This window comes from Bradyrhizobium sp. AUGA SZCCT0182, from assembly GCF_018130185.1.
Classification (GTDB): Bacteria; Pseudomonadota; Alphaproteobacteria; order Rhizobiales; family Xanthobacteraceae; genus Bradyrhizobium.
Window position 1 is genome coordinate 1 of record NZ_JAFCLY010000032.1, and the last position, 54,586, is coordinate 54,586.

59 protein-coding genes (1 of these 59 cut by a window edge) are annotated in these 54,586 nt (G+C 62.4%); 31 read left to right on the forward strand and 28 right to left on the reverse strand.

Features of this window, described 5'->3' with window-relative positions:
* Window positions 1–264: 264 nt before the first annotated feature.
* A complete protein-coding gene (locus JQ611_RS28355; RefSeq protein WP_212467292.1) occupies window positions 265–1,740 on the reverse strand; it encodes a YdiU family protein in 1,476 nt (491 codons plus the stop codon).
* Between the two features lie 216 nt (window positions 1,741–1,956).
* On the opposite strand from JQ611_RS28355, the gene aspS reads away from it, so the two are divergent.
* Complete coding sequence (aspS, locus tag JQ611_RS28360) at window positions 1,957–3,732, forward strand: aspartate--tRNA ligase (protein ID WP_212467293.1); 1,776 nt, start codon at window positions 1,957–1,959, stop codon at window positions 3,730–3,732.
* Between the two features lie 7 nt (window positions 3,733–3,739).
* Here the strand turns inward: aspS and JQ611_RS28365 are convergent, their stop codons facing one another.
* On the reverse strand, window positions 3,740–5,719 hold the full coding sequence (locus tag JQ611_RS28365; RefSeq protein ID WP_212467294.1) for a hypothetical protein: 1,980 nt from the start codon (window positions 5,717–5,719) through the stop codon (window positions 3,740–3,742).
* A gap of 262 nt (window positions 5,720–5,981) precedes the next feature.
* Here JQ611_RS28365 and JQ611_RS28370 point away from each other — a divergent pair, with 262 nt between their 5' ends.
* Window positions 5,982–8,291, forward strand: a complete 2,310-nt coding sequence (locus JQ611_RS28370; RefSeq protein WP_212467295.1) for an NADP-dependent malic enzyme — start codon at window positions 5,982–5,984, stop codon at window positions 8,289–8,291.
* Window positions 8,292–8,416: 125 nt separating this feature from the next.
* Window positions 8,417–8,866: a DoxX family protein gene (locus tag JQ611_RS28375; RefSeq protein ID WP_212262303.1), complete on the forward strand. Its 450-nt coding sequence runs from the start codon at window positions 8,417–8,419 to the stop codon at window positions 8,864–8,866.
* A gap of 21 nt (window positions 8,867–8,887) precedes the next feature.
* On the opposite strand, the gene JQ611_RS28380 is transcribed toward JQ611_RS28375, so the two are convergent.
* The 4 genes from JQ611_RS28380 to JQ611_RS28395 all read right to left on the reverse strand — a co-directional run bounded on the left by JQ611_RS28380 (window position 8,888) and on the right by JQ611_RS28395 (window position 13,107).
* The gene (locus tag JQ611_RS28380) at window positions 8,888–9,442 is read right to left on the reverse strand and encodes a dihydrofolate reductase (RefSeq protein WP_212392040.1); all 555 of its coding nucleotides are present in this window, start codon (window positions 9,440–9,442) and stop codon (window positions 8,888–8,890) included.
* A gap of 25 nt (window positions 9,443–9,467) precedes the next feature.
* Window positions 9,468–10,439, reverse strand: coding sequence for a polysaccharide deacetylase family protein (locus JQ611_RS28385; RefSeq protein ID WP_212467296.1), 972 nt, complete (start codon window positions 10,437–10,439; stop codon window positions 9,468–9,470).
* Window positions 10,440–10,637: 198 nt separating this feature from the next.
* A complete protein-coding gene (locus JQ611_RS28390; RefSeq protein ID WP_212262296.1) occupies window positions 10,638–11,231 on the reverse strand; it encodes a glutathione peroxidase in 594 nt (197 codons plus the stop codon).
* An 82-nt stretch (window positions 11,232–11,313) separates the two neighbouring features.
* Window positions 11,314–13,107 carry a L,D-transpeptidase family protein gene (locus JQ611_RS28395; protein WP_249133520.1) on the reverse strand — a complete coding sequence of 598 codons (1,794 nt, stop codon included), beginning with the start codon at window positions 13,105–13,107 and terminating at the stop codon, window positions 11,314–11,316.
* Window positions 13,108–13,365: 258 nt separating this feature from the next.
* Between JQ611_RS28395 and JQ611_RS28400 the strand changes: the two genes are divergently transcribed.
* The gene (locus JQ611_RS28400; protein WP_212392037.1) at window positions 13,366–13,926 is read left to right on the forward strand and encodes a CreA family protein; all 561 of its coding nucleotides are present in this window, start codon (window positions 13,366–13,368) and stop codon (window positions 13,924–13,926) included.
* Window positions 13,927–13,955: 29 nt separating this feature from the next.
* Here the strand turns inward: JQ611_RS28400 and JQ611_RS28405 are convergent, their stop codons facing one another.
* Entirely contained in the window at window positions 13,956–14,183 is a 228-nt protein-coding gene (locus JQ611_RS28405) for a hypothetical protein (RefSeq protein WP_312012202.1), read from the reverse strand.
* A 236-nt stretch (window positions 14,184–14,419) separates the two neighbouring features.
* On the opposite strand from JQ611_RS28405, the gene JQ611_RS28410 reads away from it, so the two are divergent.
* The 6 genes from JQ611_RS28410 to JQ611_RS28435 all read left to right on the forward strand — a co-directional run bounded on the left by JQ611_RS28410 (window position 14,420) and on the right by JQ611_RS28435 (window position 18,598).
* Entirely contained in the window at window positions 14,420–14,581 is a 162-nt protein-coding gene (locus tag JQ611_RS28410) for a hypothetical protein (protein WP_212467298.1), read from the forward strand.
* Between the two features lie 304 nt (window positions 14,582–14,885).
* Complete coding sequence (locus JQ611_RS28415) at window positions 14,886–15,050, forward strand: hypothetical protein (RefSeq protein ID WP_192733364.1); 165 nt, start codon at window positions 14,886–14,888, stop codon at window positions 15,048–15,050.
* A gap of 45 nt (window positions 15,051–15,095) precedes the next feature.
* Window positions 15,096–15,503 (forward strand): hypothetical protein, encoded by a 408-nt coding sequence (locus tag JQ611_RS28420; RefSeq protein WP_212262285.1) that lies wholly within the window; start codon window positions 15,096–15,098, stop codon window positions 15,501–15,503.
* 122 nt (window positions 15,504–15,625) lie between these two features.
* Window positions 15,626–16,879, forward strand: a complete 1,254-nt coding sequence (locus tag JQ611_RS28425) for a serine hydrolase (RefSeq protein WP_212467299.1) — start codon at window positions 15,626–15,628, stop codon at window positions 16,877–16,879.
* 116 nt (window positions 16,880–16,995) lie between these two features.
* A complete protein-coding gene (locus tag JQ611_RS28430) occupies window positions 16,996–17,178 on the forward strand; it encodes a hypothetical protein (protein ID WP_212262279.1) in 183 nt (60 codons plus the stop codon).
* Between the two features lie 454 nt (window positions 17,179–17,632).
* Window positions 17,633–18,598 (forward strand): tetratricopeptide repeat protein, encoded by a 966-nt coding sequence (locus JQ611_RS28435; RefSeq protein WP_212467300.1) that lies wholly within the window; start codon window positions 17,633–17,635, stop codon window positions 18,596–18,598.
* Between the two features lie 34 nt (window positions 18,599–18,632).
* Here JQ611_RS28435 and JQ611_RS28440 read toward each other — a convergent pair whose 3' ends face one another.
* From JQ611_RS28440 to JQ611_RS28450, 3 genes are all read right to left on the reverse strand, one after another.
* On the reverse strand, window positions 18,633–18,902 hold the full coding sequence (locus tag JQ611_RS28440) for a DUF6719 family protein (RefSeq protein WP_212262271.1): 270 nt from the start codon (window positions 18,900–18,902) through the stop codon (window positions 18,633–18,635).
* A gap of 11 nt (window positions 18,903–18,913) precedes the next feature.
* A complete protein-coding gene (locus JQ611_RS28445) occupies window positions 18,914–19,066 on the reverse strand; it encodes a hypothetical protein (protein ID WP_212262268.1) in 153 nt (50 codons plus the stop codon).
* 71 nt (window positions 19,067–19,137) lie between these two features.
* On the reverse strand, window positions 19,138–20,658 hold the full coding sequence (locus JQ611_RS28450; RefSeq protein ID WP_212392032.1) for a PLP-dependent aminotransferase family protein: 1,521 nt from the start codon (window positions 20,656–20,658) through the stop codon (window positions 19,138–19,140).
* Window positions 20,659–20,732: 74 nt separating this feature from the next.
* Between JQ611_RS28450 and JQ611_RS28455 the strand changes: the two genes are divergently transcribed.
* The gene (locus JQ611_RS28455; protein ID WP_212467301.1) at window positions 20,733–21,458 is read left to right on the forward strand and encodes a pyridoxamine 5'-phosphate oxidase family protein; all 726 of its coding nucleotides are present in this window, start codon (window positions 20,733–20,735) and stop codon (window positions 21,456–21,458) included.
* A gap of 56 nt (window positions 21,459–21,514) precedes the next feature.
* Complete coding sequence (locus JQ611_RS28460) at window positions 21,515–22,792, forward strand: ArgE/DapE family deacylase (RefSeq protein WP_212467302.1); 1,278 nt, start codon at window positions 21,515–21,517, stop codon at window positions 22,790–22,792.
* 114 nt (window positions 22,793–22,906) lie between these two features.
* Here JQ611_RS28460 and JQ611_RS28465 read toward each other — a convergent pair whose 3' ends face one another.
* Together JQ611_RS28465 and JQ611_RS28470 are read right to left on the reverse strand one after the other, a co-directional pair.
* The gene (locus JQ611_RS28465; protein WP_212467303.1) at window positions 22,907–23,845 is read right to left on the reverse strand and encodes a hypothetical protein; all 939 of its coding nucleotides are present in this window, start codon (window positions 23,843–23,845) and stop codon (window positions 22,907–22,909) included.
* A 110-nt stretch (window positions 23,846–23,955) separates the two neighbouring features.
* Window positions 23,956–24,744 carry a cobalamin-binding protein gene (locus tag JQ611_RS28470; protein WP_212262475.1) on the reverse strand — a complete coding sequence of 263 codons (789 nt, stop codon included), beginning with the start codon at window positions 24,742–24,744 and terminating at the stop codon, window positions 23,956–23,958.
* A gap of 123 nt (window positions 24,745–24,867) precedes the next feature.
* On the opposite strand from JQ611_RS28470, the gene JQ611_RS28475 reads away from it, so the two are divergent.
* Window positions 24,868–25,266 (forward strand): PaaI family thioesterase, encoded by a 399-nt coding sequence (locus JQ611_RS28475; protein ID WP_211994734.1) that lies wholly within the window; start codon window positions 24,868–24,870, stop codon window positions 25,264–25,266.
* Window positions 25,267–25,284: 18 nt separating this feature from the next.
* Here the strand turns inward: JQ611_RS28475 and JQ611_RS28480 are convergent, their stop codons facing one another.
* The 3 genes from JQ611_RS28480 to JQ611_RS28490 all read right to left on the reverse strand — a co-directional run bounded on the left by JQ611_RS28480 (window position 25,285) and on the right by JQ611_RS28490 (window position 28,536).
* Window positions 25,285–26,331, reverse strand: coding sequence for a phenylacetaldoxime dehydratase family protein (locus tag JQ611_RS28480; protein ID WP_212467304.1), 1,047 nt, complete (start codon window positions 26,329–26,331; stop codon window positions 25,285–25,287).
* Between the two features lie 40 nt (window positions 26,332–26,371).
* Window positions 26,372–27,385 carry a carbon-nitrogen hydrolase family protein gene (locus JQ611_RS28485; RefSeq protein WP_212467305.1) on the reverse strand — a complete coding sequence of 338 codons (1,014 nt, stop codon included), beginning with the start codon at window positions 27,383–27,385 and terminating at the stop codon, window positions 26,372–26,374.
* Between the two features lie 197 nt (window positions 27,386–27,582).
* The gene (locus JQ611_RS28490; protein ID WP_312011155.1) at window positions 27,583–28,536 is read right to left on the reverse strand and encodes a helix-turn-helix domain-containing protein; all 954 of its coding nucleotides are present in this window, start codon (window positions 28,534–28,536) and stop codon (window positions 27,583–27,585) included.
* Between the two features lie 232 nt (window positions 28,537–28,768).
* Between JQ611_RS28490 and JQ611_RS28495 the strand changes: the two genes are divergently transcribed.
* Complete coding sequence (locus JQ611_RS28495; protein ID WP_212467306.1) at window positions 28,769–29,401, forward strand: GNAT family N-acetyltransferase; 633 nt, start codon at window positions 28,769–28,771, stop codon at window positions 29,399–29,401.
* Window positions 29,402–29,594: 193 nt separating this feature from the next.
* On the opposite strand, the gene JQ611_RS28500 is transcribed toward JQ611_RS28495, so the two are convergent.
* The 3 genes from JQ611_RS28500 to JQ611_RS28510 all read right to left on the reverse strand — a co-directional run bounded on the left by JQ611_RS28500 (window position 29,595) and on the right by JQ611_RS28510 (window position 30,991).
* Window positions 29,595–29,897 (reverse strand): hypothetical protein, encoded by a 303-nt coding sequence (locus JQ611_RS28500; protein WP_212392024.1) that lies wholly within the window; start codon window positions 29,895–29,897, stop codon window positions 29,595–29,597.
* An 86-nt stretch (window positions 29,898–29,983) separates the two neighbouring features.
* Window positions 29,984–30,283 carry a putative quinol monooxygenase gene (locus JQ611_RS28505; RefSeq protein ID WP_212467307.1) on the reverse strand — a complete coding sequence of 100 codons (300 nt, stop codon included), beginning with the start codon at window positions 30,281–30,283 and terminating at the stop codon, window positions 29,984–29,986.
* Window positions 30,284–30,316: 33 nt separating this feature from the next.
* Window positions 30,317–30,991, reverse strand: coding sequence for a DUF2161 domain-containing phosphodiesterase (locus tag JQ611_RS28510; protein ID WP_212262240.1), 675 nt, complete (start codon window positions 30,989–30,991; stop codon window positions 30,317–30,319).
* A gap of 123 nt (window positions 30,992–31,114) precedes the next feature.
* Here JQ611_RS28510 and JQ611_RS28515 point away from each other — a divergent pair, with 123 nt between their 5' ends.
* Together JQ611_RS28515 and JQ611_RS28520 are read left to right on the forward strand one after the other, a co-directional pair.
* Window positions 31,115–31,459, forward strand: coding sequence for a GrlR family regulatory protein (locus JQ611_RS28515; RefSeq protein WP_212262237.1), 345 nt, complete (start codon window positions 31,115–31,117; stop codon window positions 31,457–31,459).
* 70 nt (window positions 31,460–31,529) lie between these two features.
* The gene (locus JQ611_RS28520) at window positions 31,530–32,231 is read left to right on the forward strand and encodes a hypothetical protein (protein WP_212467308.1); all 702 of its coding nucleotides are present in this window, start codon (window positions 31,530–31,532) and stop codon (window positions 32,229–32,231) included.
* 4 nt (window positions 32,232–32,235) lie between these two features.
* Here JQ611_RS28520 and fabG read toward each other — a convergent pair whose 3' ends face one another.
* On the reverse strand, window positions 32,236–32,916 hold the full coding sequence (gene fabG, locus JQ611_RS28525; RefSeq protein WP_212467309.1) for a 3-oxoacyl-ACP reductase FabG: 681 nt from the start codon (window positions 32,914–32,916) through the stop codon (window positions 32,236–32,238).
* 62 nt (window positions 32,917–32,978) lie between these two features.
* Here fabG and JQ611_RS28530 point away from each other — a divergent pair, with 62 nt between their 5' ends.
* Window positions 32,979–33,725, forward strand: a complete 747-nt coding sequence (locus tag JQ611_RS28530; protein WP_212467310.1) for an SGNH/GDSL hydrolase family protein — start codon at window positions 32,979–32,981, stop codon at window positions 33,723–33,725.
* 103 nt (window positions 33,726–33,828) lie between these two features.
* The gene (locus JQ611_RS28535; RefSeq protein ID WP_192733344.1) at window positions 33,829–34,032 is read left to right on the forward strand and encodes a hypothetical protein; all 204 of its coding nucleotides are present in this window, start codon (window positions 33,829–33,831) and stop codon (window positions 34,030–34,032) included.
* Window positions 34,033–34,168: 136 nt separating this feature from the next.
* Here the strand turns inward: JQ611_RS28535 and JQ611_RS28540 are convergent, their stop codons facing one another.
* Window positions 34,169–34,915, reverse strand: a complete 747-nt coding sequence (locus JQ611_RS28540) for a tyrosine-protein phosphatase (protein WP_212262226.1) — start codon at window positions 34,913–34,915, stop codon at window positions 34,169–34,171.
* Window positions 34,916–35,035: 120 nt separating this feature from the next.
* On the opposite strand from JQ611_RS28540, the gene JQ611_RS28545 reads away from it, so the two are divergent.
* Window positions 35,036–35,362, forward strand: coding sequence for an MliC family protein (locus JQ611_RS28545; RefSeq protein WP_212467311.1), 327 nt, complete (start codon window positions 35,036–35,038; stop codon window positions 35,360–35,362).
* Between the two features lie 110 nt (window positions 35,363–35,472).
* Here the strand turns inward: JQ611_RS28545 and JQ611_RS28550 are convergent, their stop codons facing one another.
* Window positions 35,473–35,670 (reverse strand): DUF2735 domain-containing protein, encoded by a 198-nt coding sequence (locus JQ611_RS28550; RefSeq protein ID WP_212262220.1) that lies wholly within the window; start codon window positions 35,668–35,670, stop codon window positions 35,473–35,475.
* 557 nt (window positions 35,671–36,227) lie between these two features.
* Between JQ611_RS28550 and JQ611_RS28555 the strand changes: the two genes are divergently transcribed.
* From JQ611_RS28555 to JQ611_RS28570, 4 genes are all read left to right on the forward strand, one after another.
* Complete coding sequence (locus JQ611_RS28555; RefSeq protein ID WP_212262217.1) at window positions 36,228–37,265, forward strand: glutamine synthetase beta-grasp domain-containing protein; 1,038 nt, start codon at window positions 36,228–36,230, stop codon at window positions 37,263–37,265.
* 194 nt (window positions 37,266–37,459) lie between these two features.
* Complete coding sequence (locus JQ611_RS28560) at window positions 37,460–38,167, forward strand: GrlR family regulatory protein (RefSeq protein WP_212262214.1); 708 nt, start codon at window positions 37,460–37,462, stop codon at window positions 38,165–38,167.
* Between the two features lie 4 nt (window positions 38,168–38,171).
* On the forward strand, window positions 38,172–38,858 hold the full coding sequence (locus JQ611_RS28565) for a substrate-binding domain-containing protein (protein WP_212392019.1): 687 nt from the start codon (window positions 38,172–38,174) through the stop codon (window positions 38,856–38,858).
* Between the two features lie 48 nt (window positions 38,859–38,906).
* The gene (locus JQ611_RS28570; protein WP_409411306.1) at window positions 38,907–39,065 is read left to right on the forward strand and encodes a hypothetical protein; all 159 of its coding nucleotides are present in this window, start codon (window positions 38,907–38,909) and stop codon (window positions 39,063–39,065) included.
* 28 nt (window positions 39,066–39,093) lie between these two features.
* Here JQ611_RS28570 and JQ611_RS28575 read toward each other — a convergent pair whose 3' ends face one another.
* Window positions 39,094–39,546 (reverse strand): hypothetical protein, encoded by a 453-nt coding sequence (locus tag JQ611_RS28575; RefSeq protein ID WP_212392018.1) that lies wholly within the window; start codon window positions 39,544–39,546, stop codon window positions 39,094–39,096.
* A gap of 186 nt (window positions 39,547–39,732) precedes the next feature.
* Between JQ611_RS28575 and JQ611_RS28580 the strand changes: the two genes are divergently transcribed.
* From JQ611_RS28580 to JQ611_RS28595, 4 genes are all read left to right on the forward strand, one after another.
* Window positions 39,733–40,437 carry a hypothetical protein gene (locus JQ611_RS28580; protein WP_212262206.1) on the forward strand — a complete coding sequence of 235 codons (705 nt, stop codon included), beginning with the start codon at window positions 39,733–39,735 and terminating at the stop codon, window positions 40,435–40,437.
* A gap of 139 nt (window positions 40,438–40,576) precedes the next feature.
* Window positions 40,577–42,199 (forward strand): ABC-F family ATP-binding cassette domain-containing protein, encoded by a 1,623-nt coding sequence (locus tag JQ611_RS28585; protein ID WP_212392016.1) that lies wholly within the window; start codon window positions 40,577–40,579, stop codon window positions 42,197–42,199.
* An 89-nt stretch (window positions 42,200–42,288) separates the two neighbouring features.
* Entirely contained in the window at window positions 42,289–43,164 is an 876-nt protein-coding gene (locus JQ611_RS28590) for an MBL fold metallo-hydrolase (protein ID WP_212467312.1), read from the forward strand.
* An 84-nt stretch (window positions 43,165–43,248) separates the two neighbouring features.
* Window positions 43,249–43,632 (forward strand): cupin, encoded by a 384-nt coding sequence (locus JQ611_RS28595; protein WP_212262200.1) that lies wholly within the window; start codon window positions 43,249–43,251, stop codon window positions 43,630–43,632.
* Here the strand turns inward: JQ611_RS28595 and JQ611_RS28600 are convergent.
* The 3 genes from JQ611_RS28600 to JQ611_RS28610 all read right to left on the reverse strand — a co-directional run bounded on the left by JQ611_RS28600 (window position 43,629) and on the right by JQ611_RS28610 (window position 49,003).
* Window positions 43,629–44,276 carry a DapH/DapD/GlmU-related protein gene (locus JQ611_RS28600; protein WP_212467313.1) on the reverse strand — a complete coding sequence of 216 codons (648 nt, stop codon included), beginning with the start codon at window positions 44,274–44,276 and terminating at the stop codon, window positions 43,629–43,631. The genes JQ611_RS28595 and JQ611_RS28600 overlap by 4 nt on opposite strands.
* A gap of 126 nt (window positions 44,277–44,402) precedes the next feature.
* Window positions 44,403–46,484 carry a methyl-accepting chemotaxis protein gene (locus JQ611_RS28605; RefSeq protein ID WP_212467314.1) on the reverse strand — a complete coding sequence of 694 codons (2,082 nt, stop codon included), beginning with the start codon at window positions 46,482–46,484 and terminating at the stop codon, window positions 44,403–44,405.
* 1,619 nt (window positions 46,485–48,103) lie between these two features.
* Entirely contained in the window at window positions 48,104–49,003 is a 900-nt protein-coding gene (locus tag JQ611_RS28610; protein WP_212262191.1) for a LysR family transcriptional regulator, read from the reverse strand.
* A gap of 103 nt (window positions 49,004–49,106) precedes the next feature.
* Here JQ611_RS28610 and JQ611_RS28615 point away from each other — a divergent pair, with 103 nt between their 5' ends.
* A complete protein-coding gene (locus JQ611_RS28615) occupies window positions 49,107–49,520 on the forward strand; it encodes a GFA family protein (RefSeq protein ID WP_212467315.1) in 414 nt (137 codons plus the stop codon).
* 204 nt (window positions 49,521–49,724) lie between these two features.
* Entirely contained in the window at window positions 49,725–50,726 is a 1,002-nt protein-coding gene (locus tag JQ611_RS28620) for a nitronate monooxygenase family protein (protein ID WP_212038242.1), read from the forward strand.
* A gap of 140 nt (window positions 50,727–50,866) precedes the next feature.
* Here JQ611_RS28620 and JQ611_RS28625 read toward each other — a convergent pair whose 3' ends face one another.
* From JQ611_RS28625 to JQ611_RS28635, 3 genes are all read right to left on the reverse strand, one after another.
* Window positions 50,867–51,487: a glutathione S-transferase family protein gene (locus JQ611_RS28625; RefSeq protein ID WP_212467316.1), complete on the reverse strand. Its 621-nt coding sequence runs from the start codon at window positions 51,485–51,487 to the stop codon at window positions 50,867–50,869.
* Window positions 51,487–51,630, reverse strand: coding sequence for a hypothetical protein (locus JQ611_RS28630; RefSeq protein WP_212262183.1), 144 nt, complete (start codon window positions 51,628–51,630; stop codon window positions 51,487–51,489). Before JQ611_RS28630 ends, JQ611_RS28625 begins: the two co-directional genes overlap by 1 nt.
* A 459-nt stretch (window positions 51,631–52,089) precedes the next feature.
* Window positions 52,090–52,323, reverse strand: a complete 234-nt coding sequence (locus JQ611_RS28635) for a DUF1127 domain-containing protein (RefSeq protein WP_212262180.1) — start codon at window positions 52,321–52,323, stop codon at window positions 52,090–52,092.
* A gap of 138 nt (window positions 52,324–52,461) precedes the next feature.
* On the opposite strand from JQ611_RS28635, the gene JQ611_RS28640 reads away from it, so the two are divergent.
* Both JQ611_RS28640 and JQ611_RS43125 read left to right on the forward strand, forming a co-directional pair.
* The gene (locus tag JQ611_RS28640) at window positions 52,462–54,024 is read left to right on the forward strand and encodes a winged helix-turn-helix domain-containing protein (RefSeq protein ID WP_212467317.1); all 1,563 of its coding nucleotides are present in this window, start codon (window positions 52,462–52,464) and stop codon (window positions 54,022–54,024) included.
* Between the two features lie 221 nt (window positions 54,025–54,245).
* On the forward strand, window positions 54,246–54,586 hold the 5' portion of the coding sequence (locus JQ611_RS43125; RefSeq protein WP_212467318.1) for a GFA family protein. Its footprint extends 136 nt past the window's final position; only the first 341 of its 477 coding nucleotides appear in the window; the start codon lies at window positions 54,246–54,248; its stop codon lies off the right edge, out of view.

The window sequence follows — 54,586 nt, forward strand, 5'->3', positions numbered from 1 at the left end:
CTTCCCTGCGCCCTCTGTCTTCGAGGGCAAGGAATTTCTGGCAAAGCTCGGGCGCAATGCGTCGCGAGATCGCGAAGCTATGTCCACGTCGTCCCGGCGAAGGCCGGGACCCATAACCCCGGCGAGAAGTTTTGCGAATGGTCTCTGCTACCGAGGCTTCATCGAGAGATCACGCGGTATGGGTCCCGGCCTTCGCCGGGACGACGAGAGACATAATTGCTGCCTCGCTCGAATGACGTCGAAGCGGTTATGGAATCAACACCCTTACGTCCCGCAGAACGTCTGCAGCACGCGCTGCTCCGGCTGTGGCGGATCGGCATAGCCGGCAAACTCCGGCTGGTCCTCGAACGGCCTTGCCAGCACGCCCAGCAACTCCTCGAACGGCGCATAATCGTCGTTGTTGACAGCGGCCTGAATGACGGCTTCGACGCGATGGTTGCGCGGGATGAAGGCCGGGTTGACCTTGCGCATCGCGGCATGTCGTTCCGCCGCCGATTGCGGTTCGTCAGCAATACGCTGCCGCCAGCGCGCCGCCCACTCATCGAACGCCGCGGGATCGAGGAACTGGGCCCTGACGCTGTCGTCGTTGGCATCAAGCGCGGCGTCGGCGAGGCGACGGAAGGTGAGGGTGAAGTCGGCCTGGTTCTTGGCCATCGCATCGAGCAGGTCCTGCACCAGCGCCTCGTCGCCGTCACGCTGATCGAACAGGCCGATCTTGGCGCGCAGTCCGGCCTGATAGGCGCTGGTGAATTGTTCGGCGAATTCGCCGAGGATGAATTGCGCCTGTTCGATCGCCTTGTCCTTGTCGTCGGACAACAGCGGCAGCAGGCATTCGGCGAGCCGTGTCAAATTCCACAGCGCGATCTGCGGCTGGTTGGCGTAGGCGTAGCGGCCCATCTCGTCGATCGAGGAGAACACCTGCGCGGGGTCGTAATGGTCCATGAACGCGCACGGGCCGTAGTCGATGGTCTCGCCCGAGATCGAGGAATTGTCGGTGTTCATGACGCCATGGATGAAGCCGACCAGAAGCCAGCGCGCCACCAGTTCGGCCTGCCGCGCCACCACGCCTTCCAGCAGCGCGTGATAGGGGCGCTCAGCCTTGGCGGCCTCCGGATAGTGGCGCGCAATCGCGTGGTCGGCGAGCTGGCGCACGCCGTCGGTGTCGCCGCGTGCGGCGAAGAACTGGAAGGTGCCGACCCGGATATGGCTCGCGGCGACGCGGGTCAGCACCGCGCCGGGCAACATGGTCTCGCGCTGCACGCGCTCGCCGGTGATGACGGCCGCGAGCGAGCGCGTCGTCGGAATGCCGAGCGCGAACATCGCTTCGCTGACGATGTATTCGCGCAGCACCGGGCCGAGCGCGGCGCGGCCGTCGCCGCGGCGGGAAAACGGCGTCGGGCCGCTCCCCTTGAGCTGGATGTCGCGGCGGACGCCGTCGGCGTCGATGACTTCGCCGAGCAGGATGGCCCTTCCGTCGCCGAGCTGCGGCACGAAATGCCCGAACTGGTGGCCGGCATAGGCCATCGCGATCGGATCGGCGCCGTCGGGGACGCGTTTGCCAGCCAGGATCTCGGCGCCCTCAGGGCCGGAAAGCACCTCCGGATCGAGGCCGAGATGGACGGCCAGCGCCCGGTTCAGCTTGATCAGCCGGGGGGCCGCCACAGGGGTGGGGGCCACGCGGGCGAAAAAGTTCGCCGGCAGCGCCGCATAGGTGTTCTGGAACGGGAAATGGACGGTCATGACCACAAAGATAGGCGCGCCCGGAGGATAGGCAAAGGGCTCACGCCCGATAGGTTCGAAATGCCGCTTTTTGGGCCAAAACAGGGGCCGCCACTGGTTGCCGCGCCTGACCTCGTCGGGTAAACCCTGCCGCAGCTCGGGCAGGCCTTGTTCCCGATTCTTGTCTTGATTCTTGGCCCTCGATTCGACCTCCAATATCAGTTTTTTGGGATTTCCATGCATCGCTACCGGTCACATACATGCGGCGCGCTCCGCGACAGCCACATCGGCGAAACCGTTCGCCTCTCGGGCTGGTGCCACGTCATCCGCGACCATGGCGGCGTGCTGTTCATCGACCTGCGCGACCATTACGGCATCACCCAGTGCGTGGCCGACAAGGACTCGCCGGCGTTTGCGGAAGTCGAAAAGTTCCGCTCGGAGTGGGTGGTGCGGATCGACGGCAAGGTGCGCCATCGTCCCGAAGGCACGGTGAATGCCGAATTGCCGACTGGCAAGATCGAGATCTATGTCAGCGCGGTCGAAGTGCTGGGGCCTGCCGGCGAGCTGCCGCTGCCGGTCGCTGGCGAGCAGGAATATCCTGAGGACATAAGGCTTAAGTACCGTTTCCTCGACCTGCGTCGCGAGAAACTGCACCAGAACATCATGACCCGCGGCGCGATCGTCGATTCCATGCGCAAGCGGATGAAGGAGCAGGGCTTCTTCGAATTCCAGACCCCGATCCTGACCGCGTCCTCGCCCGAAGGCGCGCGCGACTTCCTGGTGCCGTCGCGGATTCATCCGGGCAAATTCTACGCGCTGCCGCAGGCGCCGCAGCAGTACAAGCAGCTCCTGATGATGTCGGGCTTCGACCGCTACTTCCAGATCGCGCCGTGTTTTCGCGATGAGGACCCGCGCGCCGACCGACTGCCGGGCGAGTTCTATCAGCTCGACGTCGAGATGAGCTTTGTCGAGCAGGAAGACGTGTTCGCGTCGATGGAGCCGGTGATTACCGGCGTGTTCGAGGAGTTTGCAAAAGGCAAGCCGGTGACAAAAGGCTGGCGGCGGATTCCGTTCGCCGAAGCCCTGAAGAAATACGGCAGCGACAAGCCGGATCTGCGCAATTCGATCGAGATGCAGGATGTCTCCGAGCACTTCCGCGGCTCCGGCTTCAAGGTGTTCGCGCGGATGCTGGAAGACCCGAAGAACCAGGTCTGGGCGATCCCCGGACCCGGCGGTGGGTCACGCGCGTTCTGCGACCGGATGAACTCCTGGGCGCAAGGCGAGGGCCAGCCCGGCCTCGGCTACATCATGTGGCGCGAGGGCGGCGAGGGCGCAGGTCCGCTCGCCAACAACATCGGACCGGAACGCACCGCCGCAATCCGCGGCCAGCTTGGGCTGAAGGAAGGCGATGCCGCGTTCTTCGTCGCCGGCGACCCCGACAAGTTCTGGAAGTTTTCAGGCCTGGCGCGCACGAAAGTGGGCGAGGAGTTGAACCTGATAGACAAGGACCGGTTCGAGCTCGCCTGGATCGTCGACTTCCCGATGTATGAGTATGACGAGACTGAGAAAAAGGTCGACTTCTCGCACAACCCGTTCTCGATGCCGCAAGGCGGCCTCGATGCGCTCAACGGGCAGGACCCGCTGACCATCAAGGCGTTCCAGTACGACATCGTCTGCAACGGCTACGAGATCGCCTCCGGCGGCATCCGCAACCACAAGCCCGAGGCGATGGTGAAGGCGTTCGAGATCGCGGGCTATGGCGAGAAGGACGTCGTCGAGCGGTTCGGCGGCATGTACCGCGCGTTCCAGTACGGCGCCCCGCCGCACGGCGGCATGGCGGCCGGCGTCGATCGCATCGTGATGCTGCTCTGCGGCACCACGAACCTGCGCGAAATCTCGCTGTTCCCGATGAACCAGCAGGCCGTCGACCTGCTGATGGGCGCGCCGTCCGATGTCGCGATCAAGCAGCTGCGCGAACTGCACATCCGGCTCAATCTGCCGGACAAGGGCTAGCGCAGGGTTAGAGTCCCGTCGAAGCCTCGATCCGGAATTGCGCCAGCGCCAGCAACGGGTCGGCGTTCATGTGCTGGTTGAGCTGCTGGAGCGGCAGCTTGCCGCGCGGCGTGAGTTTGACATTCAACGTTTGCCGCGGCGTCTCGACAAAGCGAGCGACGGCGTCCAGCGCCGCGAGCACGTCGGGATAGCCCGCGGCCGGTTCGCGGGCCGACCGGATCATGTCGACGATAGCGCTCCGCGCCGCCTCGCGGCTCACGTCCTGAAGGCGGGCATATTGGGCAACCGCGATGTCGACCGCGCCGGTGTCGCGCAGCACGAACTCGAGCGGGCCGGCCTCGATCTGCTCGGCCATTGCCGCCGCCTGCACCGGGTTGAGCGTGAACACCCCGCGAGGCACGTTGGTGAGCGACAGCCGCGCATTTGCCTTGAGGAGCCCGCCCAGTTCGAGCGACACCGGCTCAAGTGCGAACGTCTTCGTCGCCTCCGTCCAAACAGCGCCGACGTCATTATCGATGACTGCCTTGTCGAGGCCAGCCGCGATCAGCGCCTTCAGCATTGGATCGGAGGCGTCGAGAGGCGTCGTCATCCTGGTGGTCATGCGGACCTTGGTCGGGATCGGGCCGACAAACTGCCCCCAGTCCAGGCTGAACTGTTCGATGCTGACCTGCTTGCCGGTGTTCTTGAAGGGGGCCACCAGTCCCCTGAGTTCAGCGCCCCCGATCAGCGGAATCATGTCGAGCGCCTTGTCGGGCGGCGGCGGCGAACCGGCGAACTGCGCCGACAACCGCAGCAGATTGGCGACGTCGAGGGATTTGAGGGCAAAGCGACCAAGCTTGACCGGCCCTTCGGGAGCGCGGCCATCGACGCCTTCGATCGCGAATTCGTTGACCTTGCCATTGTCCAGATCGAGCCGCATCGTTGACAGCTTGATGGGGCCCTGCGGGGTCTCCACCGAGAACCCGCGCATCTCGGCATTGCCGATCCGCATGCCCTCGTACAGCTTGGCCACCTTCTCGATCAGCGCGCGCGCCTGCGCCGGCGTTGGCGGCGCGGCGCCGGGCGCAGGTATCATCGCCAGCAGATCCGGCACTTGCATGCGCGAGGGCCGCAAGCCCAGATCATCGATCGTGATGCCATCGATCCGCATGTTGAGGCCTTGCGCGGAGGTGACGACATAGGGCCCCGTCGTGATCTGGCGGTAGGCGCGGTAATATTGGTCGTCGCTGGCCTTCTGCGGATCGAACATCGCGGCCACCGCGCGGCTGTCGATGTCGTAGCCCGCGATATTGGCGAGGTTGCCGGTGAGCTTGTCGGGCTTGCCCCCCGCGCCTTGGGCGTTGACGGTGAACACCGCACCGTCGATCTTGGCGCTGGCGACCTTGCCGTCCTTGATGTCCTGCATCGCAAGGCCCGTATACGCGACCTCGCCACCGCCCGGCGTGGCAAGGCCGGAGTTGATGGTTCCGGTCAGGCTGGGGGCCGTGATCGACGCCGTCGTGACGCCTGCGAACTGCTCGAGTACGGACCGGTAGACGTCGGCAAAAGACGACGAAGCCGGCAGCCGCTGGAGGCTGGCGGGGCCGGAATAGTCCTTCACAATGATCCGCGGCACCTTGTAGGCGAGGCTCAGAGCCGCCTGCGGGGCCATGGCCGCGCCGACCTCGACATCGGTGATGTCGATGTTCTCGGCGGAGAAGCGCGCCGCGTCCGGCTGGCTGACGCCAGAGGCCGTGAGGCTGCCGATCTTGACGCTGGTCGGGTGTTGCGCCGCCGATTGAGCCGCGATCTCGGCGATCGTGACCGTACGGCTCAGCAGGTCGAACGAGACCTTGCCGCGGCTCGCCTTGCCTCCCGCCGCGCGAATCTGTTCAAGCGCGGCGTCGACCTCGCTGGCTATCCGATGCTGGGTATAGAACTGAAAGCCGAAGAAACCTCCCACCGCGATCACGATTGCGGCAACCAGGCCGCTCAGAACCTTTACCATTCGGGCAGCTCCGGTTGCCGGTTGGGCGGAGGGCAATTTGCCGTTGTCGGTCGAATGACCGGGGATGGGGAGGGGTCATGGTACCGGGTTCGATCGTTTGCGTCGATCCGCCAGCCCCTGCGCCCTGTTGATGGGGGCGCCATCAGCTGTTGCATCCAAGCGGTTGCGCGTGCTTCACATCCGGCTCAATCTGCCGGCAAACTGACCTCGTCCGGACGTGGCGAAGAAACAAAAGATCGGGACCGGAAACGCGGGAGTATGCATGTCGTCTTATTCTGAAGATCTCCATTCCGCGGCACTGGCGTACCATCGGCTGCCGCGGCCCGGTAAACTGGAAATTCAGGCCACCAAGCCGCTCGCCAACCAGCGCGACCTGGCACTGGCCTATTCGCCGGGCGTCGCGGCCGCCTGTACCGAAATCGCCAACAATCCGGCTGAAGCGGCGAGCCTGACCGCCCGCGCCAATCTGGTGGCCGTGGTCTCCAACGGGACGGCCGTGCTCGGCCTCGGCAATATCGGCCCGCTGGCGTCCAAGCCTGTCATGGAAGGCAAGGCGGTCCTGTTCAAGAAATTCGCCGGGATCGATGTGTTCGACATCGAGATCGCCGCCGACACCATCGAACGCGTGGTCGAGACGGTGGCGGCGCTGGAGCCGACCTTCGGCGGCATCAACCTGGAAGACATCAAGGGTCCGGAGTGCTTTGAGATCGAGGCGCAGCTCAAGGCGCGCATGAAGATCCCGGTGTTTCACGACGACCAGCATGGCACCGCCATCATCGTCGCTGCGGCGATCACCAACGCGCTGCTGCTGAACGGCAAGAAGCTCGCCGACGTCAAGATCGTTTGCTCAGGCGCCGGTGCAGCCGCGATCGCCTGCCTCAATCTTCTGGTGTCGCTCGGCGCGCAACACAAGAACATCTGGGTCTGCGATATCGACGGCGTCGTGCACGAGGGCCGCAACACGCTGATGGACCGCTGGAAGGCGGTTTATGCGCAGAAGACCAGCGCGCGCGTGCTCGCCGACGTGATCGGCGGCGCCGATATTTTCCTCGGCCTATCCGCGCCCAACGTGCTGAAGCCGGAAATGGTCAAGGCGATGGCGGATCAGCCGCTGGTCATGGCGCTGGCCAATCCGAATCCGGAAATCATGCCGGACGAAGCACGCAAAGCCCGCCCCGACGCGATGATCTGCACCGGGCGAAGCGACTTTCCGAACCAGGTCAACAACGTCCTGTGCTTCCCGTTCATCTTCCGCGGCGCGCTCGACGTCGGCGCCACCGGCATCAACGAGGAAATGAAGCACGCCGCGGTGGACGCGATCGCACAGCTCGCCCGCGATCCGCCGTCGGACGCAGTGGCGCAGGGCTTTGACAGCAGCGAAACCCAGGGCTTTGGACCGGGCTCGCTGATCCCGAGCCCGTTCGATCCGCGCCTGATCCTGCGCATCGCGCCGGCGGTCGCCAAGGCCGCAATGGATTCCGGCGTGGCGACACGGCCAATCAAGAATTTCGACGAGTACACCATGCTGTTGGAGCGCTTTGCGTTCCGCTCCGGCCTCGTCATGAAGCCGGTATTCGCCAAGGCGAAGTCCCAGCCGGTGCGGGTGATCTACGCCGAGGGCGAGGATGAGCGCGTGCTTCGCGCCACCCAGGTCGTGCTCGAAGAGAAACTGGCGCGGCCGATCCTGGTCGGGCGGCCTTCGGTGGTCGAAGCCCGGATCAAGCGGTTCGGGCTTTCGATCAAGGCCGGGCAGGACTTCGACCTCGTCAATCCTGAGGACGATCCGCGCTACCGCTCCTACGTCCAGACCTATATCGATGTCGCCGGAAGGCGCGGCGTCACGCCTGAGGCCGCGCGCACCGTGGTTCGCACCAACGCCACCGTCATCGCAGCACTGGCGGTGGTTCGCGGCGAGGCCGACGCCATGATCTGCGGCGTCGAGGGCCGCTATATGAGCCATCTGCGCCATGTCCGGGAAATCGTCGGCTTCCTGCCGGGCGTCAGCGATTTTGCGGCATTGTCGATGATGATCACCAGCAAGGGCTCCTATTTCATAGCCGACACGCAGGTGAGGCCCAATCCGAGCGCCGAGGAATTGGCCGAGGTGGCGTCGCTGGCGGCGATCCACGTGCAGCGCTTCAACATGAAGCCCCGCGTTGCCTTCGTGTCACATTCGGACTTTGGCAGCTATGATACCGAGTCGTCGCGCAAGATGCGTCTCGCCACCGCATTGCTGCAGGCAAAGCACCCTGAGATCGAGGCAGATGGTGAAATGCAGGGCGATACCGCGCTATCGGCGGCTGCGCGCAAGCTCGTGCTGCCGCATTCGAAGCTGGAAGGCGATGCCAACATCCTGATCATGCCGAATCTCGATACCGCCAACGTCGCCTACCAGATGATCAAGACGCTGGCGGATGCGCTGCCGGTAGGGCCGATCCTTATCGGCCCGGCGCGCCCGGCGCATATCCTTACCCCGGGGGTGACCGCGCGCGGCATTCTCAACATGACGGCGGTTGCCGCCGTCGAGGCCCAGGAGCGTGCCGGCCGTGCGCAACCGACTCTGTTCGGCTAGTTGATGTCGACGGGTTCTAACGCGGATGGTTTCGATTTGATCGTTTGAAAAGCAGGGGCGAAACGCTCATAATCGCCTTGCGCGACCGCTTGTGACATTGCATTGCCATCCAGTGAGGCCGACCCATGCCAGCGTTCTTTACCTTCGGGCGAGTTTTGTTCGCCGTGCTCTTCATCTACACGGGAGCGACCAAGCTCTTCGGCATCCAGCAGACGGCGGATTTTATCGCGTCCAAGGTGACCATTCCCACGCTGCTCGCGCCCTATACCTCGCAGCTCGAAACCATCACGGGCATGCCGACGCCGCAATTGCTGGCGCTTTCGATTGGCGGGTTCGAGATCATCGCCGGGCTGATGATCGCGGTTAATTTCGGCGCGCGGTTCTTTGCGATCCTTTTGATCTTCTTCGTGCTGACCGCCACCTTCTATTTCCACGATTTCTGGAATCAAGCCTCGCCCGAGAACGCCAAGACGCTGATCGATGCGTTGAAGAATCTGTCGATCGTCGGTGCCCTGTTCATGATCGCGGGCTACGGCCGCGGGCCGCGGTCGTCGGAACCTGCCTACGACGTCTAGACTAGAGCGGCGGACGTGTGTTCAGGTCCGCCGCCACGGCGTGACGGTGACGTCAGCCGCCGGGTCGAGTATTTGCGGTTGTCCGGCGCGTAATCCGTGCGACGCCAACACCTGCTGCGGCGAGCGCGCGGGCACCCCGGGGAAGCAGGGCTCGCCGTCCGGCAGCCGTACGTGCGGGGCCTGTGACAGCCAGAACACGTCGTAGAGGTCCATGAACATGCCGAACACGTAGGGGCCGCCGATCACGGCGACCGTGCCGGCGCGTATTCCGGTCTGCTCGCAGACGGCCTCAAAGGAGGCGCCAGCCGGATTCCACAGCGTGGCGTTGGCATTGGATGGATCGGGCGCAATCGTGCGAACCTTTCGCGTCAGGATCAGCCGCTTGCGCCGCGGCGAGTTCGGCTGGTCTTCGAAGGAATTGCGGCCGTGCAGGATCAGGTCGGCGCGGTCGAGGGCGGCCGAGAAGAACTGCTTGTCGCCCTCGAATTTCAAATCGTCAGGCATGACATTGCTGGCGTTCGCCAGCATGCCGTCCGCCGAGACGATAACGTAGCCTTCGATGCGCAGCGCCGGCATGGACTTGTCGCCGAGTCGAAGCCGATTATTCCGAGATCGTCTGCACGACGCTGGAAACCGGGCGGGAGCTTACGGTCGGCAGTTTGGCCTCTTTCAGTAGACTCTCGTCAAATTGCGGGAGGGTCTGTATTGGCGCCTTGGCGCGCATCGCCACCACCTTGTAGCCGCCAGCCTTCAGCTTCTTCAGGAGCTCGGGCAGGGCTTCCGCGGTGTGTTTCTGGAAGTCGTGCATCAGGATGATGCCCTTGCCGAGCTTGTCGACCTTGCGCATCACCGTCTCGATGATTTTCTCCGGCTTGCTTGCCTTGAAATCGAAGGAGTCGAGATCGCAGGAGAAAATCGCGATGTTGCGCGTGCCGAGATAGGTGACGATTTCCGGCGGGTGCTGCAGCGCCGGAAAGCGGAAGAACGGCGCCGGCGAGGTGCCGCCCAATGCCCACTTGACGGCGCTAAAACCTTTCTCAATCTCTTCCTTGCGCTGATCCTCGCTTAGCTTCTTGTTGACCAGGGCGGCGTGCGACCAGGTGTGCGAACCGACCGCGTGGCCGGCCGCGTAGACCTGCTTGAGAATTTCCGGATAATAGGTGGCGTGCTTGCCGATCGGGAAGAAGATGCCGGTGGTGCATTCCTCGGCGAGCGTCTTCAGCACCGAGGGCGTATTCACCGGCCACGGGCCGTCGTCGAACGTCAAGACGACTTCCTTGTCGCGCAGGAAATCCAGATCCTTGAAATGCTCGAAGCCGAAGCCGGGGCCGCCTGTCGTGTCGATCTCGACGGTGCGGCCGACGCCGAGTGCGTTCGGGTTGGTGCAAGGAGGCCGGGCCGGAGCGGCCGCGGCCTTTGGGGCAGGAGCTGCCTGAGGCGCTGCGGCAGCGGGTGCTGGAGCGGCCGCCGGGGGCGCAGCGGCGCCCTTGGCTGGCGGCGTCTGCGACCAGGCCGCGCTCGAGGTCAACAACGAAACCGCGCCTGCAAAGATCAACCCTGCCGCAATACGCATCTTGTTTTCCTTAAATGATCCCGCGTCCGATGCCGGCTTTGCCGTCGTCCGGCCGCTTCCCGCCCCAACGCACAATAGCCTAGTTGCAGCGGCCTCGCCAAGGCAACGGCGGTCACACAGGGCCGCCGATTTGTCGCCGAACCGGTTAATTCAGGGGATTATTCCCGCTGTTTCCACGCATTGCCCGCAAGCGACCCGTTAGCCGCTTCGTTCGGAAACACCTTGTGCGAGCGACCGCGCAATCGCGGTCTTCACCCGCGTATCCGAGGGGTCGACGGATTCCGGGAAGACTTCGGCGATATAGCCGTCGCGGCCGATTAGATATTTGTGAAAGTTCCAGCGCGGAACATCCTTTGGCCGTGCTTCTGCTGCCCATTTGTAGAACGGATGCGCATTCGGCCCTTTGACGATGGCCTTGGCCGATATCGGGAAGGTCACGCCGTAATGGTGCTGTGCGGTCGCTGCGATTTCGGTCGCGCCGCCGGGTTCCTGGCCGCCGAAATCGTTGGAGGGAACGCCGACGATCATCAGGCCGCGGTCGCTGAACTGCGTCCACAATTCCTGCAGCCCCTTATATTGCGGCGTGAAGCCACAAAGCGAGGCGGTGTTGACGATCAGGAGCGGACGGCCGGCATATTCCGAAAGCCTGATATCGCCGCCGGCCAATCCGCCAAACGAAAACGCGTAGGCAGTGATCCGGCTCATGCCGGCCTGCGCGTTGGCGATCCGGGCCGAGCCGATGCCCGCAATGGCGGCCAGCGTTGCCGTCATCATGGTTCTGCGGTCGATCATGGACGGCCTCGCGCGAAATTCATCGGCGCAAAGCATAGCAGAGCCGGTGAACCGGCGCCGCTCAACAAGCTGTTATGGCGAGTTAGCGCAAGGGAACGATGAAGTCGGTGCCTTCGCCGGTTTCGCCTGTATTGATGCCGTGATCGGACACCACGATCGAGCCGCCCGTCGTCAGGGCCTCGGTGATGCGCGCCATCGCTTCCGGTGGCACGCTGATGCGGTCCAGTGCTTCGGCCGGGCTGTTCGACGCCGGTGCCGGCTTGGCCTCGGCCGGGGCTCCGCCGGCGACCTTGCGCCGCCGCGAGGCGCGCTCGTCTTCTTCCTTGAGGGCCGCGTTGCGGGCGGTCACCGGCAGTGACACCACCGACCAGCGCAGGAGATTGGGATCGTTCTTGTCGACTTCCGCCGTGAACACATGCGTGCCCAGCATCCGCTCGCTTGGCGCGATCGTCACGGGCACGTCGAACAGCGGCGTGAAATTCTGCCGCACGTAAAGCTTGCCATCCTTGCGGCTAACAAACACTGCGATCTGCCCGGTGCGCTTCGGTTCCGGCTTCGCCGCGGCCTTCTCGACGCCTGGCAGGCGCGACGGATCCTTCTTCACATCGCGCGCGACGGCAGGTGCATCGGCGATCGCCTTGACGGGCTCTGCCGGTTTCCCCGCTGCCTTTGGTGCTTCAGTTTTCGTTGTATCGACCTTGGGCGCGTCCGCCTTGAGCGTCCCGGTTTTCACCTCGTCCGACTTCGCCTCATCCGGTTTCACGTCAGCCGATTTGGCCTCGACCGGGGTGTCGCTGGCGGAGATTTCGCTCTTGGTCGTGTCGCCGGTCTCAACCGATTTGACCTCGGCCGTTGCAGCATCCGACGGTTTGGACTCGGACGATGTCACTTCGGCCGGCTTCCTGTCGGTGGACGCGGTGTCGGCGCTCTTGGCGGGCTCTGCCTCAGCGTCCGATTTCACCGGCTCGGACTTCGCAGCATCGCCGGACACCGGCAGTCTGCTCGCCGAGGACGAAGCATCGGACATCGTAGCGGCATTGGCCGCCGGCATGGCTCCGCTGGCATCTGCAGTGTGGGTTCGTTCGCGCAACGGCGTCCGATCGGGGCTGCCGTGACCGACGGTCGAACGCAATTCCAGGCTCGCTTCGGACTGCGCGGGCTTGATTGCCGATCCAGCGTCCGCGCCCTTGTCCGATTTCACCGCCGGCGCGTCCGACATCGGCTCGTCGGCGGCCACAGGTTGCGCCACGACCTTCTGCGCCACCAATAGCGGGTGCGAGAAACTCGAAGGCGTCATTTCGCCGGGCGTGACGATGACCCGCGCGCCCATCTTGGTCCAGTTCCACATCTTCGCGGCAAAGGCCATCGGCAAACGGATGCAGCCGTGCGACGCCGGATAGCCGGGCAGGGCGCCGGCATGCATCGCGACACCCGACCAGGTGATGCGCTGCATAAAGGGCATCGGCGCGCCGCTGTAGATGTTGGAGTGGTGCATCTTGTGCTTCTGGATGATGCTGAACACGCCCATCGGGGTCGGATGGCTTTTCGTGCCAGTCGACACCGGACTTTCCGCGAAGATTCCGTTGGCGTCGTAGACCCTGACCTTTTGCTGGTTGATCGAGATCGCGATGATCAGGGGGCCCTGCGGCTTGGCGCTGATTTCCTTTTCGGCGGCCATCATAGCCTTCGAGGGCTTGCGGGCGCGCTGCTTGCGCGGCTGGGCTGACGGTGCCGGCCGGTAGAAGCTGGGGTCGGAATCCTGCCAATAATACAGGGCGGCGTCGGCATGGGAGGAGGCGCCGATGGTGCCTGCGGCAACCAGAATAGCTATTTGCCAAAATCGCTGGTTCGCACTGCTTACGCTCGTACTATTCAACCCAAAAAGCCGATGCCCGCTCACGCCCAAATTCCCTGAGTCCAGATCGTTCGAATCCGATGTTCCGATGATCATTTGTTGTTGCAGACGCGAAAAGCGTTCACCAGCTTAAGCCCTCTAAACCCGCGCTTTTCGCCGCAAGCGTAGCAAAAAAGCCTCACATTCCGTTAAACGCGAGCTCCCCCGCTCCGTTCCTCAGCCTTCCTGTGCGGCATTTGCACATTACATAACCGGTGGGTCCTTCAGGCGGAGATAGAAATGACATTCAAGGCCATCGGTAAGTGTGACAAGTCATGGAGAAATCTGGCCTTGGGCGTGTCGTTGGCGGTGTTGGCCGCGGTGGTGTGGCATGCCGGCCCGGCCTTTGCCGCCGACGAGCCGGACCTGATTTTTCGCCGCTCTACCGTGTTCAAATGGCTGAGCCCAAATGACAAGCTTGCGACCTACGGCGTCGACGATCCCGAGGTCGACGGAGTGGCCTGCCATTTTACGGTACCGGAGAAGGGCGGTTACAAGGGCTGGCTCGGGCTTGCCGAGGAAGTTTCAGATATTTCACTGGCTTGCCGCCAGATCGGGCCGATCCGGTTCAAGGGTAAGATGTCCCAGGGCGACGACATGTTTCGCCAGCGCCGTTCGCTGTTCTTCAAGAAAATGCAGATTGTCCGCGGCTGCGACCCCAAGCGGAACGTGCTGGTCTACATGGTATATTCGGACCGGCTGATCGAGGGGTCACCGAAGAACTCGACGTCCTCGGTGCCGATCATGCCCTGGGGAGCCGCCGACGCCGCGGTGCAGAAATGTGGCGAGTTCGTCCATTAGTGGTCCGGGCTAGGCAGCTATCCCGGAGCTTACCGTTTCACCGGATTGGGATGTGGGCGGACCTCTGAGCAGTCCTTGTTTTCAGGGCCCCTGGCCTTGGGCTCGTGGCAGCCGACCAGCCGCACGAATTTTTGTGGCGAGCACTGATTGTCGCCCATGACCGGTGCGCCTTGCTGCGACATCGCACCAGCCATCTGTTGCTGGCCGGATTTGCGGGGCGAGGATTGATTGCCAACACTGATGTTGCCATTGCCCACGACGGCTATCCTTTGTTGGATGATGAACGAGAACAACGCCGAACCAACAAGAAAAGTTGCACGGGTGTTTGCTTGAGTCGGTCGGACCCACGCTTCGGTTCACAGCTGAGTTTGCTGCGCTGCGGCCTATTCACCAGACAATGATTAAGAAATTTGGATGAAGAACTTGCGACGGCGTGTCGAACCGGCCGACAGCAATGGGCGTCTCATCTCCAGATGGTGAATGGAGACGTCAGATGCGCGCCCTCAGCTGCATAATTGCCCTGGTTGTCGTCCTGACCGGCCCGTCGCTGGCCGGCAGCGCTGATCGCGACGTGCCTGGGGTAGGGACGTTCACCTATTGCGGTTCGCCGGTGGTGACACCCGCACCCGATTTGAGCGCCGTCGACAGCGAGTGAGGCAGTTTCGCCTCTCTTCGGCGGTGCGCGGCAGGGCCCAGACTCAAAATCGCGAAAACAACCCCATGCAAAGTAGAATGGTCCCGGCTCTCAGGTGACCTGTACCTCTGTCCAGCCATTGATCACTATATTGAAATCATTGGATTTTTCTCGCCAATGTTTCGTCCCGGCGGGCCGACGAAACAATTCACCCCCGCGATGAAACCATTTTCCGCTTCTGGCGCAGATATCCGGAAACAGCCGTTGGTTATCACTCTGCCAACGAAACGGCGGGGACGCCGGCACCCAAACCGGAGACAGTCAAATGCGGACCATCAGCTTCATCCTCGCCTTCGCCTTCATCCTTGCCGGTCCCTCGATCGCTGGTTCCTCGGATCAGGGCTTGCCCGGCATCGGCACCTTCTCCTACAACGGCGCGCCGGTGACGACCTCGGCTCCGCAGTCGATCGTTGTCGCAGCTGTCAACTAAGCGCAGCTAACAGCTCGCAAGAGAATTTGCCGGTAAAGGCTCAGTATGTTTGTACGTTTTGGTGCCGCTGCGATTTTGGTTTCCTGCCTGCTGGGCGCTTCAGCCCAGGCCCAAACCCAGTTAACGGCGCAGATGCGGTTCCAGCAGGGGCCGATCGGCTCGATGTTCAAGCTCCCCGATCCCCGCGGTGAGTTCGTACGGCAGTGCGCACCCCACATGGTGGGACGCTGGGCGCATCCGGAAACCGTTTGCACTTGCTTGCACGATCATGCAGCCGCGACCGTCGAGGACAACGACCTGCGCGAAGCGTTGCTGCGTGGCATCAGCGAGACCGGCGTGCCCACGATCGAGACCGCCTGGGTGCCGGCGTCGAAGCAGTCCGAAATCGGCCCGACCTTCACCAAGATCGCCAAGCCGACGCTGCAATGCATGTTCGAGCCGTCGTCGAACTAATATCCGAGCGCGAGCTTCTGACACCCATCCCCGGTACCTGACCCAGCAATCGAGGCCGTTGCCAGATCGGTGGCAGCGATTGTAAGGCAATGGTTGTTCGATAATTCCCGGGATGCACGCGATTGCGTTCACCCGCGCGCGTGAGCCAGTCGATGCAGCCGGGACGAATTCTGCTGTCATGCCTTCTCGTGGTGCTGGCAAGTCCTGCCTTTGCCGCACCTGATGAGGAACTGCTGGGCAAGGCCAGGAATTACCCGCTCGGCACCCGCGCCAGCTGGTTCTTCGATGAAGGCGTGCGGGTCGGATCGTTCAGCCATCTCGACGAGATACTGCCGCACAATAGGCTGAGCAAAGCGGTGTCTCCGCTGCCGCTTGCCGCTGCCGGCGGCGATGCAAAGCTCGGCTACCGGTTCGAAAACCAGAGCTGGACGCTAGACGATTTTCTCAGCCACCAGCGCGTCACCGGATTGCTTGTCATCAAGGACCGCACCATCCTGTTCGAGCGCTACCAATACGATCGAAAACCGGCGGATCGCTTCGTTTCGCATTCGATGGCGAAATCCATCGTCAGCCTTGCCGTCGGGATGGCGCTTGCCGAAGGCAGGATCGGTTCGTTGGACGATCTGGTTTCGAAATACGTGCCAAAGCTTGCGGGCAGTCCCTATGGCGAGACCACCATACGCCATGTTCTGCGAATGTCGTCCGGCGTGCAGTTCAAGGAAGCCTACGACGGCAATGATGATCTGACGCGGTTCACGATTGCCCGTAACCGCGAGGGCTCGATATCAGCGCTACGCCAATTCCAGACGCGCGAAGCGGTGCAGGGCGCGCGCTTTCACTATGCCTCCAGCGAGACCGTCATCCTGGCCGTGCTGCTTCGCGCGGTGACCGGCACCACGCTCAGCGAATATCTGACCGCGCGGCTGTGGCAGCCGATGGGCGCAGAGGCCGATGCGACGTGGGTGCGGACCACCGACGGCACCGAAGCCGGCTCGGGCAGTTTCAATGCGACCCTGCGCGACTACGGACGCCTCGGAATGCTGCTGGCCAATGATGGCGCGGTCGGCGGCAAGCAGATCGTGCCGAAAGACTATCTGCTGGATGCGACCGACTGGCACCGGCAACCCAAGGCGTTCACGCCGGGAAAGGCCACGCCGTATTTCGGATACGGCTATCAGTTCTGGCTTTACCCCGGCGAGAAGCGAAGGTTTGGCTTGCTGGGCGTTTACGGCCAGTCGATCTTTGTCGACCCCGAGCTTAAACTCGTGATGGTGATCACCGCCGTGGCCAAGAACGCCACTGTCGGAAAGGAATCATTTGCTCGCGAGCGTGACGCCGTTTGGCGTGGCATCGTCGGCAAATACGGCAGCTGGTAGGCCTCAACGGGCTGGCGAGACGGCGCGAATCGATGTCGCCGCGTTTGGGAACTTGCAACAAGAATGCTTGAGACGGCGGCAGTTGAACCCCGGCAGGGTCGGCGCGACTAAGTGACATGTTGCTGTCCGAATTCATAAAAGACCTCCTGTGGGCGGGGGCACATTCCGTGTTCATGAAGGTGGGCACCTGGCTCGATAAGAAAATCGACGGGCCTACGGTGAAGGTCGCCATAGGCATGGTACTCGGGCTTGCATCAATTTTCTTCGTTGCAATTGTTTCCGGATTGCTGGGCGTCTGAATGAAGAAGAAGCTTATCATCGCAATGGTGATCGGCGCGGTTATCTCGTCGGTACTTCTGGCTATACCAAGCGCAAGCGGCTGGTCAGGCTTAGGACTTGCAGGCCTGACCGCAGCGATCGTTTTCTGGGGAATAGTAGGGAGTCTGCCTGGGGCGTCGCTGTTGCGTGGGTTGTGAATGCAGTCGTCTACGGCGCGGGCGCCTTCTTCGTTCTCAAGTCTTTCAACCGAGCCGCTGCCACGTAAACAAGTCGCTTACAATTTCCTGATTCAAGCTTCGCTGGACGGCGAGGCGTGCAAACGCAATAGCCTGAAAGCAGGCCCGTGCTCCTGTTGCCGTCGTCGGTTTCAGTATGGCGACAACTGCGCGGTGACCCGTCAGTATGAACCTCTCTGGCCTCTGAAGACACAAAAGGCGCGTATGTCGCGGAAGAACCGCGACGGAGGCATATGTGATGAAGGCCATGAAAGCATCTATCCGCATTGCGGTCACCGCGCTGGCCCTGAGCCTGTCAGTCATCGTGCCATCCTACGCCGAGCAGGATGAGGCAAGCCGTCTCAACCAGGAATCCAAGGAACTTTATCGGGTCGGAAAGTACGCGGCAGCGCTTCCGCTGGCCCAGCAGTTGCTGGCCATTCGCGAGAAGGAGTTTGGTACCGATGATGCAATGGTCGCGATGCCGCTGAATGACCTGGGCACGATCCACTACAATCTGGGTCAATACGCCGTTGCCGAGCCACTGTACAAGCGCTCATTGGCTATCAAGGAGAAGACACTCGGTCCGGACCATGCCGAAGTCGCAAGCGTGCTGAATAATCTCGGCGAACTCTACCGCACGACAGAGCGTTTTGCCGAGGCGGAGCCGCTCCTCAAGCGGTCGATCGCCATTCGTGAGAAAACGGTCGGTCCTGACGATCCGGACATCGTGCTGGCGCTGAGCAACCTGGCCGCTCTCTATAGCAATCAGGGTCGATACGACCAGGCCGAGCGGCTGTTCAAGCGCGGGCTGGCCGTTCTCCAGAGGGCGCACGGTCCGAGCGATCCGAACGCCACGGTTTTGATGAATAACCTGGCCGATGTTTACACCAACCGGCATCGTTATGCCGATGCCGAGCGGCTGCTCAAGCGGTCGATAGCCGTGACCGAGAAAGCGTTCGGTCGCGACCATCTTGATGTTGCGCAGGCGCTGAACAATCTTGCCGCTGTTTATGGGCGACAGGGCCGTAACGCCGACGCCGAGCGGCTTTACAAGCGGTCGGTGGCCACCTTCGAAAAGACGGTCGGCCCGAACCATCCGGACCTCGCGGATGTCCTGGAAAACCTGGCCCGTCTCTACAAGTATCAGAGCCGCTACGCCGATGCCAACGCGCTTTTCAAGCGGTCGATGGCCATTCGCGCGAAGGCAGGCTCGCCTACCTGAGATAGCGACTATCGCGGTTTAATGAGTGCACGCCCTACCGCCTCTGCTTCGTCCCCAGGCGCGCAATGCATTTGCGGACGCGCAGCACGCCCGACGTCGTCATCTGCGAGCCCGAGACTTCCTTGATCTGTCCAGCCGGGCATGTTCCGTCGTCGACAAGGATGCGCTGACCCAGCCGCAGATCCAAGATGTTGCGCTCATTGGGGACGACCTGCTGCGCGGCGGCCGGTGAGGCGAGCAGGCACAGGGCAAGGCCGGCGGGAAGTGCAAGAGCCGCGGCCGTCACGGCCTTCGTGATTGCCAAATTGACCTCCCTCACTTGCTCTGGATCTTCAACCCGTCGGGGCCGAGATTGATCTGCACGCCCTCGGGCTGTTTCTTGGCCTGATAGAGATTATAGCCGAGCACGCCGACGGCAACGACCAGCACACTGATGATGAGATACAGGACGTTGCGATTGCCTGGCATCCGGTGTCTCCATCGTGACGACGATTCAATGCATTTAGCGGATGCGGCGGCGATTCTCCTAGGGTGCTAAGTTAGCGCGCCGATCGGGATCGCGCCGACGCCGGCCTTCGCGATTTGCCGGTTCCGCCGATGTCCGGCTTCCGGTTGTCCCGCATCGCCGCCAGCGATGCCTTGGCCAGTTTCTCGGCCGACGCTTTCAGTTGCGGAAGCGGGTGGCCGGCAAATCCCAGCACAAATCCCGGCAGCGGCCGCGCGCGAGCATAGGTGTCCGCCAGCAGCCAGCCTTCGACGCCGGCCGCGGATTTGGCGTGGGCTGCAACCTGCGCGTCGACCGACGGGTCAAACCGCGCCACCAGATGCAGGCCTTGCGACGGCACCGGCACGGAGAGGCGGCCTTCCGAAGCCGACGACAGTGTCGAGGCCAGCACGTCGCGGGCCTCGCGGTAGAGCCCGCGCACCCTGCGCAGATTGGCAGCGAACGCGCCGGAGTTCAGCATATCAGCGACAGCGCCTTCCAGCAGCGTGCCGGGAAAGCGGTCGAGCGCGGCGCGCGCCGTCGTCACCGGCCCGATCAGCTTCTCGGGCAGCGCGCAATAGCCGATGCGCAAGCCGGGAAACAGCGTCTTTGAAAACGTGCCCATGTAGATCACGCGCTGCAAATGATCGATGCCGGCAAGCGACAGCAATGGCGCGCCGTCATACCTGAACTCGCTGTCGTAATCGTCTTCCAGCACGAAGGCATCGGCATCCCTAGCCCAATCGAGCAGTTCTAGGCGGCGGCTCATCGACATCTGCACGCCGAGTGGAAACTGGTGCGAGGGCGTCACATAGGCCGCGCGCGCCGATGGCGCTGACGTGCGGCCTTTGGCGACGATCAAACCTGATGCGTCGACTGGAACCGGGGCCGGGCGGTAGCCGCAATGCTCGATGGCGCGCCGCGCGGCGGGATAGCCGGGGTCCTCGCACCAGACCTGATCGGCCGGCTTGAGAATGGCGCTGAGCACGATCCGCAGGGCGTGCTGGGTTCCCGAGGCCAGCATGATCTGGTCCGGATCGCAGCGCAGCCCGCGTGCCGACAACAGATGATCGCCGATGGCGGTGCGAAGTTCGCGGCTGCCGCGGGGATCGCCGTAGTGCAGGTGGTCGGTGCCGAAGGCGCGCATCCGCCGCCCGACAAAGGACCGGAAGCGTTGCAGGGCCCGGTCGTCGATATGCGTGCAGCCAAGCGACAGGGTGCCTTGTGGCGGCGTCTCGATGACGATCCTGGCCTTGCCGGCGCCGCTCACCTGCGCGGGGATGCGCGCGGCGACGAAGGTGCCCGAGCCGACAATCGCGACCGCAAACCCGTCTGCGATCAGCCGCTCATAGGCCGTCGTAACCGCGTTGCGGCGAAAACCGGTCTGGCTTGCCAGGGTGCGCGAAGGCGGCAACGGTTCGCCGGGCTTCACGATGCCGCTGACGATGGCGTGGCAAAGCGCCTGATAGAGCCGGTGCGGCGAAGAGGCCCGCGGCGTCACATGCGGTCCGGAAAGGTCGAGCGGCAGCTCGGTCTTTCGCGGCGGCACAGGAGAATTGGTCGGAATTTTTCGCATGGAATTGGCACTATCGCAGACCAAATTCGCCGCTACAACTCTCGTCATCATTGATTGATTTGACAGGAACTGCCGTGACCGAAATCGAAACCGCCAATTCCTATCCCGTGTCGCCGCGCAATCGGGTGAAGCGCCTCCATGAGCGCGGCCGCTACGATCACGCGACCGTCCACAGCCTGCTCGACGCTTCGATGCTGTGTCACGTTTCCTACGTGATCGACGGCCAGCCCTATTGCACGCCGACGTTCTTCTGGCGGGAAGGAAGCAGGCTGTACTGGCACGGCAGCAGCGCCAGCCGCATGCTGGAGAACCAGTCGGACGGGCAGAAGGTGTGTCTGACGGTCGCGCACCTCGACAGCCTGGTGCTGGCAAGGTGCGGCTTCAACCATTCGGCCGACTACCGCGCCGTCATGGCCTTCGGCACTGCCTACATCGTCACCGACCCGGACGAGAAAGCGCGCGCGCTGGTCGCGATGGTCGACCGCTTCTTTCCCGACCGCACCGCTTCCTTGCGGCAAAGCACCAAGCAGGAAATCAAGGCAAGCGCTGTGATCGCGATGGAGATCGAGCAGGCGTCGGCCAAGGTCCGCAGCAAGGGCGTCGCCGACGATGACGAGGACTATGCATTGCCTGTCTATGCCGAACGCATTCCGGTACGCACCGTGATCGGCGCGCCGGAACCTTGCCCGCGGCTTCTCGACGGTGTCGAGCGCCCGGAATCGCTGGGCGTCTATTCGGAAGGTCGTCTGCTCGATGATGCCTTGCGGGAGGCCCATCTTCTGCATTACCCCGGCGGCTGAGATCGGGCTAGGGTGGCTCGTTCTCGTGACCTGCAATCTTCGATTGGAGCCGCCGCATGACCACCGATACGCAACAAAGGATTCTCGACGCCGTCGATGCCGGCTTTGATGCGCAGCTTGCGACGACCCGCGACTTTGTCGCGATCCCCTCGACCCGCGGCGCCGAGGGGCCGTGCCAGGACATGATCGGCGATCTCCTGCGCGCGCGGGGCTACGAGGTCGACGACTGGCATATCGAGGTCGAGGATTTGAAGGACCTGCGCGGCTTCGGGCCGATCGAGCATGATTTCTCCAAGGCGCGCACCGTGGTCGGCACCTACCGTCCGCCGACCAATGGCGGCAAATCGCTGATCCTGCAGGGGCACTGCGACGTGGTGCCGGCCGGCCCGCTCGACATGTGGGAGACGCCGCCGTTCTCGCCGGTGATCAAGGACGGCAGGATGTATGGCCGCGGCGCCTGCGACATGAAATCGGGCACCATCGGCGCGCTCTATGCGCTCGATGCGATCAAGGCCGCCGGCCTGCGGCCGACCGCGCGGATTCACTTTCAGTCGGTGATCGAGGAGGAAAGCACCGGCGTCGGCGCGCTCTCGACCCTGCAGCGCGGCTACCGCGCCGACGCCTGCTTCATTCCGGAGCCGACGGGCGGCAAGATGGTGCGCTCGCAGGTCGGCGTGATCTGGTTTCGGTTGAGGGTGCGCGGCGTTCCCGTGCATGTGGCTTACGCGGGCTCCGGCTCGAATGCGATCATGGCGGCCTATCATCTCGTTCACGCGATCGGCAAGCTCGAGGCCGAATGGAACGAGCGCGCCAAGGCCGATCCGCATTTCAAGACGCTGACGCATCCGATCAACTTCAACCCCGGCATCATCAAGGGTGGCGACTGGGCTTCCAGCGTGCCGGCGTGGTGCGATGTCGATTGCCGTATTGCCGTGCTGCCGGGCTGGTCGATCGCCGATTGCCAGAAGGAGATTCTGGCCTGCGTTTCCGCCGCGTCGCGCGACCACCGCTTCCTCTCCAACAATCCGCCCGAGGTGCAATGGTCGGGCTTCCTGTCGGAAGGCTACGAGCTGAAGGACTCCGCCGCGCCGGAAGCGGCCTTCGGCAAGGCGTTTGGCGCCGTCTATGGCGGCAAGGTCGAGGACCTCGTCTTCACGGCCCTGACCGATACGCGGTTCTACGGCCTGAACTACAACATCCCGAGCCTGTGCTTCGGCGCCAGCGGCGCGGCGATCCACGGCTTCAATGAATATGTCGATCTGGATTCGCTGCGCAAATCGACCAAGGCCACCGCGTTGTTCATCGCGGAATGGTGCGGGGTGGAGAAGCTGTAACCGTGCCTAGAGCTAGACGCTTATTTTGACGCGTTTTCTACCGCAGATAAGTCTACGCAATCTGCGTAAACTTGATTGCTGTGCGAGCCGGTATCCACGTCGCTCGAAAACGCTCTACGGCTTTGCTTTGAAGCTTTCGACCATCGCTCGAAATTCCGGCAAAGCCTCGTCAAACCGCTCCGGCGGCGCCATGCCCAGCAGGACAAAGGGGCGCCCCGACGGATAGAGGGCAACGACCAGGTAGCGGAGCGGGCGGCCACCGGCCCCTTTGCCCTCGCCAAGATATTCGAAGCCGGCCGTGTTCGACGTCGTCAACGGTTTGGTGCTCAGGATTTTCTGGTCGCTGATTGTTCTCGACGCCAGAAATTGCTGCTCGCCGAAGCGCTGCTGATCAGAGGGCGCAATGGTGGCTTCGGTGGCGAGACTGACGATGAAGCCGACGTCGTCCAGCTTCCCCTCCGGCGGAGGCGGCGTTTCCTTCAGCAGCAGTCCCCTGCCGGCCAGCGGCTTGCGATACGCAAAGCGCGCTGTCGGCTCGATCGAGAACGGTAGCGCGGCGATCGGATCGCCCGAGGCCGTCGCAAGGATCCGGACGCTGGCAAGCGCGGCGCGGATCACGGCATCCGACAGCTGCTTTGGCGCGGGCTTTGCGATCGAGACGGTTAACATTCCGGTCATGTCGGGGCCGTCGATGACCATCAGCCATTTGTCAAAAACCTGATTGCCGGCGCGTTGCTCTGCACGCACGGTGATCTGCTCGTAGGGCACCCCCTCGATCGTCTCATGTGACAGCAGGCGCATGCCACGCTTGGCCATCGCATCCGCTGTGAGGCCGTTGCGGAACTGTGTGAACGCGACCGGAGGGAACTCCGCCAACAAGATTGATGCATGGTGCGACTGATCCTGAAAGCCGGTGAATGTCGTGGCGACGACAAAGCCCTTCGGCGGCGCGAGACTGATGCGGCTGCCCGGTGGCGTAACCGGATCGGCAGCGTGGGCGAGGCCGGCGAAGAACCAGCCGGCGAGAGCCACGCCGACAGCAAGAAGTCGCATCCCTATCGATAGTCGCCACATGCTTGCACAGCCCTCTATACGTCTCATTCACCGCGATAATCCTGAGATGGTTTGTTTCTCAAGTGACCGCGCGGGTTCAGTGTCGGCTGTCAGTCTTGCTGTGGCCAGAGCGCCTTCACGATCGCATCCAGCCCGTCCGTCAGCGCGGCCGGGCCCGGCTGCAGGATCAGCGGCGATTTGATCTCGACGATGCGGTTGTTGCGCACGGCGGGGATGTCGCTCCAGCCCGGACGTTGCCTGATCCGCTCGGGCACGACCTTCTTGCCGCACCATGAGGCCAGGATCACGTCGGGCGCGGTCTCGCGCACCGTGTCTGATGAAATGATGCGGTCCTTGGCGGCCTGCTGAAACCGCAGCTTTGGCAGCACGTCTTCGCCGCCGGCAATCTCGATCAGTTCGGACACCCAGCCGATGCCGCTGATGATGGGATCGTCCCACTCCTCGAAATAGACTTTTGGTTTGGGTGAGGGACGGGGTGTCGCAGCGATGCTGGCAAGGCGCTGCTCAAAGCTGGTGGCAAGCTGCTCGGCGCGCTCCCCAGCTCCGACCAGCGCACCGAGCGTGCGGATCATCGCGAGTATTCCCGCGACGTCGCGCTGGTTGAAGACATGGATGGCGACGCCGGCGCGCACGAGGTCGGCGACGATGTCGGCCTGCAGGTCGGAGAAGGCGAGCACCAGATCCGGCTGTAGCGCCAGGATCTTCGGAATGTCCGCCGAGATGAAGGCCGATACCCGCGGCTTCTCGCGGCGCACCCGCGGCGGCCGCACCGCATAGCCGGAGACGCCGACGATACGGTCCTGCTCGCCGAGCAAATACAGCGTCTCCACGGTCTCTTCGGTGAGGCAGACGATCCGGTGGGGCGGGAACTGGCGCATGGGGGACATATGCAGAATTACCGGCCTCTTGTCACGGCGCCATTACCTCCGAGGTCATTGCCTGATTTACCTGGCTCCTTCATGCTTGCTGCGGAACTGCTTGAAAGAAATACGGGAGGACGCATGACGCTGCTGGAAAAAATCCAATCGATGAAGATGCCGTTTGCGGAATTGAAAGGCGTGACCTTTGTCGAGGCCGAGAAGGACCGTGTGGTCGCGAAGATGCTGGTGCGCCCCGAGCTCTGCACCTTGCGCAGCACGATTCACGGTGGCGCAGTGATGGCATTTGCGGATTCGGTTGGGGCGGCCGCGACCGTCATCAATCTGCCTGAAGATGCCAAGGGCACCACCACGATCGAGAGCAAGACCAATTTCATCGGCGGGGCCAAGGAAGGCAGCACGGTGATTGCGACCGCGACCCCGGTTCACCGGGGACGACGCACCCAGGTCTGGCAGACCCGGCTCGAAACCGAGGACGGCAAGCTGGTCGCGATCGTCACCCAGACCCAGATGGTGCTGTAGGCGCGCGGACAGTGCCCGCTACGCAGCGTCCGTCGGCAGGGCGTTCAGCATCCCGGTTTGCGGGTGACAATCCAGATATTCAAAGAAGGCTTCGTCGGCCCGCGCCACCGTGACCTCGTGATAGAGCCGCAGCTTCGCGGCAGGACCCAAGGTCGACAGATATTTCATCGCGGCGCCAAAAATCCGGACATGGGTCGGATGCGATTCCGCCCATCGCTCCAGGGCGGCGAGGCTCTTCCACCAGCTCATGCCGTAGGATTTTTCGGTGCGTGTGCCGTCGGGCGCGACGACGGTCATATATCGGTTGGCGTAACAGCCGATCGAGCGGCCGTCATCGCGCAGGAAGTCCATGCCTTCCCGCAACACCGGCTCGACATCCTCCAGGTACATCTTGCGTTCGGAGGCTTCGGTATCGCCCCAATCCTGGCCCGAGCGGATCAGGCAGACATTGTCTGAAGGGATGACCCTGATGCGGGCGCCATCACGGACAGCGGTGATCGTTCCTGATGGCGCCATCTCGCTGGTCTGGGAGTTGGGAATGCGATCGCGCATGCCGCCCCAATAGGCGTGCTCCTGAATCTCGCCGCTCATGCCGTCGGCGAGAACCGCGACGCCTTCGGGTCTTCCGATGGACGAGAACAGGGTCTCATAGCCTTCCACGCTGGGATGCAGCACCTCGATGAACGTGCCCACACCGCCGGCGTTTCGTCGCTCGCCGGTCCAGCCCTCGCGCGCCGCCGGGAACCAGCCGTCGAACCTGGCGCGATCGTCCCAATAGGCCACCGTGACGACATTGGTGAAACCGGCTTCGTCAATATAGCGCGCCCGGTCCCAATGCGTTGGGCCGCCATTCTGCCCGAAAGCGGCGACGATCCACGCCAGCGCTTGCTCGGCGGCTTCTGACGCCTCGCCACGGGTCTGGACACCGAAATAGGCCATCACCACCCGCACCACGGCGGGCTTGTGGCGCGCGACGAACGATGGGTAGGGCGGTGCGTAGTCGTCCGGGACGCGACGGTGGCGTGTGCGCGCGCTTCGCAGATGGTCCGGGATCGCGGATTCCATGGGCTCGCTCCTCGTCAGCTGGCAGAACCTTCTAAAGCTCTCAGGCCTGCAGCCTGATTTCGCTCATGACCTCGGCATCGACCGGTAAGGTAAAATGTTCGACGCGGTTGGCGCGGGACGTGTTGAGCAGCAGGCGCGTGACGTCGGGCCGGGAATAATGCCCGGCGGGATCGGCTGCGTTCTTCGCCACGCCGATCATGCCGAGATCGATATCGGCATAGAGAATGCCTTCCTGATCGGGCGGCAGTTTTTCGGCCAGCGAACTGCCGTCCGGTCCGTAGATGACAGCGTGACCGCCACCGGCATGCAGGAACGCGTGCTTCTCGGGGGAGTCGCAGAGCTCTTCGATCATGGCCTGCGAGACCACGGCGCAGGGAGCGAGGACGAAGCATGAGCCCTCGACCGCGTAGATCTTGCTCGCGGCGTTGTTGACCTCATGGCCGAGGGCATGCGCGAACGGGTCGTACAGCGAGAAGCTCGGCCAGGCGCCGACATGAACCTGCTCGTTCTGGGCGTACATCGCGTATTTCGACAGCGGCTGCAGATGTTCCCAGCAGCACAACGCCCCGAGCCGCCCCACATCTGCGCGATCATGCACGGCAAGGTCGCTGCCGTCGCCTTCGCCGAACACGGTGCGTTCGGCATGGGTCGGCCGCAGCTTGCGGCGCCTGGCGATGGTCTCGCCGTCGGGCCCGATCAGCCATTGTGCGATGTAGAGGCTGCCGCCGGCGCGTTCGGAGAGGCCGAGGACCGCGGTCAGCTTCGCACGCTTCACGGCGTTGCGGATCTTGTCGGCCTGCGGGCTGTCATAGGCCAGCGAGTTGTCGAAATAGCGTTGCACGAAACCGCGGCCGATCGCCCAGGCGGGCGCGCCGAGCCAGATCTGCCATGGATATCCGGGAATGAAGGTTTCGGGAAACGCGATCAGCTTTGCACCCTGGCTGGCAGCCTGTTCGATCAGCGCGATCGTCTTGTCCACGGTCGCATCGAGATCGAGGAAGACCGGCGCCGCCTGAACCACCGCTACCTTGTACTTCTGGTGCACGAGACCCATCGAAATCATCCTTCTGCGTTGGGAGATAAGGCAATCGCTGGGTCGAAAGCCTACCGCCGCCCCTGGCTGCGGCGCTTGTCCGTGGCAGAACGAAAACTTGTTTTAACTTGCAATTGTCAGCCGTGACGGCGGAGAACCCGGCGCGTCCGCAGGCGGGCGTTGTGCCGCCGCGGGAGGCCAGAGCGATCGAGGAGAATTTATTGCGTCGGGTGGTCTCGCCATTCGCGCGGCGAGGCACCGTACCTCTGCTTGAAGATCCGGCTGAAATGGGCGAGGTCGTTGAAGCCCCACGCGAATGCGATGTCGCTGATGTGCCGGGCCGCATGCGCCGGGTCCGACAGATCGCGCTTGCATCGCTCCAGGCGCTGCATCTGGACGTAGCTGCGGAACGAGTGCTGCTCGTCGGCCATCAGGTCGCTGGCATAGCGCGGCGAGATTCCGGTGGCCGCGGCAACCTGCGAGATCGACAGGTCGGGATCGCTCAGGTGCGTCAGGATGTAATTCTTGAGCCGATAAAGCAGCGCAGAGCGGTGAAACGACTGATCCGACGAACGCGCATGCATCCGATCGGCGAAGGCCATGGCAATGAGATCCAGTCCCTGATCCAAGAGGCGGGATGCTGTGGCGGGATCGACGTGGTCGACGACCTTGCTGGTGCTAACCAGAAACTCGTAGGCCAGGCCTTCCAGGGGCCGACTGCTGCAGAAGGTGGTCGCGGTCAGCGCGTCGAAGGCGCCGATGCGTTGCTGCAGAAGTTTTCGCGGCATCTGCAGGATCGTTTGTGAAAAACTGTCATCGAAGCGCAGCTCGTAGGGGCGGGTGGTGTCATAAATGACGAACTGTCCCGCGCAGACGACGGCATCGCGGCCGTCCTGATACACGCCGTTGACGCCGCGGTTGCCCAGCGCCAGCAGCACGTAATCCTCGCTGGCGCGTGCGATCCGGGATGGCGTGCGGAACACCCGCTGGGCGCAGGAATCGACGCGGGTAAACGTCGCGCGGCCGACCGCGGATTGCGAAACCGCGCCCCAAAACCCCTCCCGCATATCGGAGTGGCAATCGAGACCGACAAAGGTATCGCAGACGATGTCCTGCCAGACCGCAAGGCGTCGATCTGGAACTGAAGAACTCGTGTCGAGCACGACAGCCACGATGGGACCTCCGGGAACCGGGATAAGTGTGGGCCAAAGCCCGGCTCAAATCCAGTGTGTGCAAATAGCTTGCCGAGCGCCGCGACTGGCGTCGATTTGGTTACCGAATTGTTAAGCAGAGAATGGCTTTTTATTAGGCATTTGAAGGGGTTGAACTTCATATTGCGATGCACAATATAGGTGGTCTAGGGATTCGACGCCTCCTCGAGGGCCACCACGAGGAGTTATGACTATGAACTACCATACTACCGTTCCGAGCCGCGCCAAGAGTACGGTCAAGGGCACCGTTCGGATTCTAAGCCAGCAAGAGGAATTGCCGCTTCTGCGCGATCACCTTTTGCGGCTCGACCGCACCAGCCGCCATGATCGCTTTCATGGCTTCATGGACGACAGTTTCATCGAACGCTACGCCGAAAAATGCGCCAACGACGGCACGGTGATCATTGGCTATTTCGAGGATGGCGTGGTGCGCGGTGCCGCCGAACTGCATCCGCCGGAGCAATCGCCTGACGCATTGCCGGAGATCGCCTTCAGCGTGGAGAGCTCAGTACGACGCAAGGGCGTCGGCAGCATCCTGTTCAGGAAGCTGATCGCGGAGGCGCGGGCCAAAGCATATAAAAGCCTGCGGATCACCACCGGCGCGCAGAATGAAGCGATGCGTGCGCTCGCCAACAAGTTTGGAGCACACCTGACGTTCCGCTACGGCGAATCCACCGGCAGCATCGATCTGGCCAAGCAGAACCAGCCGGAAGGGGCGCCGTCCGCAATGGCGACGACGCTCGAGGCCGCACGGGCGATTACGAACTTCAATCGCGCTTATTGGGCCATGATGCTGAGAATGTCTGGCTGGGGCCGGACGGCCTGACCGGAAGGCCCATCGACAGAGCCCCGTTCCGCTTGCATCGGAACGGGGCTCTGTATTTTTTGATTTGACGCGTTTTCTTGACGCGAACCGGTGCCCACTTCGCTTGAAAAACGCTTTAGCGGCAATTCGCGGATCTCCTGGATCACGCGAATTGCCCGGGGGCCTTTAACACTATGATCTTCAGGAATGGACTTCAGGTACCGGTGCGCTTGTCGTTACCGAAGCGCCTGATCACCTTGCGTTCGACCACAACCGAGCGCTGGGCGCCTTGCTCGCCCGTGATGACGCGGGTGGCGGATCGCGCAACGGCGCGGCCGGTCTTCTTTACCTCAGCCAGCACTTCTTCGTACGGCAGCCCCATCAGCGCTGCGGCGATTTCCGCCTGCTGCTGCTGATCGTCGGTAATGCCGACGGCGGCGAAGATCGCTTCTTCCAGCGTCGGCGGATCGCGCCGTACGCGCCGGGTGCCGTATTTCGTGTTCCAGTCTTCGCTCATCGGGGCCTCGCATCTGATGCGGAGATACCTAAGTGCCCTTATGTTGCATTGCAATATGAATTTGGCGTGGCATTACAGCCATGCACCTACAATTTCTCCAGTCTGGTAGCGTCGTACAGTTCGATGGACGTGGCGGCCGCGGCCAGCGACTGCAGCGACTTGACGAAATCGCGCGAAGCGGGGACCGCGAAATGGTTAAGCAGCGCCGCGCGGTCGGCCCATTGCTCGAAAAACACCAGCCGCAGCGGGTTTTCGCAATCGACATGCACGGCGTGCGAGATGCACCCGGGTTCGCTGCGCGAACGATAGACGTGCTCGAGGCTCAGGCGGCGGACCTCGTCGAAACTGTCCTGGCGTGCCGTCACACTGCCGGTAACCACGATCATGTTGTCCTCCCGGTTTCACCGTCCTTGTCGGGACTATTCGGCGGCGGTCAGATCCAGCGGTTGTTGAGGCCAGCGTTTCAGCGCGGCGTGTCCGGCATCGGTCAGGACGTAAATGCCGCGCTCGGCGCGATCGAACCAGCCATAGACATTGTGCAGTAGAATCTTGCCGGCGTCCGGCATCTCGATCCGCAAATCCTTCACGCGCCGCGGGCCACCTGAAAGTGCCGCAGCACAGGCCAGCGCCTGCTGGCGGTAGGCCGTCATGATCGGCGCGCGCGTGCTGCCGCCCATCGCCGGATCGCCCTTGCGTCGCTCATGCTCCCTGATCAGCCGCGAGCGTTTCTTGGGATTGCGGCGAGGGGCTGTCGTGGCGGGTTTGACGATCACCTCGACGTCGCCGGTGTTGGTGACCGCGAGCATGCCAAAGCCGAGCCGCCGACAGAGGTTGCGATAGCGGGCGTCACTTTCGCGGCCCTTGCCGCGTGCCGACAATTTGGCCGCGAGCCACACCTCGTCACAGGCGCCGGCGCGATCGACCGCCTGCAGGATCAGTTCGAGATTGAATGTGAGCTTCAATTCCCCGATCACCACGACCGGCGGATCGTCGCCGCTCAGCGCCACCAGGTCACAGCCGCCGATCTCGCCCTTGACCGTGAAGCCGAGCTTTTCAAGGAAGCGTTTGACGGGCAGATAAAGCGCGGTTTCCAACGACAGGCTCCGGCGGCAAAAGCGGCCGCGACTCAGTGTCACGAGTTTAGCCCGGATTTGGCCAAATCGCGCGTAAGTGGCTATCTTGGCCGGCGGGACAGGCAAACGGGCGCGATCCAATCCATGATCAGGAACGGCCTCTATCACATTACCGTGGAAATGCTGGACAGCGTCCACGGCGGCAACCAGGGCGTCATGGTCGTGCGTGATGGCCAGTTGCGGGGTGGCGACTCGTTCTTCTATGCCTACGGCACCTACACGGCAGCGAACGGCAAGTGGAAAGGCGAACTGACCAACCAGGAGCATTCGCCGACCTATGGCGAGCGGCCGGTCTGGGAACGCAAGATCGTCACCATCGGATTTACTGGAACCTATACAGACGACACCGCCGAGAGCGACGGTATCGCGCTCGCCGGCAAGCAGAGCATCCGCTTCAAGTCGATGCTGCGGATATTGATCCCGGACTGAACGCGCGCGGCGACATCTCCACCGTCTGGATTCAGAAAAACAACAAGGACCGGCTGCAGCCGGAGCGGTCATGCTCAAGGGACTTTACAAGGCCGAGATTCACACCACGCATGGTGGCTCCGGCCGCGGCGTGATGGTGGCGCGCGACGGGCGTTTGTTCGGCGGCAATGCCGCCTTTGCGTTCGCCGGCCGCTACCTCGAATCCGGTCACGATATCGCTGTCGACATCACGACGGTCCAGCGCAACGACAATCTGGGTTTCAAGCCGGTATCGGGTGCCGATAACATCACGCTGCGGGGAACGCGCAGAGGGGGTGACCGATACATATTTGAGGATGGCACCGCGCTGCTCGCGGGCGGGCCATTCACGGCTGACGTAACCGCCATCAGCGAGGAGGCGGCGCCGCCGGCGGGCGCGAACGCGCCGGACGGCGTCCGGAACGGACTCTATTCGCTCAACATCCGCATGCTCGACGGCATCGACTCCGGCAATACCGGCCTGATGGTGCTGCATGACGGCACCATTCGCGGCGGCGACGCCCATTTCGACTATGTCGGCGCCTACAGCAGCGCGCAGGGGCGGTGGAAGGGCGAATTGATCAACCACACGCATACGCCGACCATGGGTCAACGTCCGCTGTTCGGCGACCGTGAGGTCGGCATCGGCTTTTCCGGCACCTACGACGAGGATGGCGCGGAAGGCGAAGCCACCGCCCTGGCCGGCAAGCGCAGCATCCGCTTCAAGGCGGTGCTGCGCAGGCTTGCAGATTGAGGACTTAAACCCGCCCGCTTACCGGCAGCAGCGCGCCGGTGACGGCGGAGGCGGCGTCGCTGGCGAGGAACAGGATCACGTCGGCCAGTTCTGTTGGTCTTACCCATTTGCTGAAATCGGCTTTCGGCATGCTGGCGCGATTGGCCGCGGTGTCGATGATCGACGGCAGCACGGCGTTCACCGTGATCCTGCCCTTGTATTCGGCGGCGAGCGCTTCGGTCAGGCGATGCACGCCGGCCTTGGACGCGGCATAGGCGCCCATGCCGGCGCTCGCCTGCAGCGCGCCAAGCGCGCCGACATTGACGATCCGTCCGGCACCGGACGCGGTCAGATACGGGATCGCCGCACGCGAGGCGTTGAGCGCGGTCGTGACGTTGAGCGCGTACATGCGCTGCCACGTCTTCGGATCGCCCTCGATGACCGTCTCGAACGCAAAACCGCCGGCGATGTTGATCAGCGCGTCGAGCCTGCCGAAATGCGATGCCGCGGCATCGATGGCCTTTTTCGCCGCCGCCGCATCGGTCAGGTCGACACCGCCGAGTTCGAACTGGTTTGACGTCGCCGGCACCTGCGTCGGCGCGTGGTCCACGCTTGCGACCCTGGCGCCGGCCGCCAGCGCCTGGTCAACGACGACGCTGCCGAGCGCGCCGAGGGCGCCGGTCACGACAATGACTTTTCCATCCATAATGGGCCTCCGCGGGCCGATAAAAGGAAGCACACACTAGCGCCGGCAGTTTTTCATTTGCAATGCGGCGAATTTCGCATCCAAATGCGGGTGTCGAACAAAATATTCCCGTTGAGGGTGATGAAATGAACGACGTGTCACGTACCGGCGATCCGGACGTCGCCAACTTCAAATACAAACTGCCGTATCTGACGGCGGCGCTCCAGCGTCCGGAAAAGGTCAAGATCGTGGCGATCGGCTCGTCATCGACGGCGGGCGTTGCGCCGGTCGCACCTTATCCGCCTCGTCTGGAAATGCTGTTGCGGCAGAAACTTGCGCGGCGCACGATCGATGTGGTCAACCGCGGTATCAGCGGCGAAGAGGCGCCGAAAGAGTTAGAGCGGTTTCGATCCGACGTGTTCGATGAGGCGCCCGCTCTGGTAATCTGGCAGGTGGGTACCAACGCAATCTTTCATGACATGGATCGCAGGGAGGTCGCCAGAGCCATCGAGAGCGGGTTAAGACAACTCGCCGACTTGTCGGCGGATGTGATCCTGATGGACCTGCAATACACCAGGGCGATGACCGACAAGCTCAAGGCATCGGAAGAAATGGTGGCGTTCATCGCCGCAGCCGCTGAGATCGCGAAGGTCAACGTCTTTCAACGCTTCGCCCTGATGCGACGCTGGGTCGATGACAAGATCCCGATCAGTGCCCTGGAAGACGGTGCCGACAATCATCTTCACATTAGCGAGTGGGCGACCGGTTGCTTGGCAGAAGCCCTGAGCGATGCGATCGAGCGGGCCGTGAAGGCGGCGGGTACTACGTAAGAATACGGATCAAGGCCGATAGCTAAAATTTGCCTGAGTTGCGCAAGTCGATTGCAGGTTCCGTTCCCTACAAGGGGAGTCCAATCCTGGCAGGGGCATCACGATGGGATCTCTACCCGATCACGGTTTACCGCTTGTTCAGCTTAAGGAGCAGCGGCGGGACTTGGTGGTCGCGCTGCAAAACCGCAACGGTCCGATCAAGGACTGGGAGCTGATGCAGATTGCGGCGATCCAGCAGGCGATCCAGGCGTTCGAGGACGTCATCGCCGATCTCGATGCTGAAATGGAAATGGAAGCCGCGGCCTGAGCGATCGCGAGACACACTCGCGCCCGAAAGTCGGCCGCGCGGATCGTTTCGATGCGGCGGGTGAAACACGAGCAGAGCGTTTTCGAGCGAAGTGGGCCTCGGTTCGCGTGAAGAAAACGCGTCAAAATAAAAACTGTCAGGATTGCAGATAGCGCGCCGCGAGCGCCGCGCGCTCCTTTTCGCCAAGACCGATGCCGTCGCGGAGATAAGCTTCGAGACTGCCATAGTCGGCGTCAATGGCTTCGAACGCAGCGCTGAGGAACGCGGGCTGCACCGAACCCAGCACCTGCTTGACGTGATCAGGCAGGTCGCTGCTGGCAGCGGGATCCCTGCGGTAGAACTGGTTGGTCAACAGATAATCTTCCGCAATCACCTCGTCGGGAACGCCGAGCGTATGCAGGATCAGCGCACAGGCGAAGCCGGTGCGATCCTTGCCGGCGGTGCAATGGATCACCAGTGGCGCGCGGTCCTCCAGCAGATGCGCAAACAGCGCCCGGAAGCGCGGCGTGTTCTGTTGCACATAGCTGCGGTAGGAATCGCGCATCACCTCGACGGCGTGGTCAGTCGACAGCGCCGTACCGCTGGCGGCGATGGCACGAAGTGCGGCGACCACCGTTGGCTCGACCGGCAGCGAATGCACGGTGATATCGGCCAGGCCGCACACCGCCTCGGCGCGCTCCGTCGTGCCTCGAAAATCGAACGCGCGCTTGACGCCGAGCGAGCGCAAGACCGCAGCGTCATCATCGGTGAGATGGCCGAGGTGGTTGGACCGGAACATCTGCCGCCAGCGTACCGTGCGGCCGTCCCGGGTGAGATAACCGCCGAGGTCGCGGAAATTGCTGGCGCCAGCAAGATTGAGATGACGGGCAGGGGAATCTGACATCGGGGCTGCCTTACGGAATTCTTGATAGAATTCTTGGAGATGCAATTCTTGTGTGGCGATCGAGCCGGGGTGTGTCGCGTCTTGCCCTCTGGTCTATACTCGGGCCGTCAGGAGGAGAATATGAATAATCGCAAGATCGCTGGTTTCGCGGCGGCGTTGCTTCTGGGAACGATGTTTTTGGGAGCGGGCGGCTCGACGGCCGCGTTGGCACAGGCGACCTTCAAAAACTATCGTTGCGCCGACGGCACGCAATTCATCGCCGGGTTTTTTCGGTACGATTCACGCGCCCATCTGCAGCTCGATGGCAAGGCGGTGACGCTGAAAAAGGCTGTGGCGTTGTCGGGGTCGCGCTATTCGGGCCGCGGGATTACCCTGAAAGTCACAAAGGCCGGGCTCACCACGCTCAAGCACGCCAAACGGCCGGTAACGGCATGCGAACTGACGTAAAAACAGGGTTTGCATGAAAAAGGGCCGAAACGATTTCGTTCCGACCCTTTTCTACTTCACCGACCGCGCCTGAACTCTTTGACGCGGATTTGCCGAACATTGGGCTGGCATCAGTGGTCACGCCCAGGCTTGGTTTCCTCGATGGCCGCTGCGTGGTACCAGCTGCCGCTGCAGTCCGCGACATCGACCGTCGGCGCGGCAAAGTCGGGCTTGGTCTCGCCAAAGCGACGTCCCGCCAGGGCCGACCGGCCCCCGGCTGGGAATTGATAGATCTTGGCAGATCCCTCATTCACACCTGTATTGATCATCCTGGTCTCTCCTGGATCGAGCGAACCACCATGGTGCGCCCGACTCGTTCTCCGTTAGTTACCGAGACTGCGATATCGTTCGCGCCCTCCCGGAATGCAAATTGCTCAAAAAAAGTCAGCTGCTGTGCATTTTGTAGGCATTTCCTGTTTTGCTTCGTGTGAGGCAATGGGCAGGTGACTAACGCTTGAGCCGGGGAGATGGTTGCCGGCCGCGACCGAACCTCCCGCCGAATGGCGCAAAAGGCTGCTGCAGCTTTAATCGGGCCGGGAGTTGCGGGCCGAAACTGCCGTAGAATCGGGCGTCAGACGGGCTTGAAAGCGCCTTTTGGCCGCCCGCCGCGCATGTCAGGCGCGCTTCTATGTCGCATCAAAAAATGCACGCACGAGGGTGGACATCCCAAAGCCGTCCGGTGCCGCGCTGCAGCGATTGGCACTTTAATTGCTTGGTAAGAAGCGGCCTGACGTGGCCGGGTACACGTGTGCGGGGACTGCAGGGCTTCTAACCTCCAAAGTCCGAGGCTTCCGCACCTAGCAGCATTAAACTCAAGAGAGGCTCAATGACCAAGTACAAGCTCGAGTATATCTGGCTCGACGGGTATACGCCGACACCGAATCTGCGCGGCAAAACACAGATCAAGGAATTCGCTTCGTTCCCGACGCTCGAGCAGCTCCCGCTGTGGGGCTTCGATGGCTCATCGACCATGCAGGCCGAAGGCAGAAGCTCGGATTGCGTGCTCAAGCCGGTTGCGGTTTATCCCGACGGCGCGCGCAAGGACGGCGTCCTGGTGATGTGCGAAGTCATGATGCCGGATGGCGTCACCCCGCACGCGACCAACCGGCGCGCCACCATTCTTGACGACGAAGGCGCGTGGTTCGGCTTCGAGCAGGAATACTTCATGTACAAGGACGGCCGGCCGCTCGGTTTCCCGACCTCGGGTTATCCTGCGCCGCAGGGCCCGTATTACACCGGCGTCGGCTACAGCAATGTCGGTTCGGTCGCGCGTGAGATCGTCGAGAAGCATCTCGAGCTCTGTCTTGCCGCCGGCATCAACCACGAGGGCATCAACGCCGAAGTGGCGAAGGGCCAGTGGGAATTCCAGATCTTCGGCAAGGGCTCCAAAAAGGCCGCCGACGAAATGTGGATGGCTCGCTACCTGTTGCAGCGCCTGACTGAAACTTACGGCATCGACATTGAGTATCACTGCAAGCCGCTCGGCGACACCGACTGGAACGGCTCGGGCATGCACGCCAACTTCTCGACCAAACTTATGCGCGAGACCGGCGGCAAGGCCTATTTCGAGGCGCTGATGGCGGCCTTTGAGAAGAACCTCATGGACCACATTGCCGTCTACGGGCCGGATAACGACAAGCGTCTGACCGGCAAGCACGAGACCGCTCCCTGGAACAAGTTCAGCTACGGCGTGGCTGACCGCGGCGCCTCGATCCGCGTGCCGCACTCGTTCATGAAGAACGACTACAAAGGCTATCTCGAAGACCGCCGCCCGAACTCGCAAGGCGACCCCTACGCCATCGCTTCGCAGATACTGAAGACGATCGCCGAAGTTCCGACGGCTGCCAAGTCGGCCGCCGCCTAAACCACGCCGCAGACCCGGACGGGGGCGTCCGGATTACAACCCTGACCCGCCAAAGCGTGCCCGCTTTGGCGGGTCATTGCATTGCGATGACGTTGCCTCAAATGAATCGATTCAAGCCCTTTGCCCGATTCAAGCCGTTCCCCTGCGTTATGAACCGCGCTAGATAGCGGATGCGCTTGCCGGGGACACGGCCATTGCTCGAGGGTTTCTACAAGATCCGGTTTCAGCTCAACGACGCGGTCGGCCGCAGCGTGATGTATGTGCGCGCCGGCAAGATGCTCGGCGGCAATTCCGCCTTTGCGCATATCGGCACCTACCGGGAAGAAGCCGATGGCGAGCTTGCCATCGAGATCAAGACCGTTCGCCATAATCCCGACCCGAATTACCGCGCGATGGCCGGCACCGACGACGCCACCCTGCTGGCGCGGGGCAAGCCGGATGGCAATCTTTACCGGTTTGAAGGCGGCCTCAAGGAATTGCCGGGTGCGAAATTCAGCTCAGTCATGACGCCGATCGGGGAGGAGGAGATCCCGATCGCCGGAGGCGTCGGCCAGGATGGTATCGTCAATGGCCTCTATTCCATTCACATCCGCATGCTCGACGGCGTCGACGGCGGCCTGACTGGCGTGATGCTGCTCAATGAGGGCCGTATCCTCGGCGGCGACGCGTCGTTCTACTACATCGGCAGCTACACCTCGGAGAAGGGCCGCTGGAAGGGCCAGATCCTCAATCAGGAGCACACGCCGGCAAGGGGCGAGAACCCGGTGTTCGGCGGCCATGAGGTCGGCATTGGCTTTGCCGGCACCTGCGACGACCAGGGCGCGCTGCTGGAGGCCACCGCGCTTGCGGGCAAGCGTAGCCTCCGCCTGACGGCCGTGCTCAAGCTGATGCATCGGGCGTAACGCCATGGACAATGCCGTGCGCGTGCTCTCGACACTGGCCCTGAAGGGCGCGGTTCACAATCTGGCTGGGCATTATGAGGCAGCCGGCGGTGTGCGCATCGATGCCGACTTCGCGCCGACATTGGCGCTGCTGGATCGCCTGCGCGGCGGCGAGGGCGCCGACGTCGTTATCCTGACCCGCGAGGGGCTCGACGACATGGCCCGCGAGGGGCGCGTGGTGGCGGATAGCTGCGTGGATCTCGCGCGGTCCTATGTCGGCCTGGCGGTGAAAGCGGGCTTTGCCCATCCCGACATCGCAACCGAGCCCGCGCTGCGCGCGGCGCTGCTTGCCGCCCGTTCGGTGGCCTATTCGCGGATCGGCGCCAGCGGCATTTTGTTCGCGCAGTTGATCGAGCGCTTGGGTATTGCATCCGAGATCAATGCGAGAGCGTGCATCATCCCGTCGGGTTTCACGGCCGAGCGGCTGGTCACCGGAGAGGCCGATCTGGCCGTGCAGCAGATTAGCGAGTTGAAGCAGGTCGGGGGTATCGAGGTTATTGGCCCGATTCCTCGCGAGCTGCAAACGCCCGCGGTGTTTTCCGCCGGCCGCGTGGCGGCCTCTGGCAAGGCTGCTCAAGCGGACCGGCTGTTGCGGTTTCTCGCCTCGCGCGAGGTTGCGCCGGTGCTGCGCGAGAGCGGGCTTGAGCCTTGAATTTGCGAGCCTTGAATTTGCCTGCCGGTCGACGCAACCTGTCGCCCCATGAGGACGCTGTTTCACGGTGTCGCGGTTGCGATGGGTGTGTTGGTGTTGCCCGTTCCGGCGCGCGCGCAATCGGCCGATCTCGTGCTCTGCGACCGCGTCGCCGTCGATCCGTCCGATCTCGACAAGCCGGCCGACGTGACCAATCTGTGCTTTTGAGGTGAGGGGCGCGTCGTTCAGGCCGCCATCACTTCATGTAATAGCTGATGTAGTATCGCGCCCGCTGATAGGTTAGCTCCAGATATCCGGGATAATCTCTTGCCGCCAGTTCGACCGCGCGCTTGTAGCGTGCGCCGAACTCGCCCTTGATCTTGTCGAAGTAACCAAAACAGGCATCGTCGAATCTCACCGCGGCAATGATGGCCTGCTTCACTTCCGCTTCATCCATACCGGGATGGGTGAGTTGCAAGCGGTCGAAGGTCAGACCGTCTTCGGGATGATCGTGCTCGAATTTGACCTCGATGGAATTTTCTCCCGACGGCCGCGACCGGAATACGTCACGCACGTTCGGCGGCATCGCGCGCCACGCGAGCAAGTCGAGCTTGGAGCACTCCCGCCACAGCAAATAGGCTGCGTCCTTCAACGGCAGCTCGCTGGCCTCGGCGATAGTTCGGGCAATGGTCTCTTCATCTTCGGTCATCGGTATCACCCGCAATGGAAATCGCCCATTGGTCGGCTGCCGTGGCCAGCCGGTTCACGTCGCCGGCACCGGTTGCGTGAGGTATGACACGGAACGCCCAAAGCCTGCGCTGAAACGACCGCTGGTACTGCTTCCCCGCTGGTGCTATGCCGCCGCGAGATGGTTCAATAAAGCTGGAAATCTTCCTTGCTGGACGGGCTTTACAAGGCTGAGTACGGCGTGAACGACGCGTTCGGTCGCAGCATCATGTGCATGCATGAGGGCAAGCTGCTGGGCGGCAATTCCGCTTTCGCGCATCTGGGGACCTATCAGGAGAGCGGCGAGGAGATCCTCGCCGAGCTCATCACCCAGCGTCACAATCATGATCCCCATTACAAGCCGCTGATGGACACCGACGTCGCCTCAGCCAGCGTGATTGGCCGGGTCAACGGCAACATGCTGCGCTTCGAGGGCAGCGCCGCGCAGCGGCCGGGTGCGCTGTTCTGGGCCAATCTGACCCGGCTCGACGACGAGGCCTTGCCGCCTGTCGGTGAAGTCGGGCCAGGGGGCATCGTGAACGGGCTCTATTCCATTCACATCCGCGCGCTCGACGGCGTCGATGCCGGCCTGTCCGGCGTCATGCTGCTGATGAATGGCCGCATCCTCGGCGGCGACGCGTTCTTCTATTACCTCGGCTCCTACAGCTCGGCCGATGGCCGCTGGAAAGGTGAGATCCTCAACCAGGAGCACACGCCGGCGAAGGGCGAAAATCTGGTGTTTGGCGGCCATGAGGTCGGCATCGGCTTTGCTGGCACCTGCGCCGACGAGGGCGCGGAACTGGAAGCCATCGCGCTGGCGGGAAAGCGCAGCCTGCGACTGGCCGCCACCTTGAAGCTGATGCGGGCCGCATAATCTTTTTATTTGACGCGTTTTCTTGACGCGAACCGGTGCCCGCTTCGCTCGAAAACGCTATGCCTAGCCCCCGGAATAGGCTTTCCCCTGCGCCCCACATGGAATAAGAGCGGCCAACAATTTTCATGTTTGGGCAACAATGATCCGTCTCGATAACGTCAGTAAGCAAGTCGGCCACCAGATCCTCTTCATCGAAGCTTCGGCAGCCCTGCAAAAGGGCGAGAAGATCGGCCTTGTCGGCCCGAACGGGGCTGGAAAGACCACGCTTTTCCGGATGATCTCAGGCCAGGAACTGCCCGACGAGGGGCAGGTGTCGCTCGATCGCGGCATTACCATCGGCTATTTCAGCCAGGATGTCGGCGAGATGGCAGGCCGCAGCGCGGTTGCCGAGGTGATGGACGGCGCCGGCCCCGTCAGCGTCGTGGCGGCCGAACTCAGGGCGCTCGAGGCCGCGATGGCCGATCCGGACCAGGCGGATGAGATGGAAGACATCATCGCCCGCTATGGCGAGGTCCAGCACCGCTTTGAGGAACTCGACGGCTATGCGCTGGACGGCCGGGCACGCGAGGCGCTTTCGGGCCTCGGGTTCAGCCAGGAAATGATGGATGGCGACGTCGGCGCGCTGTCGGGCGGCTGGAAGATGCGCGTGGCGCTGGCGCGCATCCTGCTGATGCGGCCGGACGTGATGCTGCTGGACGAACCGAGCAACCATCTTGATCTGGAAAGCCTGATCTGGCTGGAGCAGTTTTTGCGAGGCTATGAAGGCGCGCTGCTGATGACCTCGCATGACCGCGAGTTCATCAACCGCATCATCAACAAGGTGGTCGAGATCGACGGCGGCACGCTGACGACCTTTTCCGGCAACTACGAATTCTACGAACAGCAGCGTGCGCTGAACGAGAAGCAGCAGCAGGCGCAGTTCGAGCGCCAGCAGGCGATGCTGGCCAAGGAGATCAAGTTCATCGAGCGCTTCAAGGCGCGTGCCTCGCACGCGGCCCAGGTGCAGAGCCGCGTGAAGAAGCTCGACAAGATCGAGCGCGTCGAGCCGCCGAAGCGGCGCCAGACGGTCGCGTTCGACTTCCTGCCGGCGCCGCGCTCCGGCGAGGACGTCGTCAGCCTGAAGAACGTCCACAAGGGTTACGGCAGCCGCAGCATCTATGAAGGGCTCGACTTCATGATCCGCCGCCGCGAGCGCTGGTGCGTGATGGGCATCAACGGCGCCGGCAAGTCGACGTTGCTGAAACTGGTGGCGGGCTCGACCGAGCCTGATGACGGCGCCGTCGTGGTCGGCGGCAGCGTCAAGATGGGCTATTTCGCCCAGCACGCGATGGATTTGCTCGACGGCGAACGCACCGTCTTCCAGTGGCTGGAAGATTGCTTCCCGCAGGCAGGCCAGGGCTCATTGCGCGCGCTGGCCGGCTGCTTCGGATTTTCCGGCGACGATGTCGAGAAAAAATGCCGGGTGCTGTCGGGCGGCGAGAAGGCGCGTCTGGTGATGGCGCAGATGCTGTTCGACCCGCCGAATTTTCTGGTGCTGGACGAGCCGACCAACCATCTGGATCTCGCGACCAAGGAGATGCTGATCAACGCGCTCTCCGAATTCGAGGGCACCATGCTGTTCGTCTCGCATGATCGTCATTTCCTGGCGGCGCTTTCCAACCGCGTGCTGGAATTGACGCCCGAGGGCATCCACCAGTTTGGCGGCGGCTATACGGAATACGTCGCGCGCACCGGCCACGAGGCGCCGGGCCTGCGGAGCTGATGCGCGGGACGCACATGGGGCACGCGCCGCGGGCTGCTTGAACCATCATGATCTGCCCGATACGCTTCTTGCAAAAATCGGGGGAAACGATGCGGCAGATCAGGATCGGCGACATCACTATCGACGCGGTGATTGAGCGAGAGGGGCCGTGGCGGCGGCCGCAGGATTTCTTCCCGGCCTATGACGACGCGGTCTTCAAGCAGCATCTGCCAAAGATGGAGCCGGAATTCTTCGACGCGGCGTCCGGCAAGATGTTCATCACCTACCAGACGTTTGTGGTCCGCACGCCGCGCCATACCATCCTGGTCGACACCTGCACCGGCGAGGACAAGGGGCATCCGCCGCCGTTCGATTTCCCCGGCAAGGCGCGCTGGCGCAACGAGCTGTTCGCGCTCGGCGTCGGCTTCGAGCAGGTCGATTACGTGTTCTGCACCCATCTGCACATTGACCATACCGGCTGGAACACCATGCTGCGCGACGGGCGCTGGGTGCCGACTTTCCCGAATGCGAAGTACATATTCCACAAAAAGGAATACGCGGTGTGGGAAGCCGAATACGCCAGGGGAGCCGAGCCGCCCGGCAAGGTGTTTCGCGACAATTGCCTGCCGATCGTGGAGGCCGGGCAGGCGCTGCTGGTCGACGACGACTACGCACTCGACGACACCGTCACGCTGACACCGACGCCCGGGCATTCGCCCTGCCATTGCTGCGTCAACATCTTCTCGAAAGGTCAGCACGCCGTGGTGGCCGGCGACTTGATGCATCATGCGATCCAGTGCCGCGAGCCCGACTGGTCGCCGGGTGTCGACTGGGACCCAAAACAGTCGGCGGTGTCGCGCCGCACGTTCTTTGCCTCCGTTGCCGGCACCGATACGCTGATCCTGCCGGTTCATTTCCCGAATCCGACGGTCGGCCTGATCACGGCCGATGGCGATCGCTTCGATTATCGTTTCAAACGGGATTAGCGCTATTGACTGATCGCTCACCGAATGGCGACTTCGTGCGCTATGTCGGGTTCGACGACTAGACCAGCAACACAGGACAGCATCATGGATCAGCGCGACCCAAGGACCGGTAAGGAGCACCGAGAGTTCTTCAACATAGATCTCTCCTCAGGTTGGGAAACGATCGCACCGGGTATCGAAGCGAAGACGTTAGCTGGATCGCTCGATGAAGCTGCCGGCAAGGGGCATCTCAATCGCCTCGCTCGATGGGCGCCGAATGCCGAGATCGACGCTGTGCGCGTGCACGAGTTTTACGAGGAGGTCGTGGTTGTCCAAGGAACGCTCCTTGTGGCCTCGCAGGAGCCGCCACATCGTTTCGAGGCGTTCCACGCTCCGGCTTTCGCCTGCCGCCCTCCGCATGCCAAACACGGCCCCTTCAAGGCAGGTCCGGAAGGCTGTTTGCTGCTTGAAACATCGTTTTTCTACTAGGCGGTACCCGCAGATTGACCCCACCGCGCGCAGAACGCCTCGACGTCGCCGGATTGAAATTCCGGCAGGCGATGAAAGATGGTTTCCGCCGGCCAATTCCACCACGCAATCCGCGAGAGCTGCACGGCGATTTCGCGGTTGAAGCGCTCCCTGATCTGCCTTGCCGGAACACCGCCGACAATCGTGTAGGGTGCCACATCGCGGGTGACGACGGCGCCCGCGGCCAGCACGGCGCCATCGCCCACCGTTACGCCCGGCATCACAATGACGGCGTGACCGATCCAGACATCGTTCCCGATCACGACGCGGTCGGCGCGGCGTTGCCGGAAGAAGGTGTGATCCCGCTTTGCGTCGGCGGTGTAGTATTCAGGGCAGTAGGTAAATCGGTGCTGCGACGGCCGGTCGAGGGGATGGTTGGGTGCGCCGATGCGCACCTGCGCCGCGATCGCGCAAAACTTTCCGATCTCTGCATCCGCGACCATGCAGCCCGGGCCGAGATAGGAGTAATCGCCGAGTTCGGTGTATTCGATGGCGGTATCGCCGAGAACCTCGCAGCAAACACCAATCGTGACCTCGCGCAGTTTGACCGTGGGCTCAACGACGGTTTCAGCGAGCTTTGGGCGCGGGGGAGCCGGTTGGTGCATGTCGACTGCTCGTCCTGAATCAAGCGGCCCTGCTGCCGCGAGATTCATCTATCACACCAGGCAGGCGGCCGCGCGCAAAGGTTCGGACTGGCCAGCATGCGCTGGCTGCAACGATCCCCGCCTGACTCAGGCGGCGCGAACCTCGCTGAGGAAGCGGTTGACCTGGCCGGCGAGGTCCTTGGACTGCGACGACAATTGCTCGGCAGCGCCCAGCACCTGGGTGGCGGCTGAACCGGTCTCGTCGGCCGCCCGCTGCACGCCGGAGATGTTGGCGTTGACTTCCTGGGTGCCGCGCGCGGCTTCCTGGACGCTGCGGGAAATCTCCTGCGTCGCCGAACCCTGTTCCTCGATAGCCGAGGCAATCGCAATGCCGATCTGGTCGATCTCGGCGATGACATTGGCGACGTTCTGAATGGCCGTCACCGTCTCGTCGCTCGCGGCCTGGATGGCGGCGATCTGTTCGGAGATCTCGGTGGTCGCTTTCGCGGTCTGGCCGGCCAGCGATTTGACTTCGGAGGCGACGACGGCAAAGCCGCGGCCGGCATCGCCGGCGCGTGCGGCCTCGATGGTCGCGTTGAGGGCGAGCAGGTTGGTCTGGGCCGCGATGCTCTGGATCAGCGTCACGACGTCGCCGATCTTCTGCGCGCCTTCGGCCAGCGAACGGGCGGTGTCGCCGGTGCGGCGCGCGTTGTCGACGGCACGGGCCGCGATCTCGGTGGACTGCGCGACCTGGCGGCCGATCTCCGAAATCGAGGAGGTGAGTTCTTCCGTCGCGCTCGCAACGGTCTGGACGTTGGTCGAGGTCTGTTCGGAGGCGGCGGCCACGACACCGGCCTGACGGTTGGTGGCGGCGGCGGTCGAGGACATCGAGCGGGCGGTGTCTTCCATCACGGATGAAGCTGACGACAATCCGCCGACGAGCTCGCTGACCTTGGCTTCGAACGAGCGGGTGAGTTCGTCGAGCACCTGGACGCGCCGCATCTTGACGTCGTTCTCGGCGGCCTTTTCCGCCGACAGGCGTTCGGCCTCGATCATGTTGTCCTTGAAGACGCGCACGGCAGCCGCCATCGCGCCGATCTCGTCGCCGCGCTCGGCGCCCGAGATTTCGTCGGAAACGTTGCCGCTGGCAAGACGCGTCATGGTGGCGGTAAGCTGGACGATCGGCTTGCAGACGCGGCGATAGACCATCAGGATCAGGCCGGCGCTGGCGCCGACAACGGCGATCAGGCCTGCGAGCGCGATGATGAAGCTGAGGCGCGCCGAGGAGTAGGCGGCGCCCAGGACCTCCTCGGCATTGTCGTAGAACGCGTCGCGCAGCGTGATGACCGCGCCGAGGCCCTTTTGCGATTCCGCGAAGAACACGTCGACGTCGTGCTCGTATTTGCCGCTGATCGCGCCGTCCTTGACGAGCTTCAGCTCCTTGCCGAACCGATCGACATAGGCCTCGTTCATCTTGCCGAGGGCGGCTGCCACATTGGCTGGCGTTGCGGGATTGCCGCGCAACTCCTGCAGCGACATCAGGATCTGGTCGGCGCGGCCTTGCGCGCGGCTCAGTTCCATTTTCTCGGCGTCGGTCGCGACGCGGTTGGCGCCGACCAGGTTCTTGTGCAGGCTGGCGTTGTAGCCGCCGACATCGCGCAGCGCCCAGGTGATGTTCGCGTAGGTCGCCTGGCGGTAGGCGTCACCGTCGAGCAGAGCCATGCGGCGGACCTGTTCTTCGAGCAACGCGGTGATGGCGGCGTTGAAGGCTGCGTTATCGGCGACGATCTTTCTGGCGGCGTCCTTGCGGGCATCGGCGGGGCCGGCGATCGCCTTGTCGATGGATTCGCGCAGGGCATTGAACTTCGCGTTCAGCGCATCGATGCCGCTGCCGACCAACGCGCCATCGTCGAGCGAGCCGGGCAGCGCCTTGCGGATTGCGTTCATCTTCGCCAGCGCGCCGTTGGTATCCTTGCGGTACTTGTCGAGGTCGGTGAGCATCTTCGGCTCCACCACCGCCGGCCCATACAGGATATTGGTGGAGAAGCCGCGTTCGGGGTTCATGTAGCGCGGGATGTCGCCGACGGCCCGCACCACTTCAAGCCGGCTCTGGGCGACGGACACCTTGTCCATGGTCTGGTATTTCGTGACGGCCACATAGACGGCGAGACCACCGCCCACGGCGCAAAGCGAGACGATAGCGGCGGTCAGGAGGGTACCGATTTTCATGGGATTTGGGCCATTCACCGATGGTATGGTGGCCTCCATCCTAAGTGGTGCGCCTTAATCTTGGGTTACGGTGCGGGCAGTTGGCCGATCCACCAGCCGTCGTGGCCGATCCGCAGCGCGAACTACCCGACGTCTGCAACCAGCGCGTTTAAGAGCAGCGGTTCCGGCATCGCGCGGCGGGAAAACACACTTGCGCATTCCCGCGGCTCATTTCGCCCGGGTTGTTCAAATCTCGCCGCCCCCCAGAAAAATTAGAGGGCGCAGGGAATGCCGGATGCGCGCTGCACCCGCGGTCTCGTGTGCGATTGTGCAACAAGATGGTGCACACGAGCATACAGGGCAGCGGAGAGCATCCGACATTCCCTGCGCAATGGCTTTACGGCTTATGGCGCGCTCTCCCCGGTGAGACGGTCTCTATTGCCACCGTCGTCCCTCGGAAGCGTTAGCTCCCGAAAGACTTGACGCCGTTACGGGCGCCAGGACCACACGCTTTCGCCGTACGCTTCAGCCGCGACCGTCAATCGCAACGTCAGCGTCCACCGCGACCCGTCCCTCGTCGTGACGATGGCCAACGCCCCTCTGAGTGGGACGGGATGGCTATTGATGTGCCCGTGATTTGGGGTGGAAGGAAAGGGAAATATTTTTGATTTACAGAAATTTTGTACTTGACATGATTTCCGTAAATCAGAAGTGATTTGCCCGTCGCGCTAATTTGTCGCGGCCTGTCCCTATCGATTCCGCATGTGCTCCCCGGGATCACGCGGCGCCGCGTGACCGTTGCAATCGACGGATGGGTCAAGGCTTCGCGCTTCAGCGGTCGTCTTCGTCAGTCCTTCGCGCCGACGATCTCCGACTGGGCCAACGATCAGCACACACAAGCCGGCAAAAAGCTGGGCCGCGGTCGCGATCATTTCCGTGTGGAAGGCGCGAAGCTGTTCCCGCCGCCGACAGAGCCGGACCCGCAACGAGGACGAAGCCTATCGGCTGTGGGCGCTCAAGCAGCGGGGCAAGTGAGGCCACGGAACGTCTTGGTTCACCCGCGCGCCTTTAACTCCCCTGGCGATTTGCGTGCGAGGTATTCGCGTAAGAGCCGATCCATCGCAAGTTGAGGCTCACTGTTTGGTTGAGACGGCGCTACGTTCGCAATTTTTCCTGAGCCTTCGCAGGAGAGATTTTCGGTCGTGATTGGTGGCTTGCTGCCGGAGCTATAGATTGAAGCGCCAGAAGACATAATCTCTTCCCAAGCGAGTGTGATGCCGCGAAACGCCCGGACCGAACGTGAAATAGACTGAAGGTCTCCACAATTGGATCAAAGGACATTGTCCTAAGGTACACTGTTTCATTGACGCACCACCTCGTGTACCGAGCGGCACAAAATTAAGCCGGGATTGCGCGAGGGCAAATATCCTCAAACGTCGCAGTCGCGCGGTCCCGGCGCAAAGTCGCGCCCTCCACAGGACCCGGACAACCGTTGGAGGTCCCCGTTAATGTCTGCTGTCACAGCAAAAGCTGACATCGGTCTGGACCGCGCGGAGATGAGAAAATGACCCAAACGGACTCGCGTGCCGTTTGGGTTGATTTTCGGAACAACGAGGAAAGCTCATCCGAGCCCATTTCGATCACGGGAATTTTGCAACCGCAGCCAATCGACTGCGCAGCCAGCGATGGGCTTTATCCCTGTCGTTGCGCGGATGCCAAACGGCAATCACTTCGAAACCGGGGACCTGGAAAGGAAGCTCGCGCACGAACAGCCGCTTGTTGTTCTGACCCAGCAGGCGAGATGGAACGAGTGCCACAAGATCGTCCGTCTGCAATATCTCCGGAATGAGCAGGAAGGTTGACAGGGAATAGCGGACCTTGCGCCGTTGCTGAAGCCGCGCAAACGCCTGATCGCCCTCGAACGATCCGCCCGTTGGCGACACCACAACGTGATCGTAATCGCATAAGCGCTCGACCGTCATGGCCGCATTGCCCGCGAGCGGATGCTGACGGCGAACCGCGACGACATAGCGGTCGCGATAAAGCAGCCGTGACGGCAGATCGGACATCGCAAACTGAGCCGCAGTGATCGCCAGGTCGATCTGTCCGCGTGCGAGGGCGTCGCCGAGGCCCTCGATAATCGGTGGCACGATGGCCAGCCGGATCTGTCTCGCCTCGCTTCTGAGCGCCTTTACGAACGGGGTGAGAACGGCGTGCTGCATATAGTCGTTGCTCGAGACCCTGAAGGTGACCTCGGCGTGGACCGGATCGAATGCATTGCGTGCGACGAGATGCCGGCTGTCATCGAGCAACTGTTTCAATGGAACGGCCAGCGCCTGTGCCCGCGGGGTCGCCAGCAGGCCGCGCTGGGTGCGTACGAACAGGGGATCGCCAAACAAGTCGCGGAGACGCATCAACATGCCGCTGACCGTCGGCTGGGTGTAACCTAGCCGCGCGGCTGCTCGCGTAACATTTCCTTCTTCGAGCAGTGCGTCGAGCACGACGAGCAGGTTGAGGTCAACTTTCCTGATATTGGCCATGGCAATATTAGAACCATAATATTGCGATTTGAGCAATGTCAGGCCGCTTGGTAGTCTTGTTGCACGGATTTGCGCTCGGGAGTGAACAGCAGGGAGAGATGCGATGCCGACGATCGTGGGAGGGTGCCTCTGCGGTGCCGTACGCTACCGTTCTGACGCCGAGCCGCTGATGCAGGTGGTCTGCCATTGCGAGACCTGCCGCAAGAACTCGGGCTCCGCTTTCTCGATGAACGTCGCGGTGCCGCAGGACACGCTCCGCATCGAAAGCGGCAGTCCGCGCCGCTACGAGGATCATAGCGGCGCGAGCGGCAAGGCGTTCTACCGGTTCTTCTGTGGCGATTGCGGCTCCCACGTCTACAGCCACGGCGCGGCATACGGCGCCATCGTGTTCGTCAAGGCCGGCACGCTCGACGACTCGAACTGGCTCGCACCCAACCTGCATATCTGGTGCGCCGAAAAACTGCCTTGGGTCGGTATTCCCGAGGGTGCCACCGAAGTACCCGCGAACCCGGGCTGAGCAGGAAAGCAATTTCCCCCATCGAACCAGCGAAACCGATCAACTCGTCTTCATCGTCGTCTGCCATCCCGCGCCATTGGCTAGAGTATCTGCGCGTGCGCTTTGGTCGCTAATGGCATTTTTCGAACGTGCCGAGCACGTTAACTCGGGCAGTATTGCCCTACGTTTGGTCCAGAATGCGCATTTTGCTGATGGAGTGACCTAATGATTACGGCAGGTTGTGAACGGCTTGGCATCGAAGTTCCAATAATTCAAGCGCCCATGGGTGGGGCAGTCGGCCCCGCCCTCGCTGCTGCCGTTAGCAACGCTGGCGGCCTCGGTACACTTGCGCTGTGGGGGGCGGACGTACCGAGATTGCGTCAGCTGGTCCGCGAAACGCGCGCTCTCACGACTAAGCCGTTCGCCGTCAATCTGAACCTGGAGTTTCCGCAAGAAGAGCGCCTTGACGCCTGTTTGGAGGAGGGCGTGCCGGTTATCTCCTTCTTCTGGCGCGATCCTTCAGACCTTGTGGCCCGCGCAAAGTCTGGTGGTGCCACAGTGCTCCACACCGTCAGCACGGCTGCAGAAGCGCGGCACGCGGTAGCGAGCGGGGTTGACGCCGTTGTCGCACAAGGATGGGAAGCCGGGGGTCATGTGCGTGGTAAGGTCGCAACGATGCCACTCATTCCCGCAGTGGTCGATGCGGTCGGACCGGTTCCCGTCTTTGCAGCGGGGGGTATTGCCGACGGCCGCGGGCTTGCCGCTGCCCTGGCACTTGGCGCTTCGGGGGCATGGATCGGGACCCGTTTTCTTGCGAGCAATGAGGTCGCCATTCATCCGCGCTATCGCGAGCGAATTTTGCAGGCCACCGAAGACGATACCGTTTATCTCGAAGAACTGTTCGACATCGGCTGGCCTAACGCACCTCATCGTGTATTGCGCAATAGTACTGTCGCTGCGTGGGAAGCCGCCGGACGTCCGGCAACGGGCAAGCGCCCGGGTGAGGGTGATGTGGTGGCTACTTCGAAATCACGCGGGCCAATTGTGCGCTATCGATCGTACACGCCCGGTACTGATGCCGAGGGGGATATAGATGCGTTGTCGCTCTGGGCTGGCCAGAGTGCTGCCCTTGTTCACAAGCGACAACCCGCAGCAGAGATCGTGCGCGAGATTGCTGGCGAAGCTCAAGCTATCTTGTTTGGATTAGCTCGGCAGCTGAGAAACTGATCGTCAAGGCATATGTCTGTTCCTGGCACTTCTGAGACATGATAAGGCACGCGACCGGAGTCCGCCTTTAACATCGGAAGCGGACCTCTCTACTCAAGTCAGCGTAAAGGCCGCCTTTTAAATTCCGGGCCCCGCAAAGGCTAGGGAACGGCCGCGGCGCGCTGGAACGCTGGCCGCGCAAGCAGGCGCTCACGATAGGCCGTGGCGCGAGGACCGAGCAGCGAGGCGAAGTCGGGCTTTCCCATGGTGTTGAGCGGATAGCCAACCGAAATGTCAGCAAGCGTCATCCGCCCCGCCACCAGGAAGTCACGACCCTCCAGCCGCTGCTCGAGTAGCTTTGCCCGCATCGAGAGCGAGTGGCGAGCATCAGCCAGCACGGCATCGATGCCGGTCTGCATCTCCGGCGTCCTGTTCCGGATGCGGCGGACGCGCGCGATCGCGGAGAGCGGCGCCTGCAGAGTCGCCTCGCCGTACAACAGCCATTGCACGAACTCCGGCCGCTCCGGCTCGTCCGGCGCCACGACCAGGTCGGAACCATGCCGGGCCGCCAGGTATTCGCAGATCGCCAGCGATTCGTAGATCGCCCGGTCGCCGTCGATTAGGGCGGGCAGCGTGCCGGCCGGATTGATCGCGAGATACTCGGGCTCCTGCAGCCGCGGCCGAACACCCAGAGACTTCACTTCGACCGTGGCGCCGATCTCCTCCAGCGTCCACAGCACGCGGAGCGAGCGCGAGGTGGGCACGTGATAGAGCGTGGCCATCAGTCGACCCTCTCCAGCAGCCGCGCGCAGAGATAGGTGCGCGGCATCAGCGACGAATAGTAGATCTGCTCATAGGCGGCGTGCGAATAGCCGACCACATCGGCTGTAACGATTGCCGCCAATCGGCGCTGCTCACGAGCCAACAAAACTCCTCCCACTCGGTTTGTACAAGGGCTCAACCGACAGGGCAATGACGCGGCCGACGTGGCGCGTACATGTCTGCTTCTGGCAGATATTGTTGAAAATGTCGAAAATCGAGCGACCCGAAAAATCTCGCGAAAGTTGACCTCAAGGCATCTCTGCTGCTGCATCGTTTGCCAGCGCCACTACGGAAGCACGTGATCGATTTTGGACGAAGCGATATGGTCCTGTAAGGCGCATCAGCGGCGCTAGGAATTTTCGTTCGTCACCCCAAAACGACTTTTTCAACAATATCGGCCATTTTTGGACCTCGACGCACGCAATCGCGATGTCCGCTCTACACCGATGAGCCGACTTCGTCAGTCTCGCGCGTCACTTCCGAAAAGGGCCAAAAGCCGACTTCATCGACTTTCCCCGGCAGATCTAAGGCAGCATCGCCCCGTCCGGCCAAACTAGGGCAGCTATAATGTGAAACGCGGATCGGCTGAGAGCGCCGATCGGGCGACGTAGTCGAGTTCGCCCCGTGCAATCCCGATATCCATCAACTCTCTGTCGCTCAGATCGTCCAGCGCAGCACGCAGCCTCTCGCGTTTGCGCCACTCACGAAATGCATTCCAATATGCCTCGAGGGGACTGTAAGGCTGCCGCCTCGCCGTTGCTGGTCCAAACTCACTGTTTCCGTGGATGGTGCTCATTGGAGTGTCCAGGTTGGTCTATTTCTGCCAAGCGAGATTGCCGGCACATCCCCTGGCGCGCTTAACAGTTGGCTTACATTTCCCTTACCGACAGCTTATTCTTGGGGTTTCAGAGGTGGCCGCGAGAGGGAATGCAGCTTGCGTTTTCTGTTTGAGGAGTACGCATTGGATACCGACAGGCGCGAACTGCGGCGCGCAAGGGAAGAGGTCGTTGTCACACCCCAAGTATTCGACCTGATTGAATACCTGATCCGGAACAGGGAGCGCGTCGTCAGCAAAGACGACCTCGTCAGCGCCGTTTGGAAGGGTCGCATCGTCTCGGATGCCGCGCTAACGACTCGCCTGAACGCCGCCCGGAGCGCAATCGGCGACACGGGCGAGAAACAGCTCTTGATCAAAACATTGCCGCGCAAAGGTTTCCGCTTCGTTGGCGCAGTGAAGGAAGACCGGAGGCCCGCAAATGAGACGATTGGCCTAATTGAGCGAACCGGCGAAGCGCCGCCGCGCCTGTCCATCGTCGTGCTACCCTTCGCGAACCTGAGCGGTGATCGTGAGCAGGACTATTTCGCGGACGGTATAACCGAGAGTCTGACCACGGACCTGTCGCGCATCGGTGGTTCATTTGTAATGGCACAGAACAGCGCCGTCTCATACAAGGGCAGAGCTGTCGATGTCCGCCAAGTCGGCCGCGAATTGAATGTTCGCTACGTGCTCGAAGGCTCAGTGCAACGCAGCGGCAAGCGACTTCGGATGAATGTTCAGCTGATCGATGCCAGGAGCGGCCAGCATCTTTGGGCCGAGCGCTTCGAGAAGCCTGTCGTCGACCTGTTCGATATGCAGGACGAAATCGTGTCGAGGCTCGCCGGTACATTAGGTGCCCAGCTCATCGAGGCTGAGGCGCGACGAGCCGAGCGTACGCTGCATCCCGATGCGATGGACTTGTGCTTCCAGGGCCGGGCCTGGTTGATGAAGGGGATTAGCCTTGAATGCGTGACGCAAGCGCGGGGCTTCTTCGAACGCTCGCTGGAGTTCGATCCCGGCAACGTCGAAGCAATGATTGGTCTGGCAAATGTTGATACGGTAGTTGGAGGTAGCTTTACGACGGATGATGGGCCCGCGCGGCTTGCGGCGGCCGAGGCGATGGTGAACAAGGTATTGTCGATTAGGCCGAACAGTGCCTCAGCCCACATGGCTCGGGGTTGGGTCCAGACCTTTACGAACCGGGCCGCCCAAGGCATCCGTGAGTTCGAACATGCGTTGGCGCTGGCTCCGAATTTGGTCCACGCTCATGCTGCCCTTGGTTTCGCAATATCCTACATAGGTCGCGCTACGGAGACTGAAGGCCATATACTCGAAGCTTTACGGCTCTCTCCTCGCGACGTTTTCGCCTACCAGTGGGCGTGTTTTGCGGGCGTGGCCAAGCTGCTGCTTGGTTCAGACGTCGAAGCCGTCAGTTGGCTGCGACGAAGCACCGAGGCGAACCGTAACTTTCATCTCGCTCATATATCGCTCGCCGCTGCCTTGGCCTTGACCGGCGCGCTCGATGAGGCGCGAACTGCTGCGAGAACGGGACTTGCGCTCAACTCAGGTTTCACCATTCGTCGCTTGCTCGCAGCTCAACAAAGCGACAATCCAATTTACCTTGCCGGGCTGCAGCGCTTGTGTGAAGGCTGGCGCCTCGCTGGCGTGCCGGAAGGGTGATGAGCGCTTCAGGCCGACTTCAGTGCTTTACTGCCCTACGTCGGCTTTGGGGCACTTTTCGGACCTGATGGGCCACATCGACGATGTCCGTTCTTGAAGGCGAAGCCGACCTGCCGGTTGAACGTCCGGGCTTCTCACTTTGACCCAACACGGATATTCGATGAGGTTGTGGTGACGCCTGCAGTTGGCCTACCTTCGGGTTGAGAAGCCGGGGGCGAACAATGAATGATGGCGGCAAGAGCGAAGAGCTTCACGAGGGCGGATGCTTGTGCGGCGCAGTACGATTTCGGACCGTGGGAGCGCCGATAAAGGTCACGGTTTGTCATTGCCCGCTCTGCCAACGTACCTCCGGTAGCGCATTCACTGTCGAACTGATTTTTCTTCGAAAGGCCGTAGGCTTCGAAGGTGTCCCTTCCAGCACGTACACGTATCGCTCGCCAGATCACGGACGACTGCTACACTACAACTTCTGCCCAACTTGCGGCACTCGCCTCGGCGTAACCCTGGAGCGGTTTCCCACTCTTCAGATCATTTACGCCGGCGTTTACGATGATCCATCTTG

What these genes read in the sequence shown, in the direction of transcription:
- JQ611_RS28355 (WP_212467292.1), bottom strand. Translation starts at nt 1,740, where the DNA reads ATGACCGTCCATTTCCCGTTCCAGAACACCTATGCGGCGCTGCCGGCG.
- aspS (WP_212467293.1), top strand. Translation starts at nt 1,957, where the DNA reads ATGCATCGCTACCGGTCACATACATGCGGCGCGCTCCGCGACAGCCAC.
- JQ611_RS28365 (WP_212467294.1), bottom strand. Translation starts at nt 5,719, where the DNA reads ATGGTAAAGGTTCTGAGCGGCCTGGTTGCCGCAATCGTGATCGCGGTG.
- JQ611_RS28370 (WP_212467295.1), top strand. Translation starts at nt 5,982, where the DNA reads ATGTCGTCTTATTCTGAAGATCTCCATTCCGCGGCACTGGCGTACCAT.
- JQ611_RS28375 (WP_212262303.1), top strand. Translation starts at nt 8,417, where the DNA reads ATGCCAGCGTTCTTTACCTTCGGGCGAGTTTTGTTCGCCGTGCTCTTC.
- JQ611_RS28380 (WP_212392040.1), bottom strand. Translation starts at nt 9,442, where the DNA reads ATGCCGGCGCTGCGCATCGAAGGCTACGTTATCGTCTCGGCGGACGGC.
- JQ611_RS28385 (WP_212467296.1), bottom strand. Translation starts at nt 10,439, where the DNA reads ATGCGTATTGCGGCAGGGTTGATCTTTGCAGGCGCGGTTTCGTTGTTG.
- JQ611_RS28390 (WP_212262296.1), bottom strand. Translation starts at nt 11,231, where the DNA reads ATGATCGACCGCAGAACCATGATGACGGCAACGCTGGCCGCCATTGCG.
- JQ611_RS28400 (WP_212392037.1), top strand. Translation starts at nt 13,366, where the DNA reads ATGACATTCAAGGCCATCGGTAAGTGTGACAAGTCATGGAGAAATCTG.
- JQ611_RS28410 (WP_212467298.1), top strand. Translation starts at nt 14,420, where the DNA reads ATGCGCGCCCTCAGCTGCATAATTGCCCTGGTTGTCGTCCTGACCGGC.
- JQ611_RS28415 (WP_192733364.1), top strand. Translation starts at nt 14,886, where the DNA reads ATGCGGACCATCAGCTTCATCCTCGCCTTCGCCTTCATCCTTGCCGGT.
- JQ611_RS28420 (WP_212262285.1), top strand. Translation starts at nt 15,096, where the DNA reads ATGTTTGTACGTTTTGGTGCCGCTGCGATTTTGGTTTCCTGCCTGCTG.
- JQ611_RS28430 (WP_212262279.1), top strand. Translation starts at nt 16,996, where the DNA reads ATGTTGCTGTCCGAATTCATAAAAGACCTCCTGTGGGCGGGGGCACAT.
- JQ611_RS28435 (WP_212467300.1), top strand. Translation starts at nt 17,633, where the DNA reads ATGAAGGCCATGAAAGCATCTATCCGCATTGCGGTCACCGCGCTGGCC.
- JQ611_RS28445 (WP_212262268.1), bottom strand. Translation starts at nt 19,066, where the DNA reads ATGCCAGGCAATCGCAACGTCCTGTATCTCATCATCAGTGTGCTGGTC.
- JQ611_RS28450 (WP_212392032.1), bottom strand. Translation starts at nt 20,658, where the DNA reads ATGCGAAAAATTCCGACCAATTCTCCTGTGCCGCCGCGAAAGACCGAG.
- JQ611_RS28460 (WP_212467302.1), top strand. Translation starts at nt 21,515, where the DNA reads ATGACCACCGATACGCAACAAAGGATTCTCGACGCCGTCGATGCCGGC.
- JQ611_RS28465 (WP_212467303.1), bottom strand. Translation starts at nt 23,845, where the DNA reads ATGCGACTTCTTGCTGTCGGCGTGGCTCTCGCCGGCTGGTTCTTCGCC.
- JQ611_RS28470 (WP_212262475.1), bottom strand. Translation starts at nt 24,744, where the DNA reads ATGCGCCAGTTCCCGCCCCACCGGATCGTCTGCCTCACCGAAGAGACC.
- JQ611_RS28475 (WP_211994734.1), top strand. Translation starts at nt 24,868, where the DNA reads ATGACGCTGCTGGAAAAAATCCAATCGATGAAGATGCCGTTTGCGGAA.
- JQ611_RS28480 (WP_212467304.1), bottom strand. Translation starts at nt 26,331, where the DNA reads ATGGAATCCGCGATCCCGGACCATCTGCGAAGCGCGCGCACACGCCAC.
- JQ611_RS28485 (WP_212467305.1), bottom strand. Translation starts at nt 27,385, where the DNA reads ATGGGTCTCGTGCACCAGAAGTACAAGGTAGCGGTGGTTCAGGCGGCG.
- JQ611_RS28495 (WP_212467306.1), top strand. Translation starts at nt 28,769, where the DNA reads ATGAACTACCATACTACCGTTCCGAGCCGCGCCAAGAGTACGGTCAAG.
- JQ611_RS28500 (WP_212392024.1), bottom strand. Translation starts at nt 29,897, where the DNA reads ATGAGCGAAGACTGGAACACGAAATACGGCACCCGGCGCGTACGGCGC.
- JQ611_RS28505 (WP_212467307.1), bottom strand. Translation starts at nt 30,283, where the DNA reads ATGATCGTGGTTACCGGCAGTGTGACGGCACGCCAGGACAGTTTCGAC.
- JQ611_RS28515 (WP_212262237.1), top strand. Translation starts at nt 31,115, where the DNA reads ATGATCAGGAACGGCCTCTATCACATTACCGTGGAAATGCTGGACAGC.
- JQ611_RS28520 (WP_212467308.1), top strand. Translation starts at nt 31,530, where the DNA reads ATGCTCAAGGGACTTTACAAGGCCGAGATTCACACCACGCATGGTGGC.
- fabG (WP_212467309.1), bottom strand. Translation starts at nt 32,916, where the DNA reads ATGGATGGAAAAGTCATTGTCGTGACCGGCGCCCTCGGCGCGCTCGGC.
- JQ611_RS28530 (WP_212467310.1), top strand. Translation starts at nt 32,979, where the DNA reads ATGCGGCGAATTTCGCATCCAAATGCGGGTGTCGAACAAAATATTCCC.
- JQ611_RS28535 (WP_192733344.1), top strand. Translation starts at nt 33,829, where the DNA reads ATGGGATCTCTACCCGATCACGGTTTACCGCTTGTTCAGCTTAAGGAG.
- JQ611_RS28540 (WP_212262226.1), bottom strand. Translation starts at nt 34,915, where the DNA reads ATGTCAGATTCCCCTGCCCGTCATCTCAATCTTGCTGGCGCCAGCAAT.
- JQ611_RS28545 (WP_212467311.1), top strand. Translation starts at nt 35,036, where the DNA reads ATGAATAATCGCAAGATCGCTGGTTTCGCGGCGGCGTTGCTTCTGGGA.
- JQ611_RS28550 (WP_212262220.1), bottom strand. Translation starts at nt 35,670, where the DNA reads ATGATCAATACAGGTGTGAATGAGGGATCTGCCAAGATCTATCAATTC.
- JQ611_RS28555 (WP_212262217.1), top strand. Translation starts at nt 36,228, where the DNA reads ATGACCAAGTACAAGCTCGAGTATATCTGGCTCGACGGGTATACGCCG.
- JQ611_RS28565 (WP_212392019.1), top strand. Translation starts at nt 38,172, where the DNA reads ATGGACAATGCCGTGCGCGTGCTCTCGACACTGGCCCTGAAGGGCGCG.
- JQ611_RS28570 (WP_409411306.1), top strand. Translation starts at nt 38,907, where the DNA reads ATGAGGACGCTGTTTCACGGTGTCGCGGTTGCGATGGGTGTGTTGGTG.
- JQ611_RS28575 (WP_212392018.1), bottom strand. Translation starts at nt 39,546, where the DNA reads ATGACCGAAGATGAAGAGACCATTGCCCGAACTATCGCCGAGGCCAGC.
- JQ611_RS28585 (WP_212392016.1), top strand. Translation starts at nt 40,577, where the DNA reads ATGATCCGTCTCGATAACGTCAGTAAGCAAGTCGGCCACCAGATCCTC.
- JQ611_RS28590 (WP_212467312.1), top strand. Translation starts at nt 42,289, where the DNA reads ATGCGGCAGATCAGGATCGGCGACATCACTATCGACGCGGTGATTGAG.
- JQ611_RS28595 (WP_212262200.1), top strand. Translation starts at nt 43,249, where the DNA reads ATGGATCAGCGCGACCCAAGGACCGGTAAGGAGCACCGAGAGTTCTTC.
- JQ611_RS28600 (WP_212467313.1), bottom strand. Translation starts at nt 44,276, where the DNA reads ATGCACCAACCGGCTCCCCCGCGCCCAAAGCTCGCTGAAACCGTCGTT.
- JQ611_RS28605 (WP_212467314.1), bottom strand. Translation starts at nt 46,484, where the DNA reads ATGAAAATCGGTACCCTCCTGACCGCCGCTATCGTCTCGCTTTGCGCC.
- JQ611_RS28610 (WP_212262191.1), bottom strand. Translation starts at nt 49,003, where the DNA reads ATGGCCAATATCAGGAAAGTTGACCTCAACCTGCTCGTCGTGCTCGAC.
- JQ611_RS28615 (WP_212467315.1), top strand. Translation starts at nt 49,107, where the DNA reads ATGCCGACGATCGTGGGAGGGTGCCTCTGCGGTGCCGTACGCTACCGT.
- JQ611_RS28620 (WP_212038242.1), top strand. Translation starts at nt 49,725, where the DNA reads ATGATTACGGCAGGTTGTGAACGGCTTGGCATCGAAGTTCCAATAATT.
- JQ611_RS28625 (WP_212467316.1), bottom strand. Translation starts at nt 51,487, where the DNA reads ATGGCCACGCTCTATCACGTGCCCACCTCGCGCTCGCTCCGCGTGCTG.
- JQ611_RS28635 (WP_212262180.1), bottom strand. Translation starts at nt 52,323, where the DNA reads ATGAGCACCATCCACGGAAACAGTGAGTTTGGACCAGCAACGGCGAGG.